We start from the raw sequence: 40,452 nt of genomic DNA, 5'->3' as shown, positions 1-40,452 counted from the left end.
GGCCCGGGTTTCCCCCCCCCGGGCCCGGGGCCCCCCCCCCCCGGGGGGTTATTGAACCCCAACCCCCCCCCCCCCCCCCCCCCCCGGGGGGGGGGGGGGGGGCCCCCCCCCGGGGCCCCCCCCCCCCCCCGACGGTGCCGTCCTCAGGAGGTCAGCGAGGTCTTGCGGGTGGAGATGATCTGGTCGACCAGGCCGTACTCGGCGGCCTCCTCGGCGGTCAGGATCTTGTCGCGCTCGATGTCCTCGCGCACCTGCTCCACCGACTTGTTGGAGTGCTTGGAGAGCATCTGCTCCAGCTGCTCGCGCATCCGGAAGATCTCCTTGGCCTGGATCTCCAGGTCGGACACCTGGCCGCGGCCGGTCTCGGTGTACGGCTGGTGGATCAGGATGCGGGCGTTCGGCAGCGCCATCCGCTTGCCGGGGGTGCCGGCGGCGAGCAGCACGGCCGCGGCGGAGGCCGCCTGGCCCATGCAGACCGTGGTGATGTCCGGCTTGACGTACTGCATGGTGTCGTAGATGGCCGTCAGGGCGGTGAAGGAGCCGCCGGGCGAGTTGATGTACATCTGGATCTCGCGGTCCGGGTCCATCGACTCCAGGCACAGCAGCTGCGCCATGATGTCGTTCGCCGAGACGTCGTCGACCTGCGAGCCGAGGAAGATGATGCGCTCCTCGAACAGCTTGGCGTACGGGTCGTACTCGCGGATGCCCTGCGTGGTGCGCTCGACGAACCGCGGGACGATGTAGCGGCCCTCGGCGCGCATGTCCTCGACGCGGGCCTGGGCGGCCGACAGGCTGGGGATGTTCATGGGGGTTCTTGTCCTCCGGGGCGTTGTGGCTGTGGTCTCGTGGGCCGGGCCGAGGCTCAGGCGCCCGTGCCGCCGCCGCCGGGGACGTCCGCGGCGCTGTGCATGATCGCGTCGATGAGGCCGTACTCCAGGGCCTCCTCCGGGGTGAACCAGCGGTCGCGGTCGGAGTCCCGGGTGATCTGCTCGAAGGACTGGCCGCTGTGGAAGGCGATCAGCTCGGACATCCGCTTCTTGGTGCGGAGCAGCTGCTCGGCCTGGATGCGGATGTCGGTGGCCGAGCCGCCGAGGCCCGCGGAGGGCTGGTGCATCAGGATGTTGGCGTTCGGCAGCGAGAAGCGCTTGCCCTTGGCGCCGGCGGTCAGCAGGAACTGGCCCATCGAGGCGGCCATGCCCATCGCGATGGTGACGACGTCGTTCTTGATGTACTGCATGGTGTCGTAGATCGCCATGCCCGCCGAGATCGAGCCACCCGGGGAGTTGATGTAGAGGAAGATGTCCTTCTCGGGGTCCGCGGCCAGCAGCAGCAGCTGCGCGGTGATCTTGTTGGCGATGTCGTCGTCGACCTGCTGGCCGAGGAAGATGATCCGCTCGTTGAGCAGTCGGTTGTAGACCTGGTCGCCAAGGCCCCCGAGCACGTCACCAGCGGCGGCGTGCGGCGCCATCGGGCCAGGCATCTGCATCTGCGGGAACGTCACTTAGCCACCTGCTCAGTCGATTTGGACGGTCGATCGACGGCCGTCACGGTGTCGCACAGCTTCCGGGTATCACGTTGTGATTGTTGCTGTCCAAGGACCCTAACGCGCAGGCCCGGCCGCAGAATCCCTCACGCAGAACTGTTCGCTGTGAGCGCAGGGTCGCGCGGGGCCGCGGTGGGACGACAGCGGGCCCGGACACCGTACGGCGTCCGGGCCCGCTGCAGCGCCTCAGGGGGCTACCGGGGCACTCAGGCCTCGGTGCTCTCCTCGGCCTTCTCGTCGGCGGCGGCCTCGACGGTCTCGGCCGTCTCGTCCTCGTCGTCGAAGTTGATCTCGTTGCCCTCGGTGTCGACGACCTTGGCGGCCTCGACCACGGTGGCCAGCGCCTTGCCGCGGGCGACCTCGCCGACCAGCAGCGGAACCTGGCCGCCCTGGACGACCTGCTGGGCGAACTGGTCCGGGGTGAGGCCCGAGCCGGCGGCACGGCGGATGAGGTGCTCGGTGAGCTCCTCCTGGTTGACCCCCAGCTCCTCGTTGGCGACGATCTGGTCCAGGACGAACTGGGTCTTGATGCCCTTCTTCGCCTGCTCCTCGATCTCCGCCTCCCACTCCTCGCGGGTCTTGCCCTGGGTCTCCAGGTAGGTCTCGATGTTCAGACCCATCGGCTCGAGCTGGTGGTGCTCGAGGTTGTGCTTGCGGGTCTCGATCTCGTCCTTCAGGAGCTTCTCGGGGTACTCGATCTCAACCAGCGCGAGCAGGGCGTCGAGGACCTTCTCCTGGGCCTGGGTGGCCTGGTCGTACTCCTTCATGCGCTCCAGGCGCTTGCGGGAGTCGGCACGCAGGTCCTCCAGGGTGTCGAACTCGCTGGCCAGCTGGGCGAACTCGTCGTCCAGCTCCGGCAGCTCCTTCTCCTGGACGGCCGTGACGGTGACGGTGACCTCGGAGGTCTGGCCGGCCTGGGTGCCGCCCTTGAGCTCGGTCTCGAAGGTCTTCTCCTCGCCGGCCGACAGGCCGAGCACGGCCTCGTCGATGCCGTCGATGAGGCGGCCCGAGCCGATCTCGTAGCTGACACCGCTGGCGGTGCCGTCCTCCGGCACCTCGCCGTCGACCTTGGCGATCAGGTCGACGACCACGATGTCGCCCTCGGCGGCGGCGCGCTCGACGTCCTTGACCGACGAGAAGCGCTCGCGCAGCTGCTCCAGCGACTTCTCGATGTCCTCGTCGGAGACGGCGATCGGGTCGACGGTCACCTCGATGGAGGAGAACTCCGGCAGGGTGATCTCCGGACGGATGTCCACCTCGGCGGTGAACTTCAGGTCACCGCCGTCGGCGATCTTCTCGACACCCTCGATGTTGGTGATGTCGGGCTGGCCGAGGACCTCGATCTTGCCCTCGTCGACGGCCTGCGTGTAGAAGCGCGGCAGGGCGTCGTTGACGGCCTCCTCCAGCACGGCACCGCGGCCGAAACGCTGGTCGATGACGCGAGCCGGGATCTTGCCCTTGCGGAAGCCCGGAACCGTGACCTGCTGGTTGATCTTCTTGTACGCCGCGTCGAGGCTGGGCTTGAGCTCCTCGAAGGGCACCTCGACGGTGAGTCGAACCCGGGTCGGGTTCAGAGTCTCGACGGCGCTCTTCACGGTTAGGTCTCCTAGGGGCTTGCGGTCAGGTTGTCTCCGCCCGGCCCGCACGCCCGGCCGGAGCCGGTACGGGTGGGTCGGACGAGACGGGCGATGGGCGGTTGGAGCTGCATCTCCCGTGTGGGTGGACGGTGAGCTTGACTCCTCGCCCTCGTGCGGTTGACCTGGGTTGACGCCACAGGGACTACCGCCAGCGCCCCATCCTACCGGTACCACGAAAGGCGGACGCCAGGCGCCACCGTACCGCCCAACAGAACAGGGCCCCGCCCCGGTGGGCGAGACCCTGCCGCACTGTCGGGGTGACCGGATTCGAACCGACGGCCTTCCGCTCCCAAAGCGGACGCGCTACCAAACTGCGCCACACCCCGTGGTGCCGAGAGGAAGCGTACACGCCGGGCCCGTACGGCTCGTCGACTTATTCGGGGCACGACGGGAGCACGGCGGAAGGGGTGCCCGGGGAATGCGGTGTGCACGGGAGGGACCGGACCAGGTACGCTGTCTCCCGAACTTCCGGCCGGCAACGGTCGGCGGGTTCGCGCGGGTGTAGCTCAATGGTAGAGCCCTAGTCTTCCAAACTAGTCACGCGAGTTCGATTCTCGTCACCCGCTCTTCCGGTCCGGCCCCGGTGCGCCCAGCGCACCGGGGCCGTCGGCGTTCCCGGGCCCGGTACGGCGCTTCAGCGGCCCGGCACTCCAGAGGCTCGGCCGTTCAGAGGCCCAACCGGGCGGCCCGGGCGGCGGCCCGGTCGAGCAGCTGGTGGACGTCGCCCTCCCGGGTGGTGGGGCGGTCGTTGAACTCGTCCGGGGAGCGCGCCGGGCGGCCGGTGGCGTGCAGCACCTCCATCAGCTGGACCCGGCCGGTGCGCACGGTCGCCGGGGTGCCGTAGCCGTACGCCAGGACGGCGGCCTGGGCGCCGAGCAGGCAGACCCGGCCGGCCCCGTCCCACATCGCGCCCTGCAGCCAGCCGTGGGCGCCGATGTAGCGCGAGGCCAGCCGCAGGTGGTCGGCGGCGGTGACCGGGACGGGCCGCGCCGGGCGGCGCAGCGCCCGGTCGAGCAGGGTGGCCCGGGGCTCGGGGTGGCCGGCCTGCCAGGGGCGCAGGGTGCTGCCGTACCGGCAGACGTACGGCCCGGGGGTGCGCGCGGGCGCGGGCAGCGAGGCGAGGTAGGCCTCGATCTCGGCGACCAGGCCGGAGCCGTCCGGGCCGGTCGGCAGCCCGGGGAGCAGGAGCGGGCGCGGCGGTTGGGTCAGGTCGGTGCGGGGCATGCGGCGTCTCCGGGCGGGCGGCCTTCAGGGTCGCTCCCCAAAGTGGGGCATTCAGGACATTTCCGCGACCGCAGGACCGTGGCGTCCGCACGGTTTCCCGCACGGCGGTCGGGCCGATAGCCTCGGCGGCGTTCGAGCGCAGTTCGAGCGCGACCCGACGCGCCGCGCTCCCTAGGTGGAGGAGTCCCGGTGCGTCCGCAGGAGCGACTGGCCGTCATACAGCGCTGTGTGGTCCTGGAGATGGCGCGGCTGGGCCAGGAGTTCCATCCGGACGGCGAGGTGGTGCGCGGCCCCGGCACCACGGCCGTGGCGGTGCGCGAGCACCCCGGGGACGACGGCGCCGGGCACGTGGACCTCGGCTTCGTGCTGCAGCTGGGCAGGGCGGACGCACCGGTGGTGTGGGACTGCGCGGCCGGCCTCGGCAAGACCGAGGAGGAGAAGCTCGCGAACGCGGTGAAGATGTGGGCGACCACCACCGCCTCGGTGCTGGTCGAGCTGGCGGACGGCCGGGGGATCCACGCCGACCGCCCGGACCTGCCCGAACTCCCGGGCTGGCGGGCCGTGCAGGGGCCGGCGGCGGTGTTCGGCTTCGGCAACGAACACCTGGCGGCCTGGCTCGCCGAGCACCGGGTGCTGTCGGCGCTGGCGCCGGCGCTGCGTCAGGAGCTGGCCGGGCCGGGCCCGGTCGGGGTGAAGCTCTTCCTGGGCGGGAAGGCCGGCGACGACGTCGCCGAGGTCCGGGTGGGCGGCGAGGTGTCGGAGGCGGCTTCCGCGGCGCTGCGCGCGCTGGACTGGCCGCGCGGCGAACGGCTCTGCTGGGCGCGGCTGTTCGTGCTGCTGACGGCGGAACGGGCAGCACCGGTCACGGCCGCGCCGGCGGGTGCCGCGGCACCCGCGCCGGTGCGTGCCCCGGCCCCGGTGGCGGCGCGCCCCCGGGGTCTGTTCGCCCGCTGGCGGGAAGCCCGGCGGGCCGGCCGGTAGCAGCGACTCGCCCGCTCGCACCCCGAACCGAAGGGCGCGAGAGGGCGCCCGTCGGCCCGGCCGGTCAGCCGCCGGTGATGCTGGAGATGCTGTGCGCCAGGTTGGCCAGCAGGGAGTTGATGGAGGTCGCCATCGTGGTCTCGTGCAGCATGAAACCGAACAGGGCGGCGACGATCGCGTGCGGGATCTTCAGCTGCTTGTTCCGGATGAAGATGATGCACAGGATCGCGAACAGGACCAGCGCGGAGACGGAGAGTGCCACCCGGACTCACTTCCTCGTTTCATAGCGTGGCGCCGCCGCCCGGCGGCACCTGCGAAGCCGGACCCCGGCCTGTCCGACGGTCCCGAGGCGGAATCGCGGACCGTCCGGCGCACCGCCGGTGAAGGGGCCCGCGCCGGACCGCTGTCTGCTGTGCCGCACGTGTCACCCCCCATCCCCCGAATCCTGAACAGTCCCGCCCGGACTCAGTGTGGTCGACCGTGCCGATTGCGTAAAGGTCTGACAGTCAGCCCAACGCCCAGATCCTGCGATGCGAGACGAGTTTCCGCCGACCGGGACGATAGCCGAGCCGTTCTGACGAATCGTCGGCGGGGCGGTGCTGAGCGGCCGGGAAGCGCCCGGGAGCGGGGAGCGGAAGCGGCAGGTCCGGTCAGCCGACGGGGGGTCCGATATGGCCGAAGATCAGCTGCCAGGCTTGACAGGAGTGCCGGAGGCATGTGCCGACCGGCCGCGGTCCTCAGTCCCGCCAGAGCAGCAGCACGGCGCGGTCGTCGTTGATGTCCCGGGCCACCGTCTCGATCAGCGAGCCCGCCGCTCCCGCGCCACTGCCCGGGGCGCCGCCGGGGACCAGCCGGTCGGCCTCCCCCATCAGCCGGTCCATGCCCTCGGCGAGGTCCCGGCCGGGCGCCTCGACCATGCCGTCGGTGCACAGCATCAGCACGTCGCCGCGGTTGAGCCGGCCGCGCACGCCGTCGAACTTGGCGCCGTCGTAGATCCCGAGCAACGGGCCCTCGGCCTCCTTGACCTCCCAGCGCCCCTCGCCGGCCAGCCGCTGCATCCCGGGCAGGTGCCCGGCCGAGAGCAGTTCGTACTCGCCGCTGTCCAGGTCCAGCACCAGGTGGACGGCGGTGGCGAAGCCCTCCTCCCAGGACTGGCGCAGCAGGTAGCCGTTGGCCGCGGGCAGGAAGTCGTGCGCGGGCAGCGAGCCGACCAGGCCGCCGAAGGCGCCGGACAGCAGCAGCGCCCGGGAGCCCGCGTCCATGCCCTTGCCGGAGACGTCCGCGAGGACCACCTCCAGCAGCCGCTGGCCGGGGCCGGTGCGGGCGGCCACCACGAAGTCGCCGGAGAAGGACTGGCCGCCGGCCGGACGCAGCGCCATGTCCGCGTGCCAGCCGGCCGGCAGCTCGGGCACCCGGCTCTGCACCCGCAGCCGCTCGCGCAGGTCGAACAGCATGGTGGAGCCGCCCCACCAGGGGACGCCGACCCGGGCCCGGAACTGGGCCAGCAGCAGGCCGCCCACCCCGGCGGCGCCGACCACCAGGGCCGCGCCCGGGGTCACGCCGTAGACGTAGGCCTCCGGGTTCTCGCTGGCGACCCGCTGGCCGGTGTGGATCACGGACTCGGCGGACAGCCCGAGGGCGGCCAGCGCGTACAGCACCACCAGGCTGCCGGGGCGCAGCAGCAGGGCGCCGGCCAGGATCGGCAGGACCAGGGCGGTGGGCGGGGCCCAGTCCGGGATCCAGATGTTGAGCAGGATCATCAGCGGGACGAGCAGGGCCAGCGCGCAGAGCACCGGCCAGTCGGCGGCACCGCCGCGGAAGTAGTCGACACCGGCCGTGCGCAGCCTTCGGCGGACCCGGCGGAGCCTCTTGCGCAGCCGGGCCGTCACGGGCTCGGACGCCTGGGCGGCGCCGGGCCTCGTCGCAGTCGTCTGGGGCGGTGCGCCCGGCGGTCTGCCAGCCATGGGGACCGACCCTATCCACGGGTACGGCTCGGCGTCGACGGCCCGGGGGCGGGCGGCGCCGGCGGCGCGCGGGCCGTTCAGCGGGTTTCGGACGATCGGGCCGGTGGCGGGCGTGCCGTCAGGAGGCGTGCGCCGGTTGGGCGTACGGAGCCCGCGGGCGGCGCGTGCGCCCCGCGCACGGGAGCGCGGCCGGGCCGGGGGGCCTGTGGCCGATCCCACAGGCCCGCGGCCCCGCGGCGGGGGCGTGCGGGCCGGGGGCGGACGACGACGGCCGGCCGCACGGAGGGTGCGGCCGGCCGTCGGTGGCGGGTGGGGGGTGATCAGCCCTGCGGGTGGTGCGCCGGGATCGGCGGGAGCTCGCCGGTGGTCTCGTACTCGCTCAGCATCTCGATCCGGCGGGTGTGCCGGGCCTCGCCGCTGTACGGGGTCTTGAGGAAGACCTCGACGAACTCGGTGGCCTCCTCGGCGGTGTGCATCCGGCCGCCGATGGAGATCACGTTGGCGTTGTTGTGCTGACGGCCGAGCTCGGCGGTCTGCACGCTCCACGCCAGCGCCGCACGGACGCCCTTGACCTTGTTGGCGGCGATCGCCTCGCCGTTGCCCGAGCCGCCGATCACGATGCCCAGGGCGTCCTGGTCGGCGGCGGTGCGCTCGGCGGCGCGCAGGCAGAACGGCGGGTAGTCGTCCTCGGCGTCGTAGATGTGCGGCCCGCAGTCGACCGGCTCGTGGCCGGCCCCCTTCAGCCACTCCACCAGGTGGTTCTTCAGTTCGTATCCGGCATGGTCGGAGCCCAGGTACACGCGCATGCCCATGAGTGTGGCATGCGCGGGCGCCCGGGCCCGACAACGGGGGGCCGGAGGCTCAGCGGCGGCCGAGCAGCTTCCAGGCGAGCGGCAGGGCGCCGGCCGCGAAGGCGGCCTTGAGCGCGTCGCCGACCAGGTACGGGTAGAGGCCCAGCTCGGCGGCGCGGGCCAGCGACACGTGCAGGCTCAGGGCCAGGTACGGCACGCCGACGGCGTAGATGGCGAGGCTGCCCAGGACCATGGTGGCGGCCGTGTTCAGCGGGGTGCGGTCGGCGCCGCGGCGGGCCAGCGCGCCGGTCAGGGCGGCGGCGAGGACGAAGCCGAGCACGTAGCCGAAGGAGGGCATGGCCCAGCCCGAGGTGCCCTCGGCGAACCAGGGCAGGCCCGCCATGCCGGCCAGCAGGTAGAGCGCGAGCGAGGCCACGCCGCGCCGGGCGCCGAGCGCGGTGCCGACCAGCAGGGCGGCGAAGGTCTGGCCGGTGACCGGCACCGGCGAGCCGGGGACGTTCACCGACAGCTGGGCGGCCACGCCGGTCAGCGCGGCACCACCGACCACCAGGGCCAGGTCGCGGACCTGGGCGCCGAGGCGGGTGGAGGCGGTGGGCAGCAGGTCGGCGAGGACGGCGCGGCGCGCTATCGGGGTGGTGGCAGTGGCCATCGGGACTCCTCCGTGAAGGTCCAGGTGAGTGAACACCTGTGAACCTACGCGGTGATCCACTGCGTCACCGCCACGGTTTCGGACAAAGCCCCGCCCTCCGGGATTGTCGGAACCGCCCCAGTGGGACGGCCCGTCAATCTACCGCCACGTACCGTCACCACCCGGTCCGCATGGTGGGCCCGCGGCGGACTTCCTTGGCATGGGCAGCGGGGTCCCCGGATATTGGACAACTCATGCCGCATTCCGCACAGTCTGGAACCGCCCCTATGGCCCCCACCCCCGCGCCCTCGGCGCCCGGGACCACCGACGCCACTCCCCCGCCGTCCGGTGGTCAGCAGCTCAGCCACGGGCTGAAGCAGCGCCATCTGTCGATGATCGCCCTCGGCGGCGTCATCGGCGCGGGCCTGTTCGTGGGCTCCGGCGCCGGCATCGCGGCCGCCGGACCGGCGATCATCCTCGCCTTCACCCTGTCCGGCCTGCTGGTCATGCTGATCATGCGGATGCTCGGCGAGATGTCCGCCGCCCGTCCGGCCTCCGGTTCCTTCTCGGTGCACGCCGAGAAGGAGATCGGCCCCTGGGCCGGGATCACGGCCGGCTGGATGTACTGGGTAATGCTCTGCTGCGGCGTCGCCGCCGAGGCCACCGCGGCCGGGAAGATCGTCAACGGCTGGATACCCGGGGTCTCCTCCTGGGTCTGGGTCGCCCTGTTCATGGTCTTCTTCTGCGTCAGCAACCTGACCGCGGTGAAGAACTTCGGCGAGTTCGAGTTCTGGTTCGCCACCATCAAGGTCGCCGCGATCATCGCCTTCCTGGTCCTCGGCGGGCTCGGCATCGCCGGCGTGATCGGCCCCGGCGCCCCCGGCGCCGCCAACCTCACCGGCCAGGGCGGCTTCCTGCCCACCGGCGTCAGCGGACTGATCGTCGGCCTGCTCGCCTCGGTCTTCGCCTACGGCGGCCTGGAGACGGTGACCATCGCGGCCGCCGAGTCCGACGATCCCAAGAAGAACGTCGCCAACGCGGTGCGCACGGCGGTGTGGCGGATCGCGATCTTCTACATCGGCTCGATGGCCCTGGTCGTCACCCTGGTCTCCTGGAAGGACCCGGCGGTCGTCGCCGACGGCCCGTACGTCACGGTGCTGCGCCACCTCGGGGTGCCCGCGGCCGGGACGATCATGGAGACGGTGGTGCTGATCGCGCTGCTGTCCGCGATGAACGCCAACATCTACGGCGCCTCCCGGATGGCGTACTCGCTGGTCGGCCGCGGCCAGGGCCCCAAGGCACTGGCCAAGGTGTCCGGCGGGGTGCCGCGCCGGGCCGTGCTGGCCTCCTGCCTGTTCGGCTTCGGCGCCGTGCTGGCCGCCAAGTTCTGGCCGGAGACCGTGTTCACCTGGCTGATGAACACCACCGGCGTCGCGATCCTGGTGGTCTGGCTGTTCATCTGCATCGTCCAGCTGCGGATGCGCCGTCGGCTGGAGCGCGAGGCGCCCGAGCTGCTCACCGTGAAGATGTGGGGCTACCCGTACCTGACCTGGGTCGCGATGGCCGCCGTGGCCGGCATCCTCGCCCTGATGACCACCACCGAGGGCAACCGCCAGCAGCTGTACGCGGCCGGGGTGCTGGTCGCGCTGCTGATCGGGGCCGGACTGCTCAAGCAGCGCCGGGAAGCGGCCGCCGCCCGCTAGGCCCGGCAACGGCCAGGCACGGCACAGCACAGCACAGCGCGGCACGGCACGGCACAGCGCGGCACAACAAGGGCAACGAACGGCATGCGGAAGGGCCCGGTACCTCGGTACCGGGCCCTTCCCCGTGCGTGCGTGCGTCGCGGGCCGTTACTCGAAGGACGGGCCCGCCGTACGGGTGCGCTTGATCTCGTAGAAGCCCGGGGTGGAGGCCACCAGCAGGGTGCCGTCCCACAGCCGGGCCGCGGCCTCGCCCTTCGGGGCCGGGGTGACCACCGGGCCGAAGAACGCGACCCGCTCGCCGTCCACGCCCTCGACCGCGATCACCGGGGTGCCGACGTCCTCGCCGACCAGGGTGATGCCCTCCTTGTGGGAGGCGCGCAGGGCCTCGTCGTACGCGTCGGTGTCCGCCGCGTCAGCCAGACCGGCCGGCAGGCCCGCGGCCACCAGAGCGGCCTCGATGGTCTCCCGGTTCTGCGGCAGGCCCTGGTTGTGGAAGCGCAGGCCCAGCTCGGTGTACAGCCGGCCCAGCACCTCCTCGCCGTGCTGCTGGGCGGCCGCGACGCACACCCGCACCGCGCCCCAGGCGTTGTCCAGCAGCTCGCGGTAGTTCTGCGGCAGGTCGCGGTGCTCGTTGAGCACCGACAGGCTCATCACGTGCCAGTTCACGTCGACCGGGCGCAGCTGCTGGACCTCGATCAGCCAGCGGGACGTCATCCACGCCCACGGGCAGGCCGGGTCGAACCAGAAATCGGCGGTCTTGCGCTCAGCGGCAGTCGTCACTGGGTCTCGTCCTTCGTGAGGTGTTCCGAGGCAGCGGGGCATCGCCCCAACCGGTTCCCAACACCCGCGGGAGGCCGCTGATTCCGGCCCGGACGCGGCGACCTGTGCAATGGTACCGGTCGGGAGCGGCGTGAAAGGATGCCCCCTGCGTGCGCGGCGCACACCGCACACGGAACCGCACCCCTCACACACGCACCACCGTGCGAGCCGGACAAAGGAGTACCGCCGTGCCGGGCAAGAACCTGAGCCGCGAGGAAGCGCAGCAGCGAGCCGGCGTCCTGGCCGTCGACGACTACCGGGTCCGGCTCGACCTGACCTCGGCCCCCGACCCGACGGCAGCGACCTTCCGCTCCACCACCACCGTCGCCTTCCGCTGCTCCCGACCCGGCGCCGGCACCTTCCTCGACCTGCTCGCCCCGGCCGTCCGCTCGATCACCCTCAACGGCCGCGCCCTGGACCCGGCCACCGCCTACGACGGCGCCCGGGTGCACGTCGACGGACTGGCCGCCGAGAACGTCCTCACCGTCGAGGCGGACTGCGCCTACAGCCGCACCGGCGAGGGCCTGCACCGCTTCGTCGACCCGGCCGACGGCGAGACCTACCTCTACACCCACTACGAGCCGGCCGACGCCCGCCGGGTGTTCGCGAACTTCGAACAGCCCGACCTGAAGGCCCCGTTCACCTTCACGGTGACCGCCCCGGCGGCCTGGGACGTGCGCTCCAACGCCGTGCACAGCAGCGTGACCGAGGAGGACGGCGCCCGCACCTGGGAGTTCGCGCCGACCCAGCCGATCTCCACCTACCTCACCGCCGTGGTGGCCGGCCCGTACCACGTCGTCACCGACCACTACAGCCGCGAACTCGCCGACGGCACCACCCTGGAGATCCCGCTCTCCGCGCTGTGCCGCAAGTCGCTCGCCCAGCACTTCGACGCGGAGGAGATCCTCGGCGTCACCAAGCTCGGACTCGACTTCTTCCACGAGGAGTTCGACTTCCCGTACCCCTTCGGCAAGTACGACCAGGCCTTCGTCCCCGAGTACAACATCGGCGCGATGGAGAACCCGGGCTGCGTGACCTTCAAGGAGGAGTACGTCTTCCGCTCGAAGGTCACCGACGCCGCCTACGAGGCCCGCGCGAACGTCGTGCTGCACGAGATGGCGCACATGTGGTTCGGCGACCTGGTCACCCCGCGCTGGTGGGACGACCTGTGGCTGAAGGAGTCCTTCGCCGACTTCATGGGCTCCTACGCGCTGATCGGCGCCCGCACCCGGTACTCCTCCGCCTGGGTCACCTTCGCCAACCAGCGCAAGGCCTGGGCCTACCGGCAGGACCAGTTCCCCACCACCCACCCGATCACCGCCGACATCCGCGACCTCGAGGACGCCAAGCTCAACTTCGACGGGATCACCTACGCCAAGGGCGCCTCCGTCCTCAAGCAGCTGGTCGCGTACGTCGGTTCGGAGGCCTTCTTCCAGGGCGCCCGCCTCTACTTCCAGCAGCACGCCTTCGGCAACACCGAACTGGGCGACCTGCTGGGCGTGCTGGAGGAGACCAGCGGGCGCGACCTGAAGAGCTGGGCCGCCGCCTGGCTGCAGACCGCCGGGGTCAACGCGCTCACCCCGCAGGTCACCACCGACGCCGAGGGCCGGATCACCGAACTGGCCGTGCTCCAGGACACCGCGAACGATCCTGCGGCTCCGTCGGGTGGCGTACTGCGCCCGCACCGGATCGCGGTCGGCCTGTACGACCGGGACGCCGACGGGGCCCTGGTGCGCACCGAGCGGATCGAGCTGGACGTCACCGGCGCCCGCACCGTCGTCGCCGGGGCCGTCGGCCGCCGACGCCCGGCCCTGGTGCTGCTCAACGACGAGGACCTGACCTACTGCAAGATCCGCTTCGACGACGCCTCGCTGGAGACCCTGCGCACCGGCCTCGGCGAGATCCGCGACGAGCTGGCCCGGGCGCTCGCCTGGTCCGCGGTCTGGAACCTCACCCGGGACGGCCTGATGCCGGCCCGCGACTACGTCGCCCTGGTGCTGCGCTTCGCCGGCCAGGAGGGCAACATCGGCGTGCTGCAGTCGCTGCACGCCCAGTCCAGGACCGCCGTCGACCTGTACGCCGCCCCCGAGTGGCGCGCCGAGGGCGCCCGGCAGCTCGCCGACGGCGCCCTGCGCGAGCTGCGCGACGCCGTCCCCGGCAGCGACCACCAGCTCGCCTGGGCCCGCTTCCTGGCCCAGACCGCGGGCGGCGCCGAGCACCTCGGGCTGGTCCGCGGCCTGCTGGCGGGCAGCGCCCGGATCGACGGCCTGGAGGTCGACCAGGAGCTGCGCTGGTCGCTCTGGCGGGCGCTGGCCGCCGCCGGACAGGCCGGCGACGAGGAGCTGGCCGGGGAACTGGCCGCCGACAACACCGCGGGCGGCAAGCACCAGTACACCCAGTGCCTGGCCGCCCGGCCGACCCCGGAGGCCAAGGCCGCCGCCTGGTCGGCCGTGATCGACTCGGACGAGCTGCCGAGCGCCCTGGTCGAGGCCAACAGCGCGGGCTTCGCCATCCCCGCCCAGCGCGACCTGACCGCCCTCTACGCGGCGCCGTACTTCAAGCTGCTGGAGAAGGTCTGGGCCGAGCGGACCATCGAGATCGCGATGCGGATCGTCGGCGGGTTCTTCCCGATCGCCCAGACCGACGAGCACACCCTGGCCGAGGCGGACGCCTGGCTGGACGGCCACCCGCAGGCCGCGCCGGCGCTGCGCCGGCTGGTGCTGGAGCGCCGGGACGACCTGGCCCGGGCCCTGCGGGCGCAGGCCTGCGACCGGGTCTGACACCGCCGTGAAGGGCCCGCCGACCGCGTGTCGGCGGGCCCTCGCGCGTTCCCCGGGGCCGGGAGCGGGGGCGCAGGTCAGTCCCGGCGCAGGCCGCGGTCCAGGGCGGCGATCGCACTGCCCCGGGCGTCGTCGCCGTCCAGCGACCAGACCATCACCCCGGCCAGGTCGTTCCAGCGGGCGTAGCGGGCCTTCTGGGTGAGCACCTCGGCGGTGTCGTAGCTGTAGAAGGCGGTGCCGTCGTACTTCCAGGACGCACCGTGGTCGCGGTCCAGATACACCTTTCCGGGCAGCGCATTGAGCTCCTGGTAGGAGTGGTCGGGCGCGGCGGCGGTGGCGCTCCGGTAGAGGCCGCCGCGCGTCCCGGGGGCGACGCCGGTCCAGCCGTGGCCGTAGAGCGGGGCGCCGAGGACGAGCTGCTCGGAGGGCAGGCCGCGCTCCTGGTAGTGGGTGACGGCGCTGTCCGCGCTGCGGCGGCGCGGGTCCGGGTCGGCCGGGTCGGGGTAGAGGTTGGCCTGGTGGTTCGCCGGACCCTTGCCCTCCCAGGGGCCGTGCAGGTCGTAGGCCATCAGGTTGAGCCAGTCCACCGACCGGCTCAGCTGGGGCAGTTCGAGCCGGTCGGCGACGGTCTCGTTGGCGGCGACGGCGGCGGTGAGCAGGTAGTGCCGCCCCTTCTTGCCCTCGGCCGCGCTCAGCCGGTCCAGCTGGGTGCGGAACTCCCGCATCAGCAGGGTGTAGTTGTGGCCGTCCTCGGGGCGGACCACGTTGTCGGCGTCCCCGCCGCCGCCCGGGTACTCCCAGTCGATGTCGATGCCGTCGAAGACGCCGGCGGCCGCGCCCGCGCCGCCCTCCGGGGAGTCGGCCAGGACCGGCAGGTCGCCCTTGAGGTAGAGGTCGATGCAGGAGGAGACGAACTTCTTGCGGGAGGCGTCGGTGGCGGCCGCGTCCGAGAAGTACTTGGACCAGCTCCAGCCGCCCAGCGAGATGACGGTGCGCAGCTGCGGGTTCTTCGCCTTGAGCTTGCGCAGCTGGTTGAAGTGGCCCTTGAGCCGCTGGTCCGGGGTGTCGGCCACGCCGTCGACGGACTCGGCGGCGGAGAAGGAGCGCTGGTAGTCGTCGCGGGCGTCGCCCTGGCCGGCGTCGTCGCTCGCGAAGCAGGTGCCGTCAGCGGAGACGTTGCCGAAGGCGTAGTTGACCACGGTCAGCTTGGCGGCCTGGCCGGAGTCCTGGACCCGCTTGGCGGAGCTGTCGGCGCCCCACTGGGTGAAGTAGCCGACCCGCTGGCCCTTCAGCCTGGGCCCGTGCCCGGGCCGGCCGTCGGCGGCGTGGGCGGTGGCGGGGGCCGCGAGCAGCACGGCGACGGTGGCGGCGGCGAGCAGGGCTGAGGTGCGAGTGGGCATACCGGGCCTGTTCTCTGAAGCGGCGTCAAATGGTCTGGACCAGATGGCACAGAGGTTTAGTCCATGGGCCCGGGTGCGCACAAGGGGGCATCCGGGTCCGGCGCGGCATGCAAAAGGGGGCCGGACCGCGCAGTGCGGTCCGGCCCCCTCTCAGGGCGCTGGAACTCAGCCGATCAGCGAGCGCAGCACGTACTGCAGGATGCCGCCGTTGCGGTAGTAGTCCGCCTCACCGGGGGTGTCGATGCGGACGACCGCGTCGAACTCCTTGTCACCGGCCTTGACCTTGACGGTCTTGGGGGTGCGGCCCTCGTTGAGCTCGGTCACACCGGTGAAGGAGAAGGTCTCCTCGCCGGTCAGACCGAGGGACTCGGCGTTCTCGCCCTCCGGGAACTGCAGCGGCAGGACGCCCATGCCGATCAGGTTCGAGCGGTGGATGCGCTCGTAGGACTCGGCGATGACGGCCTTGACGCCGAGCAGCGCGGTGCCCTTGGCGGCCCAGTCGCGGGACGAGCCGGAACCGTACTCCTTGCCCGCCAGGACGACCAGCGGGACACCGGCGGCCTGGTAGTTCTGCGAGGCGTCGTAGATGAACGACACCGGGGCGTCGGCCTGGGTGAAGTCGCGGGTGTAGCCGCCCTCGGTGCCCGGCGCGATCTGGTTGCGCAGGCGGATGTTGGCGAAGGTGCCGCGGATCATGACCTCGTGGTTGCCACGGCGCGAGCCGTAGGAGTTGAAGTCACGCTTCTCGACGCCGTTGGCGGTCAGGTACTGCGCCGCCGGGGTGCCCGGCTTGATGTTGCCGGCCGGGGAGATGTGGTCGGTGGTGACCGAGTCGCCCAGCTTGGCCAGGACGCGGGCGCCGGCGATGTCGGTCACCGGGCTCGGGGTCTTGGCCATGCCCTCGAAGTACGGGGGCTTGCGGACGTAGGTGGACTCGGCGTCCCACTCGAAGGTGTTGCCGGTCGGGACCGGGAGCGACTGCCAGCGGTGGTCGCCGGCGAAGACGTCCTGGTAGCCCTTGTCGAACATCGCCTCGTCGATGGAGCCGGCGACGGTGTCGGCGACCTCCTGCTCGGTCGGCCAGATGTCGGCGAGGAAGACGTCGTTGCCGTCGGCGTCCTGGCCCAGGGCGTCCCTGGTGATGTCGATGTTCATGTTGCCGGCGAGGGCGTAGGCGACCACCAGCGGCGGGGAGGCCAGGTAGTTCATCTTGACGTCCGGGTTGATCCGGCCCTCGAAGTTGCGGTTGCCGGAGAGCACCGAGACGACCGCGAGGTCGGACTCGTTGACGGCGGCCGAGACCTCCTCGGGCAGCGGGCCCGAGTTGCCGATGCAGGTGACGCAGCCGTAGCCGACCAGGTTGAAGCCCAGCTTCTCCATGTACGGGAGCAGGCCGGCCTTCTCGTAGTAGTCCATGACGACCTTGGAGCCGGGCGCCAGGGTGGTCTTGACCCAGGGCTTGACGCGCAGGCCCTTCTCCACGGCCTTCTTCGCCAGCAGGGCGGCGCCCAGCATGACGGAGGGGTTGGAGGTGTTGGTGCAGGAGGTGATCGAGGCGATCACGACCGCGCCGTTGTCGATCTCGTAGGTCGAGCCGTCGGGGGCGGTGACGGCGGTCGGCTTCGAGGCCTCGGCGGAGTAGGCCGGCAGCGCCTCGGCGAAGCGCTCGGCGGCCTCCGCCAGGATCACGCGGTCCTGCGGGCGCTTCGGGCCGGAGATCGACGGGACGACGGTGGAGACGTCCAGCTCCAGGTACTCGGAGTAGACCGGCTCGACCGACGGGTCGTGCCAGAGGCCCTGCTCCTTGGCGTAGGCCTCGACCAGGGCGAGCTGCTGCTCGTCGCGGCCGGTCAGACGCAGGTAGTTGATGGTCTCGGCGTCGATCGGGAAGATCGCGCAGGTCGAACCGAACTCCGGCGACATGTTGCCGATGGTGGCGCGGTTGGCCAGCGGGATGGAGCCGATGCCGTCGCCGTAGAACTCGACGAACTTGCCGACCACACCGTGCTTGCGCAGCATCTCGGTGATGGTGAGCACCAGGTCGGTGGCGGTGGTGCCGGCCGGCAGCTCGCCGGTCAGCTTGAAGCCGACGACGCGCGGGATCAGCATGGAGACCGGCTGGCCGAGCATCGCGGCCTCGGCCTCGATGCCGCCGACGCCCCAGCCCAGCACGCCCAGGCCGTTGACCATGGTGGTGTGCGAGTCGGTGCCGACGCAGGTGTCGGGGTAGGCCTGGCCGCCCCGGACCATGACGGTGCGGGCCAGGTGCTCGATGTTCACCTGGTGGACGATGCCGGTGCCCGGCGGGACGACCTTGAACTCGTCGAAGGCGGTCTGGCCCCAGCGCAGGAACTGGTAGCGCTCCTTGTTGCGGCCGTACTCGATCTCGACGTTCTGGGTGAACGCGTCCTTGGTGCCGAACTTGTCGGCGATGACCGAGTGGTCGATGACCAGCTCGGCCGGGGCCAGCGGGTTGATCTTGGCCGGGTCGCCGCCCAGCTCCTTGACGGCCTCGCGCATGGTGGCCAGGTCGACCACGCAGGGCACGCCGGTGAAGTCCTGCATGATCACGCGCGCGGGCGTGAACTGGATCTCCTGGCTCGGCTGGGCGTTCTCGTCCCAGTTGCCGAGGGCGCGGATGTGGTCGGCGGTGATGTTGGCGCCGTCCTCCGTGCGGAGCAGGTTCTCCAGCAGCACCTTGAGGCTGTAGGGCAGCCGCTCGGAACCCTCGACGGCGGAGAGCTTGAAGATCTCGTACGACTCGTCGCCCACCTGCAGCGAGCTGCGGGCGTCGAAGCTGTTCGCGGACACGACTGACTCCTTCTGGGTGCTTCGTGCTACATCCGGCAGCCACGCGGTGGTAAGGTCAGCCTTACTTAGGCTTGCCTTGCCGCATCACCGGCGAGGCCTCTCGGCAAGTATCTTGATGTCGAGATATATCGTAAGGGGCAGTTATCTCGATGTCGAGATAAACCATAGTGCATGCGGCCGCCAGCACCACCGCAGGCATGCCCCGGCGGGCGGCGACGCAGGTCAGCGGCCGTCCGGACCGCGACGCTTGCGCTCCAGCCGGATCAGCCAGACCGCTCCCGCCACGATCGCCGCGGCCAGCAACAGCACCACCACGAGCTCACCGCCCGAACCGCCGGTCGGCGCCGGGGCGATGTCGGCCAGCAGGGCCGTCGTCCTCATACCTTCACCTCCTTTCGTCCGCTCCGCACCTGCTCCGGTCCCGGCGCCGGGCCGCGCTCCGCGCCCAGACCGAGCACCAGCGTCAGCAGCACCGGGAACTCCAGATACGCGTGGTAACTGGCCAGCGCCGCGTACACCGAGCGGCCCTGGGCGTAATCCACGGCGAACAACAGGGCCAGCAGCGCCCCCGCGCCCGCACCCAGCGCCCAGGCCCGCCCGCCCCGCAGGCCCGGCACCCGGGCCTCGAAGCACTCCGCAGCCTCCGGCGCGTACCGGGGCAGGAACCACACCCAGACCACGTAGTGCATCGTCTGCAGGAACGCGAACACCGCCAGGAAGCGCAGCCCCACCTGCGGCGTCAACCAGCCCGGCGGGGTGTAGACCGCCGCCAGCCGGTCCGTCCAGCCCCCGGGGCGCTGGGACAGCAACCCGTCCAGCAACCCGCTCAACAGCAGCCCCGGCACCACCAGCACCCAGACGGACTGGAGCACCAGGAACGCCGCGCGCCCCCGGGCCAGCCTGCGCGACCACTCCACCAGGAACAGCAGCGGCACCACGTTGTGCAGGTGCGCCAGCACCACGAAGTGGTACGCCGGGAACGCCAGCGACGCCGCGCCCGCCCCCACCAGCCCCACCCCGGCCGCCGCCAGCAGCCACGGCCGACCGCGCAGCCCGTACCAGCAGGCCGCCGCCAGCAGACCGTACGCCAGCAGGATCTCCGCCGACTGGGACCACCGCGACGCCGGCAGCAGCCGGCACACCACGATCCCGGTCACCAGCGCCACCAGCAGCCGCAGCAGCGGACCGGACAGCACCGCGGCGAACCGCCCCGCCACGTAACGCAGCTCCAGCACGTTGTGCAGCAGCCCGAAGGCGGCCAGGCCCAGCACCGCCAGACCGGTCGGCGCACGCAGCGCCAGCACCAGCGCCAGCGCCGCCGACAACGCGAACCCCGCGAACGGCACCCCGCCCAGCCGGGCGCCCGGACCGGGCGCCGGCCACGGCCCCGCCCCGGCACCCGCCCCGATCCCCGCGCTCGCCATGCTCCCCCTCCCCGTGGCACGATCCCCGCCGTGCGCTACCCGGTGGCCCTCGCCCTCACCCTGCTGACCGAGACGCCCGTCTACACCGCCGCCCTCGTCCGGATCGGACACGTGCGCCCCGGCCGGGCCGTCGCGGCCGGCGTGCTCGTCAACCTGGTGACGCACCCGCTGCTCTGGTGGACCCTCCGGCACTGGACCGACGGGCCCGCCGCAGCGTACTGGAGCTGCTTCGCGCTCAGCGAGACCGCGGTCTGCGCCGTCGAGGCACTGCTGCTGTGCCCGGCCGCCGGACTGCGCCCGCGCGACCCGCTGCCCTGGATCGCCTCCGGCACCGCCAACGCCACCTCACTACTGGCCGGACTGCTGGCCGGTCCGTTGCTCAGTCCGTTGCTCAGTCCGTTGCTCAGTCCGTTGCTCAGTCCGTTGCTCGGAAGGTGAAACCCGTGCCGGCGACGCCGTAACGCGGACGCCGGGCTCACGCGTCCAGTCGGGCGCAGGGGGCGGTAACGCCCGCACACGGGGCGGGAGCGCCCGCACACGGGGCACGAGGGGACAGCGGTGATCGGGAAGAACCGACGGGCCGAGGAGAGGGCGGAGTTCGAGGGCTTCGCGCACAGCCGGGGGCAACGGCTCTTCCGCACCGCGCTGCTGCTGTGCGGCGACTGGCACCTCGCCGAGGACCTCACCCAGGTGACGCTCGCCAAGCTCTACGCCTCCTGGCCCAAGGTCCGCCGGGCCGACAACCAGGACGCCTACGCCCGCAGCACCCTGGTGCGCAGCTACCTCTCCCACCGGCGGCTGCGCCGCAACGGCGAACGACCCGCCCTCGGCGAACTGCCCGAAGGCATCGCGCCCGGCGACGATCCGGCCCTGCGGATCACCCTGCTCAACGCGCTCGCCGAACTGTCGCCCCGGGACCGCGCGGTACTCGTCCTGCGCTACTGGGAGGACCGCAGCGTCGAGGAGAGCGCCGCCGAACTGGGCGTCAGCGCGGGCGCGGTGCGCGCCCAGTCGCTGCGCGCCCTCAAGCGGCTGCGCGCGGTGCTCGGGCCGCAGGCCGCCGAACAACTCGTCTGACCCCCGTCGGAAAGGAACCCGACCATGAATGAACCGGACGCGGACGGCGGAAAGCTGTCCGACGCCTTCGAACGGGCGGTCGGCGGCCTCGGCCCCGACCTCGGCCCGCTGATCGCCGCCGGCGCCCGGCAGGGCCGCTCGATCCGCCGCCGGCGCCGGCTGACCATCGCCGGCGCCGTCACCGCGGTGGCCGCACTCGCCGTCGGCGGCACCGTCGCACTACGGACGGACCACGGCACCCCGGCCGCGGCCGGGGCGGCCACCGCCTCCTCCCCGGCTTCCCAGGGCCCGACCGCCTCCCCCTCCGCACCGACCCCGAGCCGGCGCTTCCCCCAGCCGCTCCAGTACTCGGACGAGACCACCGAGAAGCCCCTGCCAGGCAGCGGCCCCCACACCGGCAAGGTGGTCCTGACCGGCCGCGCCGCGCTGGCCGCCCTGACCCGGGCGCTGCCCCCCGGCGGACGGACCTCGGGCTACGCCGGCCACTCCTCGCTGATCAAGTCCAACGCCGCGGACCCCGGAAGCGCCCTGGTCATGGCCACCACGCTCTACGACGACGGCGCCGGCCCGGCCGACGTCCGGATCATGATCGAGGGCGGCCTCGGCGACCACCTCCGGACCGGCGGCCACCCCGACCAGGACGACCTGCTGAGCTGCGCCGTGGTCAACCGCGGCGGCCAGTTCCGCTACTGCTCCGACAGCGTGCTCCCGGACGGCGGCCGACTGCTGCTCACCGAACGGACGGTGGGAGGCGTCCTCTCCCGCGAGGCCAGCCTGCTGCGCCCCGACCAGGCCAGGGTGACGGTCAGCGCCATCAACACGGCTCCGGTCGCCGGCTACGCCAAGGTCCAGGTGGTCCGGGACGGGCTGCCGCTCAGCCTCGACCAGCTGAAGGCCGCCGCGATGTCCCCCGAGCTGAAGGAGTGGATCACCCCCGAGGAGGCGGAACAGGCCGAGCGGACGATCCGGCCGTTCCACGACGACTCACCGGGAAACACCCCGTCCGCCACGACCACCCCGTCCGCCCCGGCCACCCCGCCGCCCGGCTCCACCAGGTGAGGACCGGCCGGGTACGGTGGCCGCTGTGGTGACGGGCTGAGGGGGCCGACGATGATCGTGGTGGACGCGTCCGCGCTGGTACTGGCGCTCGCCGACCGGGGACCGCGCGGGGACCGCGCCCGGGCCGAACTCGCCGCCGACGACGACTGGACGGCCCCCGAGCACCTGGTGATCGAGGTGATGCAGTCGCTGCGCGGCCTCCACCTGGCCAAGGAGCTGACCGCCCAGCGGGTCGCCGAACTCACCGTCGAGCTGGCCGCGGTGACCTTCCGCAAGGTCGAGGTGGCACCGCTGCTCGGCCGGATCTGGGAGCTCAAGGACAACCTGACCCCGGACGACGCCGCGTACGTCGCCGTCGCCGAGCGTTACGGGGCGCCGCTGGTCACCGGCGACCTGCGGCTGATGCGGGCCAGCGGGCCGCGCTGCGAGATCCGCGGGATCCCGCGCGACTGAGTGTCCACCTGCGGCCGACGGCGTTGAGCAGGACGACCGTCGCCCCGCCCGTGGAAGGCCCGCACCGATGCCCGCTCCGTTCGCCGCCGCCCTGCTGCCGCTGGCCCTGCTCGTCCCCGCCGCCTCGCCGGTCTCCGTCCAGGAGGCCGCCTTCGACCCGGCGACGGCCTTCGTCCCGCCGACCGCGATCAGCTACGCCGACGACCTGGTGCCGTACGGCTCGCACGCCCGGATCGTCACCGACCGCTCGGAGCCCGGGCGTACGGTACTCACCCTGACGGTGGCCGGGCTCGCCCCCGACCACGAGTTCCCGGCACACCTGCACACCGGCGACTGCGGGGCCGACCCGGCCGCCTCCGGGCCGCACTACCAGGACGTGGTCGACCCGGTGCAGCCGTCCACCGACCCGGCCTACGCCAACGACCGCAACGAACTGCGGCTGGTGCTGCGCACCGACGGGCAGGGCCGGGGCACCGCCACGGCAGTCGTCGACTGGCAGCCGCGGCCCGGCGAGGCCCGCTCCCTGGTGCTGCACGCGGGCACCCCGGCCGGTCCGCACGCGGCGGGCGACCGGGTGGGCTGCGTCAAGCTGGCGCGTTAGCCCGTCCGGTCGCCCGGCCGTCCGGCCGCCCTCGGGAGGCGGCACGGTGGCCCGCGTCAGGAACCGAGGGTGGCGACCAGGACCGCCTTGATGGTGTGCAGCCGGTTCTCCGCCTGGTCGAACACGATGGAGTGCGCCGACTCGAACAGCTCGTCGGTGCACTCCAGTTCGGTCATGCCGGTCGCCTCGTGCATCTGCCGCCCGACCACCGTGCCGAGGTCGTGGAAGGCCGGCAGGCAGTGCAGGAACTTCACGTCCGGGTTGCCGGTGGCCCGGACGGTGTCCATGGACACCTGGTACGGCTTGAGCAGCGCGATCCGCTCGGCCCACACCTCCTTGGGCTCGCCCATCGAGACCCAGACGTCGGTGTAGAGGAAATCGGCGCCGGCCACGCCCTGGGCCACGTCCTCGGTGAGGGTGATCCGGGCGCCGGTGCTCTCGGCCAGCTCCTGCGCCGCCTTCCGCACCTCCTGGGCCGGCCAGAGGGCCTGCGGGGCGACGATCCGGATGTCCATGCCGAGCAGTGCGCCGGTGACCAGCAGCGAGTTGCCCATGTTGGAGCGGGCGTCGCCGAGGTAGGCGAGGGCGACGTCGGTCAGCGGCTTGGTGCTGTGCTCGGTCATCGTGAGCACGTCCGCCAGCATCTGGGTGGGGTGCCACTCGTCGGTCAGGCCGTTCCAGACCGGGACGCCGGCGTACTCGGCCAGCTCCTCGACGATCTCCTGGCCGTGGCCGCGGTACTCGATGCCGTCGAACATCCGGCCGAGCACCCGGGCGGTGTCCTTCACCGACTCCTTGTGGCCGATCTGCGAGCCGGACGGGTCCAGGTAGGTGGTGAGGGCACCCTGGTCGTGGGCCGCGACCTCGAAGGCGCAGCGGGTCCGGGTGGAGGTCTTCTCGAAGATCAGCGCGATGTTCTTGCCGCGCAGCCGGGGCTGCTCGGTGCCCGCGTACTTGGCCGCCTTGAGCCCGGCCGCGAGGTCCACCAGGAAGCGGAACTCCTGGGGCGTGAAGTCGAGCTCCTTGAGGAAGTGCCTGTTCCGGAGGTTGAAGGCCATGCCGGGCTCCTGGGGTGACGGTACTGGTGGTATGTGCGGTACTTGCCGGAAAGCGGCAAGTGTATACGACGATCGGAATTTCTATACAGAGTGCCAGTGGCGAAGGGGGATCCCCCAGCGGGACCCCCCCTTCCTCACCCGCACCCGGCGGCGTTCGTCACCCGCGCCCGCCGGGGCGGGCCGGGTGGTCACAGGCGCGGGTCGACCGGCTCCGACTCCAGCGCGAGCACCGCGAACACCGGCTCGTGCACCCGCCACAGCGGCTCCCCCGCCGCCAGCCGGTCCAGCGCCTCCAGGCCCAGCGCGTACTCGCGCAGCGCCAGCGAACGCTTGTGGCCCAGCGAACGCATCCGCAGCCGCTCCAGGTGCTCGGTGTAGTCCGGGCCGTAGACGATCCGCAGGTACTCCCGGCCGCGGACCTTCACCCCCGGCTGCACCAGGCCACCCGGACGGCCCTCGCCGCGCGCCGTCCGCACCACCGAGGCCAGTGGCTTGACCACCATGCCCTCGCCGCCCGCCTCCGTCAGGTCCTCCCACCAGGCGGTCGCGGCGCCCACCGAGGCCTCGTCCTCGACGTCCACCAGGACCCGTCCGGTGCGGTGCAGCACGGGGGCCGCCGGGTCGTCGGCCTCCACCAGGCGGTCGATCCTGGCCAGGTGCTCGTCGTGCGGGCGCACCGCGAGGTTCGCCCCCTCGGCGGCCAGCAGCTGGAACGGTGCGAGCCGGATGCCCGACAGCCCCTCCGTCGGCCAGCAGTAGCGCCGGTACGCCTCGGTGAACGCCCGCGCGTCGGCGACGCGGCGGCGCTGGCGGGAGGTCAGCTCTCCGAGCTCCAGCCCGCGCGCGGCCGCCTGCTCCAGTGCGGACAGCACCTCCGGCAGGGCGGCGCCGGCCGCCGCGCCGACCGCGGCGTACTGGCGGCGCAGCAGCTCCACCGCCTTCAGCGACCACGGCATGAACTCGGCGTCCAGCAGCAGCCAGTCGGTACCCAACTCATCGAACAGGCCGGCCTGTTCGGCCGCGGACCGGACCCTGCCGAGCACCGCGGCGGTCAGCTCCTCGTCGTCCAGGAAGGCCCGTCCGGTCCGGGTCCAGATCGCACCCGGGCCCGCGAGCCCGAAGCGCCGCTCCAACGCGGTGCCGTCGCGGGCCACCAGCAGCACCGCGCGCGAGCCCATGTGCTTCTCCTCGCACACCAGGTGCCGCACGCCGTCCGCGCGGTAGGCGAAGAAGGCCTCCTCCGGATGCTCCAGATACCCCTCCCGGCGGGACGTCGGGCTCGGCGCCATCGTCGGCGGCAGGTAGGCGAGCAGCCGCGGGTCCAGCGCGAAGCGGCTCATCACCTCCAGCGCGGCCGTCGCGTTCTCCTCCCGGACGGCGACCCGCCCGAGCAGACCGGTCTCCACCGTCCGGCGCCCGGCCACGTCCGCGAGGTCCAGCGGACGGCCCTCGCGGGCCCCCGGCGCGTCGGTGATCAGCGGACGCACCGGGGCGTACCACTCCCGCTCCGCCTCGACGCTCACCAGCTCGCGCTCCGGGTAGCGCAGCGCGGTCAGACTGCCGCCGAACACGCATCCGGTGTCCAGGCAGATGGTGTTGTTGACGAAGCTCGCGCTCGGCACCGGGGTGTGGCCGTAGACCACCAGCGCCCGGCCGCGGTACTCCTCCGCCCACGGGTAGCGCACCGGCAGGCCGTACTCGTCGGTCTCGCCGGTGGTCTCCCCGTAGAGCGCGTGCGAGCGCACCCGGCCGGAGTTGCGGCCGTGGTACCGCTCCGGCAGACCGGCGTGGCAGACCACCAGGGCGCCGCCGTCCAGCAGGTAGTGGCTGACCAGGCCGCGCACGAAGGCGCGCACCTCGGCCCTGAACTCCTCTGGCTCCCCGGCCAGTTGGTCCAGCGACTCCTGGAGGCCGTGCGAGACCGTGACCTTCTTGCCGTCCATCGCCCGGCCGAGCTTGTTCTCGTGGTTGCCCGGCACGCAGATCGCGTGGCCGGCCGCCACCATGCCCATCACCAGGCGCAGCACGCCCGGGGTGTCCGGGCCGCGGTCGACCAGGTCGCCGACGAACACGGCGGTACGGCCCGCGGGGTGGACGGCGTCCACCGGGCGGCCCTCGGCGTCCCGGGCGAGGGAGTAGCCGAGCCGGGTCAGCAGCGTCTCCAGCTCGGAACGGCAGCCGTGGATGTCACCGACGATGTCGAACGGGCCGGAGAGGTGGCGCAGGTCGTTGTAGCGCTTCTCCAGCTCGATCCCGGCCGCCGCCACCTCCGCCTCGCCGCGCAGCACGTGCACCTTGCGGAAGCCCTCGCGCTCCAGGCCCTTGAGCGACCGGCGCAGTTCGCGGTGCTGGCGAGGCACGACGTGGGCGGGCAACTGGCGGTCCGGGCGGGAACGGTTGCGCTCGGCGCACACGCCCGGCGGGACGTCCAGCACGATCGCGATCGGCAGCACGTCGTGGGCACGGGCGATCGCCACCAACTGGCGGCGGGCCTCCGGCTGGACGTTGGTGGCATCCACCACGGTGAGGCGGCCGGCCGCGAGGCGCTTGCCGACGATGTGGTGCAGGAGGTCGAAGGCCTCGGCGGACGCCGACTGGTCGTTCTCGTCGTCGGCCACCAGGCCGCGGCAGAAGTCGGAGGAGACCACCTGGGTGGGCAGGAAGTGGCGGCGGGCGAAGGTGGACTTGCCCGCGCCGCTGGTGCCGATCAGGACGACCAGGGAGACGTCGGTGACCGGGAGACGGCGGGGGGCGGGTGTGCTCCCGGGCTGGGCCGGGGCGGGGTCGCGGGTCGCGTCGTGGGTCATCGGGTCGTGCCTCCCTCGGGTGGGGTGGTGGTCTCGGGCGTCGTGTCGGGGTTGGTGCCGGTGCTGGTGCGGGGGCCGGGGTTGGTGCCGGCGCTGGTGCGGGGGCCGGGGTTGGTGCCGGCGCTGGTGCGGGGGCCGGGGTTGGTGCCGGCGCTGGTGCGGGGGCCGGGGTTGGTGCCGGCGCTGGTGCGGGGGCCGGGGTTGGTGCCGGGGTCGATGCGGAACAGGGCGAGCTGGGTCGGCGGGCCGACCTCCGGGTCCTCCGGCCCGACCGGGCGCAGCTCCACCGTGTAGCCGTACCCCGCCGCGACCTTCTCCGCCCAGGCGCCGAACTCCGCGCGGGACCACTCGAAACGGTGGTCGGCGTGCCGGGCGCCGCCCGCCGGCAGGGTCTCCCAGCGGACGTTGTACTCGACGTTGGGCGTGGTGACCACCACGGCCTTCGGCCGGGCCGCGCCGAACACCGCGTACTCCAGCGCGGGCAGCCGCGGCAGGTCCAGGTGCTCGATCACCTCGCACAGCACCGCCGCGTCGTAGCCCTTCAGCCGGGCGTCGGTGTACGTCAGCGCACCCTGCGCCAGCGTCACCCGGGCCGCCTGCCGCTCGGGCAACCGCTCCAGGCGCAGCTTGCGGTTCGCCGCCTGGAGCGCCCGTGCCGACACGTCCACGCCGAGGATGCCGGTGAACCGGGCGTCCTTCAGCAGCTCGCCGATCAACTCGCCCTGGCCGCAGCCGAGGTCGGCGACCCGGGTCGCGCCGGTGTCACGCAGGGCGGTGAGGATCGCGGCGCGGCGCTGCTCGGCGAGGGACGGCGGGCGGGGCTCGGCGTGCTCGGTGGTGTCGACGGTCTCCTCGTCCGGCCGGTCGTCGACCGCGTTGTCGATCTCCTCCACCTCGCGGTCGTCCGCCTCCGCCAGCCGGGCCAGCTCCAGGCGCTCCATCGCGGCCCGGGTCAGCGACCAGCGGCGGGACAGGTAGCGCCGGACGATCAGGGCGCGCTCGGGGTGGGCCGCCAGCCAGCCCTCACCGGCGGCGAGCAGCTTGTCCACCTCGTCCGGGGCCACCCAGTAGTGCTTCGCACCGTCCAGCACCGGCAGCAGGACGTACAGCTGCTGCAGCGCGTCGGCCAGCCGCACCGTCTCGGAGGCGAGCACCACCCGCACGTAACGGGACTCGCCCCACTCCGGGAACGCCTCGTCCAGCGGGACCGCCGACGCCTCCACCCGCCAGCCCAGCGGCTCGAACAGTCGGGCCACCGTGGCCGGGCCACCGCCCTCGCCCGCACCGTTCGCGGGCACCGCCGGCAGCTCGATCCGCAACGGGCGGAGCAGCCCCGGCAGTTCCGGGCGGGCCGGGCAGTCGCCCTTCATCGCGGACCGGAACACCGTCCGCATCGCCACCGCGAGCAGCGAGGACGCGGCGTACGGGCGGTCGTTGACGTACTGCGAGAGCGCGAAGTCGGGCGAACCGCCCCGCCCCCGGCCGTTGCCCCGGCCCTTGCGGACCAGGGCGATCGGGTCGATGTCCAGCAGCAGCGCCGCCGTGCAGACCTCGTCCCCCGCCGCGGGGTAGAAGACGTGGGCCTCACCGTGGGACGTCGTGAACCGCTGGACCTTGCCGGGGTGCTTGTGCAGCAGGAACCCGAGATCCGTCGCCGGGCTCTCGGCGCTGCCGGTAGTGGAAATCGACATGAACACCCGGCCGAGTATCGCCCAGCGAGAGGCGTCCGGGCACCGCAATTTCCGGCCCGGTGGGCGGCCGGCCTGCGGGTCCGTCCGCCGCGTCCGGACCCTGGGCGTGTTCGGCAGCGGAGCCCCGCATTGGTTAACGTGCACCGTGTGACTGCTGAATCCACCTCGCTCGAATCCACTTCCCCGGCGAACGGCGCCGTGGCCGCCGGTCTGGCCACCATCGCCGCCGACGGCACCGTCCTCGACACCTGGTACCCCGCCCCCGCGCTGGCCGCCGAGCCCGGCCCGGCCGGCACCGTGCGTCTGACCGCCGAGCAGGCCGAGGCCGAGCTCGGCGCCGGCGCGGCCGACGCCCTGGGCGCCGACGCCCGCCGCGGCGTCGAGGTGGTCGCCGTGCGCACCACCATCGCCTCGCTGGACGAGAAGCCGCTCGACACCCACGACCTGTACCTGCGCCTGCACCTGCTCAGCCACCGCCTGGTCCAGCCGCACGGCCAGAACCTGGACGGCATCTTCGGACTGCTCGCCAACGTCGCGTGGACCAGCATCGGCCCCGTCCCGGTGGACAAGGTCGAGCAGGCCCGCCTCGCCGTCCGCGCCCAGGGCGGCCAGCTGGCCGTCTACGGGATCGACAAGTTCCCGCGGATGACCGACTACGTCGCCCCGACCGGCGTGCGCATCGCCCACGCCGACCGCGTCCGACTCGGCGCGCACCTCGCGGCCGGCACCACCGTGATGCACGAGGGCTTCGTCAACTTCAACGCCGGCACCCTCGGCACCTCGATGGTCGAGGGCCGGATCAGCGCGGGCGTCGTCGTCGGCGACCACAGCGACATCGGCGGCGGCGCCTCGATCATGGGCACCCTCTCCGGCGGCGGCAAGCAGGTCGTCTCCGTCGGCGAGCGCTGCCTGCTCGGCGCCAACGCCGGCATCGGCATCTCGCTCGGCAACGACTGCGTCGTCGAGGCCGGCCTGTACGTCACCGCCGGCACCCGGGTCACCACTCCGGCCGGCAGCGTGGCCAAGGCCGTCGAGCTGTCCGGCCAGGACAACCTGCTGTTCCGCCGCAACTCGCAGACCGGCGCGGTCGAGGTCATCGCCCGCTCCGGCTCCTGGGGCGGCCTGAACGCGGACCTGCACGCCCACAACTGACCTCCGGGCCAAGGCCCTTGGGCTGGCGGCCGGTCGAGGCCGGGTGCGGCCCGTTGCGGCCCGTCGAGGCCGCAGGGACGACGGGGGCCACAGGGACGACAGGGGCCCGGCGCGCATGTGCGCCGGGCCCCTGTCCGTAGGCAGGCGGTGCCTCAGCGACTCCGCAGGACGACGAGCTGCCGGGTGGCCCTGGTCATCGCCACGTAGCGGTCGACCGCCCCCTCCACGCCCTCGCCGAACGCCTCCGGATCGACCAGCACGACCAGGTCGAACTCCAGGCCCTTGGCCAGCTCCGGGGTCAGTGAACGGACCCGCGGCCGCTCCCGGAAGCCCTGATCGCCGATGACGCAGGCGACACCCTCGTCGTGCTCGGCGAGCCAGCCGTCCACGACCGCCGCCAGCTCCGCCACCGAACCGTGCCGGACCGGAATGCCGCTGCTACGTACCGAGGTCGGCACGTTGGCGTCCGGCAGCGCCGCCCGGATGGCCGGCTCGGCCTCCGCCATCACCTCCTCCGGGGTCCGGTAGTTGACGCTCAGCGAGGCCATGGCGGTGCGGTCGAAGCCGGCCCGGTCGAGCCGCTCCTGCCACGACTCGGCGAAGCCGTGCCTGGCCTGGGCGCGGTCCCCGACGATGGTGAAGCTCCGGGACGGACAGCGCAGCAGCAGCATCTGCCACTGCGCGTCGGTCAGTTCCTGGGCCTCGTCCACCACGATGTGGGCGAACGGGCCGGCCAGCGGCTCCGCGTCAGCGCCGTCCAGCGCGTCCTCGTCGACCAGGGTGTCCTGGAGGTCCCGGCCGCGGAGCATCGTCACCACGCCCTCCCCGTCGTCGTCGGCCTGGATCAGGTCGCCGATCACCTCCGCCATCCGCTCGCGCTCGGCGGCCACCGACGCCCGATGGCGCTGACGGCGCAGCGTCGCCCCGCGGTCCCCCAGCCGCTGCCGGGCCGCGTCCAGCAGCGGCAGGTCGGAGACCGTCCAGGCCTGCGGGGCGTGCTTGCGCTGGAGCGCGCGGACCTCCTCCGGGGCCAGGTGCGGCGCGCACATCCGCAGGTAGGCGGGCACCGACCAGAGGTCGCCGACCAGGTCGGTCGGCTCCAGCAACGGCCAGGCCCGGTTGAGCGTCTCGACCAGCTCGCGGTCCTGCCGCAGCGAGCGCCGGAACAGCTCGAGCGGGACCTCCTCCTCGCCCGGCTCCAGCTTGTCCAGCAGGATCGCGGCCAGCTCGTCCCAGATCTGCTCGCGCGCCTCGTTGTGCGGGGTGCCCGGGTCCGGCGCGTCGAAGGCCTCGGACCAGTCCCCGGCGCCCACCCAGAGGTCCGCCCAGGGGGTGCTGACCAGCAGCCCCTCGGTCGGCGGCTCCTCGTAGAACCGGACGGCCTTCTCGATCGCCCGCACCAGCTCCACCGAGGACTTCAGCCGCGCCACCTCCGGATCGGCCTCCTCCACCGCCGCCGCGCCCTCGGGCACCAAGTCCCGCAGGGTGCAGGTGCGCACCCCCTCCTCGCCGAGGCTGGGCAGGACGTCGGCGACGTAGTTCAGGTACGGCTGGTGCGGGCCCACGAACAGCACACCGCCGCGCCGGTGGCCGAGCCGGGGATCGGAGTACAGCAGGTAGGCGGAGCGGTGCAGGGCGACCACGGTCTTGCCGGTGCCGGGACCGCCGTCGACCACCAGGGCACCGCGCGAGCCGGCCCGGATGATCGCGTCCTGGTCGGCCTGGATGGTGGCGAGCACGTCCCGCATCCGGGCCGAGCGGTTGCCGCCCAGGCTGGCGATGAACGCCGACTGGTCGTCCAGCGCGGCGTGCCCGGCCAGGCCCTCGGTGGTGAACACCTCGTCCCAGTAGTCGGTGATCCAGCCACGGGTCCAGCGGTAGCGGCGGCGGCTCGCCAGGCCCATCGGATCACCGTGGGTCGCCGCGAAGAACGGCTCGGCGGCGGGCGAACGCCAGTCGACCAGCAGCCGCCGGCCCTCGCTGTCGGTCAGCCCGAACCGGCCCACGTACAGCGGCTCACCGTCCTCCGCGGTCACGATCCGCCCGAGGCAGAGGTCCAGGCCGTAACGGCGCAGGGCGCGCAACCGGCCGCTCAGCCGGTGCACCTCGATGTCCCGGTCCATCGCCGCCTGCCCGGCCCCACCCGGGGCGCGGCGCACGGTGTCGAGCTGCTCGGAGAGTTCGGCGATCGCCCGCTCCAGGCTCTCCGCGATCGCCACGAAGTGCCGCTCGTCGGCCGCGACGAGCGCGGGGTCGGCCTTGGCGGACAGCCGCTCGGGGAGGTCGAAAGCGCTGGTGGTCAGGGGGGTCATGGCATCAGCTCCGATCTGAGGCCTGCGATTGTGCGCCACCACGGGGGCCTTGCCGCAAGGCCCCCGGTGCGTTATACGTTGAGAGTGGCAAGGGGTGGGTTCTTCCCCCTTCCCCCTTCCCCCTTCCCCCTTCCCCCTCCTCCCCCCTCCTCCGCCCGCCTCGATCCGCCTCGATCCGCCTCGATCCGCGCCACCCCTAGCCGAGGCCGTGCTGCAGCGGCAACCCCGGGTCACCCGAGAGGCTTACGGCGTACCGGAGTTGGACCACATCGAGTGGTGCGCGGTGACCGGTCGCAGGAACGGTTCGTTGGTTGGTGCGGCACATCGCACCACCGATCCGAAGAGGTCCCCGTCATGTCCGAACCCTCTGCCACGCCGCAGTTCCCGAGCAGCCCGGCCGGCTCGGTCACCGGCGACCCGGCCGGGCCCGCGCCCCCCAAGACCCTGCTTGAGCAGATGCAGGAACTGCTCGCCTCGGTGACCGCGGACCTCGCCGCGCTGCAGTCCGATGCCCGGGACGCCACCCCCGCCGCTGTCTATCCGGCCGACACCGACACGTCCGGCACTCCGGCCACGCCGGGCACCCGGTAGCCCGGCGCCCTTCCCTCCTCGCTCGACCCGCCCTCGCCCGGCGGTTCGAGCCGGACCACGAGCAACGGCGCACCGTGATCGGCCCGTTCAGGCTCCGCCCCGCCGCCCCGGTCGACCGACTCGCGCAGCCGCGTGGTCACGTCCCGGCACTCCGACACCGCGTCGACCCCGTCGATGCACGTCCAGTAGAGGCTCTCGGTGTCGGCCCCACAGGCCAGCACCACGAGCGTCTCCCCGACCTCTCCCAGCAGTTCCTCCAACGACTCCAACACCGGCGCCGGTTCTCCGAGTTCGGCGAACCGACCAGCACGCCCCGCACGCACCGGGGCACCGGTGACGGCGGATCTGCCCAGACAGACCGCCGCGTGCGCCCCGGCCTCCGAGAGCTGTCGGCCGAGCCCCGCCAGGTCGTCGTCCTCCGACTCCGCCAGCCGCGCGCCCACCGCCTCGGTGAGCAGCGCGGACTGGCGCGCCTCGGCCAGTACGTCCGGTACGTGTCTGGCTTCGGCCAGCGCGTGCCGGGCCGTCCTGATCAGTCGCAGCGCCTCCATGGCCCCCGCTCCTTCCGCTTCTCGTCGCCGTCGACCGGCCCCGCCGCCGGGGCGGTCGAGTGGTCACGGGGAGAGCGTGCGGGGAGGACGGGGTGGGCCGCATCCAGCATTTCGAAAGCTGTGGATAACCCGGGGGGTGTGGATAACTTCCGTCCCCCGCAAGGGTGATCAGCCCATGTCGGGGTTGACGTCGGCCACCGTGCCCGGCACCGGGAAGCGGTCCTCGTTGCGCTCGATCTTGGCGGCGAGCGCCTCCAGCGGGTCCACCCCGACCACCGTGCAGAACTGCACCAGGTACGCCAGCACGTCCGCGACCTCGTCGCGCACCCGGTGGGCCCGCTCCGGGTCGGACATCACCTCGGCCGCCTGCTCAGGCGTGAGCCACTGGAAGATCTCCAGCAGCTCGCCGGCCTCCACGCTCAGCGCCGCCGCCAGGTTCTTCGGCGTGTGGAACGGTTCCCACCGGCGGGCCGCCGCGAACTCCACCAGCCTCAGCCGCAGCGCCTCCAGGCTCAGCCCGCCGGGCTCCGGCCCGCCCCCGGACGCCCCGTCCACCGCCGACTCCCCCGACCCCGACCTCGTCACACGCTCGTTCACGCCCCCAGGTCTACCGCATCCCCGTCCCCGGCCGCACTCGGGGAACCCCCGCCAACACCGTCCGACGACCCCGCACCGTCCGACGAACCCCCACCGCCCACCTGCCCCCCGCGCCCGCACTGGACCGGCACCCGCACCGCCTCCGGCCGCAGCACCGTCAGCCCCGTCGCCGGATCCCGCCGGCACTCCACCAGCGCCACGTCCCCCGACCGCCCGTCCTCCACCCCGAACGCCTCCCGCGCCGCCCCCGGCTCCTGCAGCGCGGCCACCACCCGCAGCTGGTTGCGCCCCGCCATGTCCCGCGCCAGCCGCAGCAGCGAGGCGGTCTGCTCACCGGCGAGCCCGGCCCCGAGGTCCTCGGCGAGCACGGTGAGCTGCCGGTGCGCCCACGGCACCTCGGCGGCCACGTCGAGGTCGAGCACCCCCGCCCCGGTCAGCAGCACCGCCGCGAAGGCGAGGTGGCGCAGCATGCCGTCGGAGGCCTGGTCGGCCCCGGTGCGCCCCAGCACGCCCTCGTCGAAGACCGCGAGCACCCGCCGCCCCGTCCCGCTCTCCCGCTCGGCGAGGGCGATCCCGAGCAGCGGGTGCGGCGCGGCCTCCTGGACGGCCCGCAGGAGCTGCCCGTACCGGCGCGGGCACTCGTGGGAGAGCCGGTTGATCACGGCGGAGATGTTGGCGGCGTTGCTGCGCAGCCGGGCCTGCGGGTCGGCCTTGGCCCAGCCGCGCATCAGCGCGGGGACGGGGTGCAGCGGGAAGACCTCGCGCAGCGCGGTGAGCAGGTCCTCGGTGGCGGCCAGGACGAGCCGCTCGCCGGTGGAGGAGCCGGCGACGCGCAGCGGCAGCTGGGCGGTGATCATGGTGCCGCTGGGAAAGGGCGCCCGGATGTCCCCCTGGCGGGTGTCGTTGTGCCAGCACACGTTGACGCGCCCGTTCCGTACGTCCTGTTCGCCGGTGTCCACCAGGGTGCGGCCGTCGAGGCTGAGCGACTCCCGGGCGATCCGGACCGTCCCGTCGGTGCGGATCACCACGTCGAGCCGGATCCGGCCGCGCGGCGAGCGGACGGTGCAGCCGAGGATGACGGCGTCCCGCCCGTGCGGCACGCAGCCGGCCAGGCCGCCGCGCACGGGGGTGGCGAGCGGGCCGGTGCGGTCCGGCAGTCCGTCCAGGGAGCCGGCGATCTCCTCGCCGAGGGCGAGCCGGGACAGTGCGGCCAGCGCGTCGAGGGCGTTCGACTTGCCCACCCCGGCGGGCCCGTGCAGCACGGTGAGCGGCGAGAGCGGCAGGACGGCCCGCCGGTAGGACTTGAAGGCGGTGAGCCGCAGCTCCTCGACGGTGGGGCGTGGCACGGGCGCCCGGTGGGGTTCCGGGGCCCCCGGGCGCAGTTGGGCCGGGCCGACGGGCGCGGCGGCGTCGCGGTTCACCCGTCGGACGTTAGCCGCAGCCCGGCGGGGCGAAACGTCCCTGCTCGCCAGATTCATCCCAACGTGGCGGCCCTATCGCACGGCGCTGACCTACGGCCGCCGGTACGCGGCCACCGTCACCGAGGCGGTCACCTCGACCGGCTCCGGCAGGTCGGCGAGGGCGGCCGCGAGCCGGTCGGGGTCGGTGTGCCAGGCGCTCGGCCCCATGCCGACGACGGTCCGGACGTCCTGCGCGGAGAGCCGCAGGGTGAACTCGACGGACCGCTGGTCGACCGGCGTCAGGTACGGGCCCAGCTTCTCGTCGATCCGGCGCTGCTTCTCCTCGTCGACCGACAACAGGCCCAGGGCGGCGACGAGTTCGCGCAGGTGGCGGGCGGTGGGCGAGACCAGCAGCAGGGTGCCGCCGGGGCGCAGCACCCGGCGGATCTCGGGGCCGTTGCGCGGGGCGAAGACGTTGAGCATCAGGTCGGCGGAGGCCTCGCGCAGCGGCAGCGGGCGCCAGGCGTCGCAGACCACGGCGCCGATCCGGGGGTGGGCCCTGGCAGCGCGGCGCAGCGCGTACTTGGAGATGTCGAGGGCCGCGCCGACCCGGCCGGGCAGGGCGTCCAGGACGTGGGCGAGGTAGTGGCCGGTGCCGGCGCCGAGGTCCGCGACCAGGCCGTCCGCTCCGCCGCCCGCGACGGAGACAGCCGTCGAGGCGAGGGCGTCGGCAATCGGCCGGTAGTGCCCGGCGGCGAGGAAGTCGGAGCGGGCGGCGACCATCTCGGCGGTGTCGCCGGTGCCGGTGTGGGCGTCGCCGGCGAGGAGGCTGACGTAGCCCTGCTTGGCGAGGTCGAAGCTGTGCCCGGCGGGGCAGCGCAGGCTGCGCTCGTGCCGGGTGAGGTCCTGCGCGCAGTGGGGGCAGGCCAGGTAGGGCTCGATGTCCTGCAGCAACGTTCCGTCTTCTCTCGCCGTTCGCCCCTGACCGGTCGGGGGCGCCAGCCAGCCTAACCACCCGCGCCCGCCGACGGCCTCCCCAGCCACCCCGGCACCGACCCGCACCCGCACCGAAGCCGCACCAGCACCCGCACCCGCACCCGCACCCGCACCGCGCTACACCGACCCCGCAGTACGCCCCCGTCCCCGCTCCCGCGCCGCCCGCAACGCGAGCCCGGCAAGCGCCTCGGGCGCACCGGGCCGCCCGCGCACCCCGGGGAAGGCGTTGACGTCCACGATCACCGGTTCGGCCGCCCCGTCCAGCAGGTCGACCCCGTACACCTCCAGGCCGAACACCTCCCCGACCCGCAGCGCGAGCGCGGCCCGCCGGGCGGACGGCACCCACTCCGGCGCCGCCTCCACCTCTCCCACCGCAACCGCGAGTTCGGAGCGCCGTCGGGCCGCGAACACCTGCCCGTCGACCACCCACAGCTTCTGGTCCCAGCCGTTGCCCGGGAGGTACGGCTGGGTGACGACCTCCTCCTGCGGCCAGCGTTCGGCGAGGTCCCGTAGCCGGGCCGGGCCGTCGACCAGCGCGACCAGGTCGTGCCGCCGGCTGTGTCGGCTCTTCACCACGAACGGGTAGGCAGGAGAAGCGAGTTCGGCCAGCTTCCCGGCCGCGACGGTGGCCGCGAACGGCAGCCCGGCGCCCCGGGCGAGCGAGGCCATCCGCACCCGGTCCTGGCAAAGCTCCGTGGCCGCCGCCGAGTTGACGACCACCGCCCCGCACCGCTCCAACTCCGCTGCCACCGCCAGCGCTTGCGGCGTACGCGCCTTGAGCAGGTAGACATCGGCGAGCGCCCCCGCAGCGACACCACCGTCGCCGATCGGCACGGCCTCCACCCGGCAGCCGCGCCGCACCAGCAGCTCGGCCGCGGCCGCGAGCACCGGGTGCCCCGGGTCGCCCGTGATCAGCCCGACCCTCATCGCAACCCACCGTCCACCAGGCCGAGTCGGTCGTACTCGTCGCCCCCGGCCGCGACCAGCGCGGGCACCGACACCGCCGTACCGCTGCGCGCGAGCCGCAGCACCGCCCGGGCGACCTTCGCCACCGCGTCCGGCACCTGCCGGAAGCTCGGGAAGTCGTTGACGTCCACCACCACCGGCCCGTCCGGCGCGAGCAGCACGTCGACCCCGTACAGGTCCAGCCCGAACACCTCGCCCACCTGCGTCGCGATCCGCGCGACGCTCCCCGGCAGCGGCACCGGCCGCTCGCGCACGCCCTGCCCGGGGTGCAGCGGGGACTCCCGCTCGGTCGCGAAGAGCTCGCCGTCGACGCAGTACACCTTGAGGTCCGTCCCGCCGTTGGGCACGTACGGCTGCGCGATCAGCAGCCCCTCGGCGGCGAGTTCGGGCCCGAGCCCGATCAGGTCGCCGGGCCCGGCCACCAGGCGCACGCCGCGCCCGGAGCTGCCGTCCGCCGGCTTGACGACCAGCGGGTACTCGGCCGCCGGGATCTCGGCGAGCCGCTCCCAACGGGCGGCGGCGTAGGTGACCGGGACAGGCAGGCCGCGCGTGCGGGCGATCACCGAGGCCAGCGCCTTGTCCCGGACGCCGCGGATCGAGCGGACGTCGTTGACGGTGGTGAGTCCCACGGCGGCGGCGGCCTCCAGCAGGGTGAGTCCGGGGCCGCCGGAGACGGTCTTGAGCACCCAGGCGTCGTGGCTGCCGGCCCGGACCGCCTCCGAGATCGCCATCAGCGAGTCACCGGGGCGCAGCACGTCCACCCGGTGACCCCACGCGGTGAGTTGACGCACCACGTCCAGCGGCATGCCGTCCCGCCGGTAGTGTTCCTCCACCAGAAAGCAGAGCCTCATGGACCTGACTTCCCCCTTGCCTCGCCGAGTGCGGACGTCCGCCGTCCCCCTCGGCAGAGCTGTGAAGGCCTCAGCATGCCCGGCGTACACGCACAAGATCGCCGCGACCTGGTAAGCGTTCGGCAACAATCGAACGCCGAGCGCCGAGCCGCCCTCGCGACACCGGCCGCCGAACCGCTCGAGCGAGCGTCCGCGCAAATACGGTGGCGCCCCACCCGCGCCCCTGCTTGGATGCACGCCGTGACTTCAGCTGATCATGCTCCGGACCACGCCCTGCTCACCGGGATCGAGCGCTACTACGACGCCGTGCCGCGCAGCGCCGCCACCGCCGAGGACTTCGGCCCGCTGACCCTGTTCGTCCGCAACGGCAGCACCGGTTGGCACTACTACGCCCGCCCCACCCCCGGCCACCACGGCCCGGCCGCCACCGCCGAGGACGTCCGCCGGGTGCTGGCGCGGCAGCGGGAGCTGGGCGTGCCGGAGGCCTTCGAGTGGGTGGCCGAGCAGAACCCGGAGCTGCGCGCCGCGGTGGAGGCGGCCGGGCTGACGGTGCACGAGCACCCGCTGCTGGTGCTCGGCCCGCAGGACGAAGCGGCCCCGGCACCGGCCCTCCCCGAGCGGGTGGAGGTCCGGGTGCTGGCCGCGGACGCCCCCGAGCTGGCCGCCGCGGTCGCTGTCCCGCACGTGGCGTTCGGCAGCCCGGGTACCGCCATCGGCGCTGCCGGATCGGCCGAACTTGCCGCCGGTGTGACCGAGTTGACGGCTGCCGGTGCGGTGGCGCGGATCGCCCGGCGGATCACCGACGGCGTCTCCGTGCTGGCCGCCGTGCTGGACGGCGGCGACGGCGGCGGCGGCGGCGAGGTGCTGTGCGCCGGCCAGCACAACCCGGTGGGCGCGGTCACCGAGGTGGTCGGCGTCGGGACGCTGCCCTCCGCCCGGCGGCGCGGGCTGGCTCTGGCGGTCACCGCGGCCCTGGTGGCGCACGCCCGCGCCAACGGCGTGCGGACGGTGTTCCTGTCCGCCGCCGACGAGGACGTCGCCCGGATCTACCGTCGGGCCGGCTTCCGCCCGTTCGCGACGGCCCTCATCGCGGAGCCCACCGTCCCGGCCGCCGCACAGGCGACTCCCGACTCCGCACGAACCACCCCCGACGCCACCCCCGGCGCCGAAGGGTAGGACGCGCCCCCGGGCGAGGACGGCACTCAGTCGTCGTCCTCGTCCTCGTCCTCCGCCCCGGTGACACCCTCCCCCTCGGCCTCGTCGACGACCCAGGTCGCCAGTCGCTCGGCGACCCCGGACACCCCCAGCCTCCCCTCCCGGATGGCCCGGGAGAGGCTGCGCACCTCACGGGCGGTGGTGGCGACGGTGCAGCCGCTGGCGACGAGATAGGCATAGGCGACGGCGGTCGCGAAGAGTTCGTTGGTCTTCTCCAGGGCGGGCACCCGGATGAGCTGGTGCATCAACGCGGCGGCGCGGTCCTGGGGTTCGGGGTAGACGGAGATGTCGAAGATCTGGGCCTGGTGCCGGGTGACGGCCGCGAGCAGCGATCCGTAGTCGGTGACCTGCGGGTCACCGGGCGTGTACTGCTCCGCGGTCATGAGCAGCCACGAGAGGTCGACCTCCAGCTTCAACGGCGCACGTCCTGGAGCTCGCCCGACTCCCCGAACTCGGCGAGGAAGGCCGTCTCGTACTCCTTCATGAACTGCGCGGCGGCGTCGATGAAGGCGCGTCCCGACTCACCCATGTCCTGCTGGACCAGGCGTTCGATGTACTGGTTCATGCTGATCCCCTGTTGCTCCGCCCGTTCCCGGGCCATCTCCGCGGTCGTGGCGTCCACTCGGACGTTCAGCTGCTTCTTGCCCATGTCGTTCAAGCTAGCGCCGAAGTGCTAGCACAACAAGGGCGCACGCTCACCGCCCGCACACCTGCCGCACGCCCCCACGCAACCTGTCCGTCACCGAACCCGCCCCACCCCTGTCACCGAACCCTCGACCGAGCCCGCCGCCGAACCCTCCCGGTGCCGTCCCGACGCCGCCCAACCCGTGACCAGGCCTACCCTGAACCCACCGGACCTACCCTGAACCCGACCGAACCTGACTTGAAGAGTCCCGAAGCATCCGGGAATCTGAACTCCCCTGAGCGTTCCCCGAGCGGCACCGACCGGTTTTGTGGAGGCCGGCAATGACAGCCATGTTCGACCAGGAGCTGCGCGAGCAGCTCGCCCAGGCCCGGCGGGACCTCGCGACAGCCCGGGCCGAAGGGGACGCCGACGGCGTCCAGGCTTACGAGGGCCGGGTCGCCTCGCTCCTCAGGCTCGCCGCCCAACACGGCATCGACCTTCCGCACAGCGCCGACGAGGAGGAGAGCAACGGGTAGCCCCCGCTCCCCACGAGAGCGCCGAGAACCACCGAGAACCGCCGAGCCCCCAACAAGAGCCCACAAACAGCGAAAGCCCACAAAGCCGAGGAGGCGGGGCCCCCCCCCACCCCCCCCCGGCGCCCCCCCGCCGCACACCGGCCCGCCCACCCCCCGCCCCACCAAACCCCCCAACAACAGACAGACGA

37 protein-coding genes and 2 tRNA genes are annotated in these 40,452 nt (G+C 73.1%); 13 read left to right on the top strand and 26 right to left on the bottom strand.

Annotated features, from left to right (window positions below; translation table 11 throughout):
* Nucleotides 1-143: 143 nt before the first annotated feature.
* The 4 genes from ACFWIS_RS33135 to ACFWIS_RS33120 form a co-directional block, all read right to left on the bottom strand.
* Nucleotides 144-806 (bottom strand): ATP-dependent Clp protease proteolytic subunit, encoded by a 663-nt coding sequence (locus ACFWIS_RS33135; RefSeq protein ID WP_329931164.1) that lies wholly within the window; start codon nt 804-806, stop codon nt 144-146.
* 56 nt (nt 807-862) lie between these two features.
* Nucleotides 863-1,480: an ATP-dependent Clp protease proteolytic subunit gene (locus ACFWIS_RS33130; RefSeq protein WP_046386806.1), complete on the bottom strand. Its 618-nt coding sequence runs from the start codon at nt 1,478-1,480 to the stop codon at nt 863-865.
* A gap of 269 nt (nt 1,481-1,749) precedes the next feature.
* Nucleotides 1,750-3,138, bottom strand: coding sequence for a trigger factor (gene tig / locus ACFWIS_RS33125; protein WP_380463681.1), 1,389 nt, complete (start codon nt 3,136-3,138; stop codon nt 1,750-1,752).
* A gap of 294 nt (nt 3,139-3,432) precedes the next feature.
* Nucleotides 3,433-3,506, bottom strand: a tRNA-Pro gene (locus ACFWIS_RS33120).
* Nucleotides 3,507-3,675: 169 nt separating this feature from the next.
* Here ACFWIS_RS33120 and ACFWIS_RS33115 point away from each other — a divergent pair.
* A tRNA-Gly gene (locus tag ACFWIS_RS33115) sits at nt 3,676-3,746 on the top strand.
* Between the two features lie 100 nt (nt 3,747-3,846).
* Here the strand turns inward: ACFWIS_RS33115 and ACFWIS_RS33110 are convergent.
* A complete protein-coding gene (locus ACFWIS_RS33110; protein ID WP_380463679.1) occupies nt 3,847-4,404 on the bottom strand; it encodes a hypothetical protein in 558 nt (185 codons plus the stop codon).
* 189 nt (nt 4,405-4,593) lie between these two features.
* Here ACFWIS_RS33110 and ACFWIS_RS33105 point away from each other — a divergent pair, with 189 nt between their 5' ends.
* Entirely contained in the window at nt 4,594-5,385 is a 792-nt protein-coding gene (locus tag ACFWIS_RS33105) for a DUF6348 family protein (protein WP_380463677.1), read from the top strand.
* A 64-nt stretch (nt 5,386-5,449) separates the two neighbouring features.
* Here the strand turns inward: ACFWIS_RS33105 and ACFWIS_RS33100 are convergent, their stop codons facing one another.
* The 4 genes from ACFWIS_RS33100 to ACFWIS_RS33085 all read right to left on the bottom strand — a co-directional run bounded on the left by ACFWIS_RS33100 (nt 5,450) and on the right by ACFWIS_RS33085 (nt 8,810).
* Nucleotides 5,450-5,647: a hypothetical protein gene (locus ACFWIS_RS33100; RefSeq protein ID WP_188304780.1), complete on the bottom strand. Its 198-nt coding sequence runs from the start codon at nt 5,645-5,647 to the stop codon at nt 5,450-5,452.
* A 475-nt stretch (nt 5,648-6,122) separates the two neighbouring features.
* Nucleotides 6,123-7,349 (bottom strand): PP2C family protein-serine/threonine phosphatase, encoded by a 1,227-nt coding sequence (locus tag ACFWIS_RS33095; protein ID WP_380463675.1) that lies wholly within the window; start codon nt 7,347-7,349, stop codon nt 6,123-6,125.
* A gap of 320 nt (nt 7,350-7,669) precedes the next feature.
* On the bottom strand, nt 7,670-8,155 hold the full coding sequence (locus ACFWIS_RS33090) for a ribose-5-phosphate isomerase (RefSeq protein ID WP_380461382.1): 486 nt from the start codon (nt 8,153-8,155) through the stop codon (nt 7,670-7,672).
* 55 nt (nt 8,156-8,210) lie between these two features.
* The gene (locus tag ACFWIS_RS33085) at nt 8,211-8,810 is read right to left on the bottom strand and encodes a biotin transporter BioY (protein ID WP_380461381.1); all 600 of its coding nucleotides are present in this window, start codon (nt 8,808-8,810) and stop codon (nt 8,211-8,213) included.
* Nucleotides 8,811-9,076: 266 nt separating this feature from the next.
* Between ACFWIS_RS33085 and ACFWIS_RS33080 the strand changes: the two genes are divergently transcribed.
* Complete coding sequence (locus ACFWIS_RS33080) at nt 9,077-10,492, top strand: amino acid permease (RefSeq protein ID WP_380461380.1); 1,416 nt, start codon at nt 9,077-9,079, stop codon at nt 10,490-10,492.
* A 147-nt stretch (nt 10,493-10,639) separates the two neighbouring features.
* Here ACFWIS_RS33080 and ACFWIS_RS33075 read toward each other — a convergent pair whose 3' ends face one another.
* Nucleotides 10,640-11,314, bottom strand: a complete 675-nt coding sequence (locus ACFWIS_RS33075; protein ID WP_380461379.1) for a DsbA family protein — start codon at nt 11,312-11,314, stop codon at nt 10,640-10,642.
* Between the two features lie 185 nt (nt 11,315-11,499).
* Between ACFWIS_RS33075 and pepN the strand changes: the two genes are divergently transcribed.
* Entirely contained in the window at nt 11,500-14,091 is a 2,592-nt protein-coding gene (gene pepN, locus ACFWIS_RS33070; RefSeq protein ID WP_380461378.1) for an aminopeptidase N, read from the top strand.
* A 77-nt stretch (nt 14,092-14,168) separates the two neighbouring features.
* Here the strand turns inward: pepN and ACFWIS_RS33065 are convergent, their stop codons facing one another.
* The 4 genes from ACFWIS_RS33065 to ACFWIS_RS33050 all read right to left on the bottom strand — a co-directional run bounded on the left by ACFWIS_RS33065 (nt 14,169) and on the right by ACFWIS_RS33050 (nt 19,726).
* Nucleotides 14,169-15,491 carry a glycoside hydrolase family 18 protein gene (locus tag ACFWIS_RS33065; RefSeq protein ID WP_380461377.1) on the bottom strand — a complete coding sequence of 441 codons (1,323 nt, stop codon included), beginning with the start codon at nt 15,489-15,491 and terminating at the stop codon, nt 14,169-14,171.
* Nucleotides 15,492-15,656: 165 nt separating this feature from the next.
* Nucleotides 15,657-18,302, bottom strand: a complete 2,646-nt coding sequence (gene acnA, locus ACFWIS_RS33060; protein ID WP_380461376.1) for an aconitate hydratase AcnA — start codon at nt 18,300-18,302, stop codon at nt 15,657-15,659.
* Between the two features lie 222 nt (nt 18,303-18,524).
* Nucleotides 18,525-18,683, bottom strand: a complete 159-nt coding sequence (locus ACFWIS_RS33055) for a hypothetical protein (protein WP_380461375.1) — start codon at nt 18,681-18,683, stop codon at nt 18,525-18,527.
* Nucleotides 18,680-19,726 (bottom strand): hypothetical protein, encoded by a 1,047-nt coding sequence (locus tag ACFWIS_RS33050; RefSeq protein ID WP_380461374.1) that lies wholly within the window; start codon nt 19,724-19,726, stop codon nt 18,680-18,682. Before ACFWIS_RS33050 ends, ACFWIS_RS33055 begins: the two co-directional genes overlap by 4 nt.
* A 30-nt stretch (nt 19,727-19,756) precedes the next feature.
* On the opposite strand from ACFWIS_RS33050, the gene ACFWIS_RS33045 reads away from it, so the two are divergent.
* The 5 genes from ACFWIS_RS33045 (at nt 19,757) to ACFWIS_RS33025 (ending at nt 22,916) form a co-directional block, all read left to right on the top strand.
* Entirely contained in the window at nt 19,757-20,164 is a 408-nt protein-coding gene (locus tag ACFWIS_RS33045; RefSeq protein ID WP_380461373.1) for a hypothetical protein, read from the top strand.
* 120 nt (nt 20,165-20,284) lie between these two features.
* Entirely contained in the window at nt 20,285-20,803 is a 519-nt protein-coding gene (locus ACFWIS_RS33040) for a SigE family RNA polymerase sigma factor (RefSeq protein WP_380461372.1), read from the top strand.
* A 24-nt stretch (nt 20,804-20,827) separates the two neighbouring features.
* The gene (locus ACFWIS_RS33035; protein WP_380461371.1) at nt 20,828-21,862 is read left to right on the top strand and encodes a hypothetical protein; all 1,035 of its coding nucleotides are present in this window, start codon (nt 20,828-20,830) and stop codon (nt 21,860-21,862) included.
* A gap of 51 nt (nt 21,863-21,913) precedes the next feature.
* A complete protein-coding gene (locus tag ACFWIS_RS33030) occupies nt 21,914-22,315 on the top strand; it encodes a type II toxin-antitoxin system VapC family toxin (protein ID WP_380461370.1) in 402 nt (133 codons plus the stop codon).
* Nucleotides 22,316-22,382: 67 nt separating this feature from the next.
* Complete coding sequence (locus tag ACFWIS_RS33025; RefSeq protein WP_380461369.1) at nt 22,383-22,916, top strand: superoxide dismutase family protein; 534 nt, start codon at nt 22,383-22,385, stop codon at nt 22,914-22,916.
* A gap of 56 nt (nt 22,917-22,972) precedes the next feature.
* Here the strand turns inward: ACFWIS_RS33025 and argF are convergent, their stop codons facing one another.
* The 3 genes from argF to ACFWIS_RS33010 form a co-directional block, all read right to left on the bottom strand.
* On the bottom strand, nt 22,973-23,974 hold the full coding sequence (gene argF, locus ACFWIS_RS33020) for an ornithine carbamoyltransferase (protein WP_380461368.1): 1,002 nt from the start codon (nt 23,972-23,974) through the stop codon (nt 22,973-22,975).
* A gap of 188 nt (nt 23,975-24,162) precedes the next feature.
* Nucleotides 24,163-26,781 (bottom strand): polynucleotide kinase-phosphatase, encoded by a 2,619-nt coding sequence (locus ACFWIS_RS33015; protein ID WP_380461367.1) that lies wholly within the window; start codon nt 26,779-26,781, stop codon nt 24,163-24,165.
* Nucleotides 26,778-28,478, bottom strand: a complete 1,701-nt coding sequence (locus ACFWIS_RS33010; RefSeq protein WP_380461366.1) for a 3' terminal RNA ribose 2'-O-methyltransferase Hen1 — start codon at nt 28,476-28,478, stop codon at nt 26,778-26,780. Before ACFWIS_RS33010 ends, ACFWIS_RS33015 begins: the two co-directional genes overlap by 4 nt.
* A gap of 141 nt (nt 28,479-28,619) precedes the next feature.
* Here ACFWIS_RS33010 and dapD point away from each other — a divergent pair, with 141 nt between their 5' ends.
* The gene (dapD, locus tag ACFWIS_RS33005) at nt 28,620-29,624 is read left to right on the top strand and encodes a 2,3,4,5-tetrahydropyridine-2,6-dicarboxylate N-succinyltransferase (protein WP_380461365.1); all 1,005 of its coding nucleotides are present in this window, start codon (nt 28,620-28,622) and stop codon (nt 29,622-29,624) included.
* Nucleotides 29,625-29,776: 152 nt separating this feature from the next.
* On the opposite strand, the gene helR is transcribed toward dapD, so the two are convergent.
* On the bottom strand, nt 29,777-31,936 hold the full coding sequence (helR, locus tag ACFWIS_RS33000) for an RNA polymerase recycling motor ATPase HelR (RefSeq protein ID WP_380461364.1): 2,160 nt from the start codon (nt 31,934-31,936) through the stop codon (nt 29,777-29,779).
* 354 nt (nt 31,937-32,290) lie between these two features.
* Between helR and ACFWIS_RS32995 the strand changes: the two genes are divergently transcribed.
* Complete coding sequence (locus tag ACFWIS_RS32995; RefSeq protein WP_380461363.1) at nt 32,291-32,527, top strand: hypothetical protein; 237 nt, start codon at nt 32,291-32,293, stop codon at nt 32,525-32,527.
* On the opposite strand, the gene ACFWIS_RS32990 is transcribed toward ACFWIS_RS32995, so the two are convergent.
* The 6 genes from ACFWIS_RS32990 to ACFWIS_RS32965 all read right to left on the bottom strand — a co-directional run bounded on the left by ACFWIS_RS32990 (nt 32,473) and on the right by ACFWIS_RS32965 (nt 37,888).
* Complete coding sequence (locus tag ACFWIS_RS32990) at nt 32,473-33,078, bottom strand: DUF6099 family protein (RefSeq protein WP_380461362.1); 606 nt, start codon at nt 33,076-33,078, stop codon at nt 32,473-32,475. The two genes, ACFWIS_RS32995 and ACFWIS_RS32990, sit on opposite strands and share 55 nt — an antisense overlap.
* A gap of 168 nt (nt 33,079-33,246) precedes the next feature.
* The gene (locus ACFWIS_RS32985; RefSeq protein ID WP_380461383.1) at nt 33,247-33,633 is read right to left on the bottom strand and encodes a nucleotide pyrophosphohydrolase; all 387 of its coding nucleotides are present in this window, start codon (nt 33,631-33,633) and stop codon (nt 33,247-33,249) included.
* 38 nt (nt 33,634-33,671) lie between these two features.
* Nucleotides 33,672-35,096: an AAA family ATPase gene (locus tag ACFWIS_RS32980; RefSeq protein ID WP_380461361.1), complete on the bottom strand. Its 1,425-nt coding sequence runs from the start codon at nt 35,094-35,096 to the stop codon at nt 33,672-33,674.
* A gap of 90 nt (nt 35,097-35,186) precedes the next feature.
* A complete protein-coding gene (locus ACFWIS_RS32975) occupies nt 35,187-36,029 on the bottom strand; it encodes a putative RNA methyltransferase (protein WP_380461360.1) in 843 nt (280 codons plus the stop codon).
* 159 nt (nt 36,030-36,188) lie between these two features.
* Nucleotides 36,189-36,998 carry a RimK family alpha-L-glutamate ligase gene (locus ACFWIS_RS32970; RefSeq protein ID WP_380524171.1) on the bottom strand — a complete coding sequence of 270 codons (810 nt, stop codon included), beginning with the start codon at nt 36,996-36,998 and terminating at the stop codon, nt 36,189-36,191.
* Entirely contained in the window at nt 36,995-37,888 is an 894-nt protein-coding gene (locus ACFWIS_RS32965) for a RimK family alpha-L-glutamate ligase (RefSeq protein WP_380461358.1), read from the bottom strand. Before ACFWIS_RS32965 ends, ACFWIS_RS32970 begins: the two co-directional genes overlap by 4 nt.
* A gap of 240 nt (nt 37,889-38,128) precedes the next feature.
* On the opposite strand from ACFWIS_RS32965, the gene ACFWIS_RS32960 reads away from it, so the two are divergent.
* Nucleotides 38,129-39,064 carry a GNAT family N-acetyltransferase gene (locus tag ACFWIS_RS32960; protein WP_380461357.1) on the top strand — a complete coding sequence of 312 codons (936 nt, stop codon included), beginning with the start codon at nt 38,129-38,131 and terminating at the stop codon, nt 39,062-39,064.
* 26 nt (nt 39,065-39,090) lie between these two features.
* Here the strand turns inward: ACFWIS_RS32960 and ACFWIS_RS32955 are convergent, their stop codons facing one another.
* Both ACFWIS_RS32955 and ACFWIS_RS32950 read right to left on the bottom strand, forming a co-directional pair.
* Nucleotides 39,091-39,519: a fic family toxin-antitoxin system, toxin component gene (locus ACFWIS_RS32955; RefSeq protein ID WP_380461356.1), complete on the bottom strand. Its 429-nt coding sequence runs from the start codon at nt 39,517-39,519 to the stop codon at nt 39,091-39,093.
* Complete coding sequence (locus ACFWIS_RS32950; RefSeq protein ID WP_270146936.1) at nt 39,516-39,752, bottom strand: toxin-antitoxin system HicB family antitoxin; 237 nt, start codon at nt 39,750-39,752, stop codon at nt 39,516-39,518. The genes ACFWIS_RS32955 and ACFWIS_RS32950 overlap by 4 nt, the downstream gene beginning before the upstream one ends.
* A gap of 317 nt (nt 39,753-40,069) precedes the next feature.
* On the opposite strand from ACFWIS_RS32950, the gene ACFWIS_RS32945 reads away from it, so the two are divergent.
* Entirely contained in the window at nt 40,070-40,264 is a 195-nt protein-coding gene (locus tag ACFWIS_RS32945) for a hypothetical protein (RefSeq protein ID WP_380461355.1), read from the top strand.
* Nucleotides 40,265-40,452 lie beyond the last annotated feature (188 nt).

It is taken from the genome of Kitasatospora sp. NPDC127060, from assembly GCF_042724935.1.
Taxonomy (GTDB): Bacteria; Actinomycetota; Actinomycetes; order Streptomycetales; family Streptomycetaceae; genus Kitasatospora.
Note: the sequence above shows the minus strand (reverse complement) of the source record. Positions and strands in the feature narration are given on the sequence as shown.

Bases quoted from the DNA above. Each gene is read 5' to 3' on its own strand.
- ACFWIS_RS33035 (WP_380461371.1), top strand. From the start codon at position 20,828: ATGAATGAACCGGACGCGGACGGCGGAAAGCTGTCCGACGCCTTCGAA.
- ACFWIS_RS33085 (WP_380461381.1), bottom strand. From the start codon at position 8,810: ATGGCCACTGCCACCACCCCGATAGCGCGCCGCGCCGTCCTCGCCGAC.
- helR (WP_380461364.1), bottom strand. From the start codon at position 31,936: ATGACCCCCCTGACCACCAGCGCTTTCGACCTCCCCGAGCGGCTGTCC.
- ACFWIS_RS33090 (WP_380461382.1), bottom strand. From the start codon at position 8,155: ATGCGCGTGTACCTGGGCTCCGACCATGCCGGATACGAACTGAAGAAC.
- ACFWIS_RS33050 (WP_380461374.1), bottom strand. From the start codon at position 19,726: ATGGCGAGCGCGGGGATCGGGGCGGGTGCCGGGGCGGGGCCGTGGCCG.
- ACFWIS_RS33130 (WP_046386806.1), bottom strand. From the start codon at position 1,480: ATGCCTGGCCCGATGGCGCCGCACGCCGCCGCTGGTGACGTGCTCGGG.
- ACFWIS_RS33055 (WP_380461375.1), bottom strand. From the start codon at position 18,683: ATGAGGACGACGGCCCTGCTGGCCGACATCGCCCCGGCGCCGACCGGC.
- ACFWIS_RS32995 (WP_380461363.1), top strand. From the start codon at position 32,291: ATGTCCGAACCCTCTGCCACGCCGCAGTTCCCGAGCAGCCCGGCCGGC.
- ACFWIS_RS33075 (WP_380461379.1), bottom strand. From the start codon at position 11,314: ATGCCCCGCTGCCTCGGAACACCTCACGAAGGACGAGACCCAGTGACG.
- ACFWIS_RS33025 (WP_380461369.1), top strand. From the start codon at position 22,383: ATGCCCGCTCCGTTCGCCGCCGCCCTGCTGCCGCTGGCCCTGCTCGTC.
- ACFWIS_RS33030 (WP_380461370.1), top strand. From the start codon at position 21,914: ATGATCGTGGTGGACGCGTCCGCGCTGGTACTGGCGCTCGCCGACCGG.
- ACFWIS_RS32945 (WP_380461355.1), top strand. From the start codon at position 40,070: ATGACAGCCATGTTCGACCAGGAGCTGCGCGAGCAGCTCGCCCAGGCC.
- ACFWIS_RS32970 (WP_380524171.1), bottom strand. From the start codon at position 36,998: ATGAGGGTCGGGCTGATCACGGGCGACCCGGGGCACCCGGTGCTCGCG.
- ACFWIS_RS33065 (WP_380461377.1), bottom strand. From the start codon at position 15,491: ATGCCCACTCGCACCTCAGCCCTGCTCGCCGCCGCCACCGTCGCCGTG.
- ACFWIS_RS33080 (WP_380461380.1), top strand. From the start codon at position 9,077: ATGGCCCCCACCCCCGCGCCCTCGGCGCCCGGGACCACCGACGCCACT.
- argF (WP_380461368.1), bottom strand. From the start codon at position 23,974: ATGGCCTTCAACCTCCGGAACAGGCACTTCCTCAAGGAGCTCGACTTC.
- ACFWIS_RS32990 (WP_380461362.1), bottom strand. From the start codon at position 33,078: ATGGAGGCGCTGCGACTGATCAGGACGGCCCGGCACGCGCTGGCCGAA.
- ACFWIS_RS33135 (WP_329931164.1), bottom strand. From the start codon at position 806: ATGAACATCCCCAGCCTGTCGGCCGCCCAGGCCCGCGTCGAGGACATG.
- ACFWIS_RS32950 (WP_270146936.1), bottom strand. From the start codon at position 39,752: ATGGGCAAGAAGCAGCTGAACGTCCGAGTGGACGCCACGACCGCGGAG.
- ACFWIS_RS33095 (WP_380463675.1), bottom strand. From the start codon at position 7,349: ATGGCTGGCAGACCGCCGGGCGCACCGCCCCAGACGACTGCGACGAGG.
- ACFWIS_RS33110 (WP_380463679.1), bottom strand. From the start codon at position 4,404: ATGCCCCGCACCGACCTGACCCAACCGCCGCGCCCGCTCCTGCTCCCC.
- ACFWIS_RS33015 (WP_380461367.1), bottom strand. From the start codon at position 26,781: ATGACCCACGACGCGACCCGCGACCCCGCCCCGGCCCAGCCCGGGAGC.
- ACFWIS_RS32965 (WP_380461358.1), bottom strand. From the start codon at position 37,888: ATGAGGCTCTGCTTTCTGGTGGAGGAACACTACCGGCGGGACGGCATG.